Here is a 57,435-nt window from a genome sequence, read left to right as displayed (position 1 = left end):
TAATTATCAATGTTGGCAAAATACATTTTTTAAAATGCTTTGCCACATGTCATTTACTCACAAATAAACAAATATTTTATTATCCTCTCATTGGGAGGTTTGCTGTTGTCTAAAATCTGGGAAATAAATTTTTCAAGCGGAGGTGAGTGTTTATTTAATAAGTGATTAATTATCTTTTCTATTTCACGTTAATTAATGGAAATACATTATGGAAAATATAATGGCTTTTAAACAGTCAGGGCTGAATTTACCCATGAGTCAGGCTTTTCTTTCTATTTTGAAAAGGATTGTTTCTTTACCATCCAAAATTGAAGTAAATCACCATGCAGTAATACTTAATTTCCGAGACTCTCAATATACCGCAGAGAGTGGGGGATTTCATCCGGTAGAGATCCGTCTAATACGGTGTAATGATGGCTGGCAATTTGATTATCTCACTGACTTCAGTTTTATGGGCGCAGTATGGCCTGAGCTGGAAAAAGAAATGGATATCAGATGGAGGCAGGAATATGTCTGGCATTATCTGATGGGGGATTTAGATCCTGAAGAAGGAGGAGCGTTATTTGAACTGTGGCAACGTAACTTTATTCAATATTGGAAAATGAAAATTTATTCAGTCTCTGTCCAATGGGAATGTTGAGATAGGACGATATTTAAAACGATAAATTTAAGTAATACGCGTAAAACCTTATTCATGACGTCATGAGCAACAGATATGTGACTCAACAATGGAAAAATTTCAAGCAACACTTTTAACCCCTGCAAAACAGGGTGAACTGGACAGCCTCTGTGGGCTTTACAGTGTCATCAATACGCTTTATTGGTTCTATGGTCAAAAAGTTCGACGAAAGCCGCTGTTCAGAGCGCTCGTTCATCATCTCAGTCAACACAGTAGCATTGCCGATTACCTTACTAACGGCATGGAATCTCCCCAAATAGATTGTCTGCTGCACTTCCTTCAAACCAGCCGCTACAAACGTTATCCCATCACCGTTTACCGTCCGTTTCTTACCCAGCCTAATGTATCAACGAAAGCCATTTTAGCGCAGTGCCAGGAATGGCTTGAACATAACCAAGGTGTCATATTGCTGGGCGATCAGTATCACTGGTCTGTTGTCACGTATATTGATGATGATTGGTTGTGTTTTTTTGACAGTGGTTCACGTAAGCATATTCACCGGCATCGTTGGTCACTACGTCATCAACAGGGGAAATATCAGTTATTCAAAGACGCCATCTACTTTATTGAGCAGGGGGAACAGCCATGACCTCAACTGAACATTTATTGATAGAGCAGGCAAGAAAGCTACTTCGAGCAGCAGTACGTAAGGGGAAGCAGCTAACGTCACCTAATGATGTACGTGACTTTCTACTTTTCACGTTGGCCTTACGGGAAAATGAGGTGTTTGGTGTTGTTTTACTGGACAATCAAAATCGCGTACAGGTCTGGCGTGAGCTGTTTTATGGCTCAGTGAATGAAACACACATCTATCCACGTGAAGTCGTAAAACTGGCACTCCAGCATAACGCAGCAGCAATCATTCTTGTTCATAACCATCCCAGCGGTAGTACAGAGGTCAGTACTTCAGATCGCCACATTACCAAAAAGTTAAAACAAGCTTTAGAGCTTATTGATGTCAGGGTATTGGATCATTTTATTGTTGCAGGAGACTGCACTGTATCGATGGCAGAGCGCGACCAGCTGTAATGCTGGCTTTTGTTAATATGCATTAATGGACAAGTATAATGACCAAGAATCATGGTGATAAGAGCGAGTTGACGTCATTTAGCTCAGAGAAAGCGACATCAAAGACGGCGCTGACAATTTATCTGGGAGGTTTGGCACCTAGTGGCCGACGCAGTATGTACTCTCTGCTAAACAACTGTGCAGAAATACTGAAAGCTGATAGTCGTGCTGATGACTTCGATTGGATGCAACTACGCTACGTGCATGTAGCAAAAGTTCGAGCTACGTTACTGGACAAAGGATATGCAACATCCACTGTAAACATGACGCTGGCAGCCCTGAAAGGCATTGCGCAGACGGCATTTAACTTACAGTTACTTGATGCCGACAGTCTGACGCGTATTAGAACCGTTAAGCGTGTCAAAGGTGATAGTTACCGTAAAGGTCGGGCATTGAGCAAGGACGAGATAAAACGACTTATTCAAGCAACAAAACAGCATCCGCAAAAAATACGCCAGCAGCGTGATAAAGCCATTGTTCTAACGCTGTGTGGAGCTGGATTACGGGTTGGAGAGCTAGTTGTGCTACGCATCGATGATTACTGTGTTGCCAATCAAACACTCACCATACGCCGGGGAAAAGGGCGAAAATATCGGGAAATTACCGTTGCCCCTGTAGTTGCCCGTGCTTTGTGTAGTTGGATAAAAGTGAATACTGGCAGCGATGCTCTCTTTACCCATATACATCGCTATGGGCAAGCGGGGCAAAAAGCGCTGACGGAAGCGGGGATCACCAGTATCTTGCAACAACTAAGGGATATGGCTGAATTACAGCCATTCACGCCTCATGACTTACGTAGAACCTTCATTACCCGCTTGTTGGAGCAGGGCGCTGATATCAACATTGTGCGTCAATTGGCTGGGCATAGTGATATCAGCACGACAGTACTGTATGACAGGCGTAGTGATAATATTCAACGTCTTACTTCTTCTTGCTTGCGTTTTTAACATCTTCTCGTGAAATACCATCCAGTTTTTCCATAGTTTGAATAACCCAATGGTAATCTTGAAGGCATTCTATTTGTTTATTTTTCCATGCAGTATCTTTTAATGTTAGGTCCTTTTTTTCAACATCTTGAGGCGTGGGAAATTCTGCTGATAAGGATTTTTTTATTTTCATTATTGATAATTTAGAGTTGAATTTTAAGTCGTGATATTTTTCGTAAATTTCTTTTAAGACTTTTGATTCCTTAGACTTAGGTATATAAAAATTGTCTATATAGAACATGTTTATTAGATCGTTAATTGTTTTTCTAAATATATTGGTTTGACCGCGAGTTAAATGAGAATAATTATCCTGATTAATCCAACTAGCTATTTCTAGCAATCGTTCCCGACTATCACAATGTAAGTTAATTTCCATTCGTGGGCCGAATTTATTAACTAATTTATCCCTGCTTTTTTCTTTTATCCTAGCCAATTTTGATGGTTGCTCGTGCTTGTTATTTTTCATAGAGAAAATCTTCTTTGTTAGGTTGATTATCAAAGGGGCTTATAGTTGCATCTTATGACGGTCATAAAATAAAATCCATGACCGTCATCTCAGGTTTTTTCTTTTTATGACGGTCATGCGCGGAAATGGTGTTTGTGGACAAAAAAATAGATATGACGGAGATTGCAGGAATAACTTACTTATGACGGTCACATGTTAAAAATTGGCATTTATGACCGTCATAAAAACCAGAAAATCACTAAAAATCAATAGTAGTAAATCGTCGAGGCGTGCGAATTGAGCGCGTAACTCATAAAGGCGAAATGCTATGAAAAACGTACAATTGATTTCCAAAATCGATGTCTTAAAACTGTATCCGGTATCACGTGCGACGCTTGATCGTCAGGTAAAAGCAGGAATCTTTCCAAAACCGCTCCGCATCGGTGCTCGGCGGGTCGCATGGCGTTTAGAAGACGTTGAAACCCATATCGAAAAGCTTGTGAAAGTATCGTCAACTGAATAAAGCTGCAAGCAAAACGTATCTAGTAGCAAGTTATAACCCCTATAAAGATACCTATAACTTAATTCATTAATAGCAATAGTAACTATCTCTCTATTTCTTTATAGAGGGCGTGGATTGCTATTGCCTGCGGGTAGGCGTTATGCCTGCCCGTAAGGAGTAAATATGAGTAAAAAGAAAGTAAGCAAACAGCGGGTAGATACTTTACGCCATTCTGTTTCTATGGGATCGACATCACTTGGGCAGCCGATGTACGCTCGGGTGGATAAGTTGGCTCTCGTGTCGGAATTGGGTGCTGATGGCAATAAGGCGCTGTTTGCTCGCTTGTTTGCATCAAGGAGTCGCTCCAGTTCGCCTTATAGTGTTAGGTGCCATAAAGCTGTGAAAGGTGAATGCGGAGACTTGTACCAGAGTGTAGCTGAGATTCGCATCAGGGATAAGCCAAAAGGGCACCCAGCAGTGTTGATGATCTACTTCAAGCCCACCTCAAAGCAGCATGGCGGTAAGCAGGGTATTACTCAGCGCGGTGTTGTGCGTATGGAACTCAGCCCGCAACATTATACAGCGGATGAGCTGACACAACTTTTACTCTGGCTGGGTAAGAAAGGACGGTTAGGTAAGTATTTATACCGTGTACTGAAAAGAGCATGGATAACACGAGTCGATTATGCGTTAGATATCGTCGATATGCAGCTGAACGACTTCTATATCAGCCTTGAGAGGACGAGTACGGGGGAAGTCTATGATTCTGACAATGGTATGGAAGGAATGCGTATAGGAAGCCCTAAATCAACATTGTATGTTGCAGGCTATGAAAAAGTGGATGTAAGCGATTTGAGTGATGAGGAGCGTTATCAGGTAACCCTTGTTGAGTTGGAATACAAGCAATATCGTGAATTCCTTCGCCTTGAGCTGCGTTTGTCGCCTGAGAAAGGTGAGTTGCCCCTGAGAAAGGTGAATAGAATGGTGAATTTGCCATCTCGGCTGGCTTTCTACAGTAAGCAACTGCGTGAAGACAAGCGGCTAGATCCGGCGCTGGCAAGCCTGTTAGATAAAGGAATGAGTATTCCTCAAGCATGGCGTAAACATGTGCCATCGTCTGTTGTTAACGGGGAATCTGTCAGCACAGCTAAAAAACAGGCTAAAAAGCGCTTTAACCGCCTTTTGGTAAAGTATGAGGTTGAATTGTTTGATGCAGAAGCGCTATGGGACAAGTTACCTGAGGTGATTGAACGGCTAGGAATTTTGGGGAAACCGCAATACTGGAAGTATGAGAATCGCATAAAAGTGGTTGAGTAAATCATAAATAGAGCATACGGGCAGGGACGCCTGTATTATTGGAAAAAATCACGCGCTAAAAAAAATATAATGATATCCATATGTGTATGACTATATATATGAGGTGCCCTCTTGAGATAGCTGTATATATTATATGGCTATAGTATGGGGAATGTGAATATAGTTAAATTAATAGATAGTCGTTATAGCGGTATCAATAATATTATTAGCCAGCCTAAATCTTCATTTCTAGAATTATAATCATTCTGAAATAACCAATTAAAAACCGTTGTTAGAGTAACGTCATTATTTAATGGCGTGCTTTGTGCGCTTACGTAATTCATTGCGTCATGAAAATGCATTGTAAATAAGCATTGTTAATTCGCGTAATGGAGATAATAAAATGAAGGCGTACTGCACTAAAAATAATATTCTAGTAACGGAGATTACATTAAGGAAATTTAAAGAAATCGTATTCAGTATTCTCATTGATAAATGTGATGATGGCCGGAGTAAACCGACTTATTACACGTCTATCGCTATATTTTTGCAGCACCTAATCTGTAGTGCAACGGCTAGCAGAAATACTAAAAAACGCGCTCGTTTTGAAGGGAACAAGAAATGGACCTATTCAGTACCCTTTCCTTATCAGTTAGGTAACAAACATGCTGCTGGGGTTTTTAAACAAAGCAGAGAGCTGCCCTTTGATCGAGCACTGGAAAAGCTAAAACAGGCTGGTTTGATAAAGATTATCCCTAAGGATGTCAAAAACCATAAGTGCCGTGAATTTGCATTATCAAAGCGTTTTCTGAAGCAACTGTTTCCGGGGAAGCGTAAAGACTACTTACAAAGGGAAGATCGCTATACCTATCTGACGAATATCTACGGTAAGCGCCAGAATCCTCAGACGCTGGAAGATTTAATGATTCAGGCTGCATCAGGAAAGATGAAAGTGAAGCACAAGACTTCAGTTCGCGATATCCCTGATAAGGTGTTTCGTGAGCGAGTAAAGCAGGTCTACAGCCAGCTTGAACCCCTTTGTATCAATCTGGATGCGCTGCGGGATTATTGCAACCAACATCCTACGTCAGTAAATATGGGGTATTACCATAACTTTATATCTCATCTTTGCGATGTTGGGGTAGAAATTATCAGCCATAAGCCGCTGGTGGTGGCTTATCGGCAGTCTTATAAAACAGCAAAGCTGGGCGGTCGTTCATTTGAGAACGGAGCTGGGTATCAGTACTTACCCAGAGCAATGAAGGAAGCCTGTTTGGGCAAGGGGTACAACTATGATATCAAGGGATGCCAGCTGGAGATTTTGCGTCATGAGCTGATACTAAAAGGGATATCGCCGAAAAACCTGAAACGCCTTGAAACTACATATATCAGTAAAAAACTTGGGATTAGTGAAGATAAGGTAAAAAACTTCCGTTTTTCGGCTATTTTCAGCGTTGGGACAGTTAGTCTTTCACTGAAAAGCTCAACCAGAAAGTACTTAAATAAAAATCTGGGGCTGGCAGAGGCTGAAAGGGTATTAAAACGCTGGAAAAAGCTGATGAAGCCATTGAAAGAGGATTTAAATCAGCTTGTGGATCATTATCTGACCACCGGAACGCGTAACCGCTATGGTCTGTGCGTGAAGAATGCTGTAGGGCAGAGTTTTAACTGCACGTACAAAAAATCAGGTAAAGGAAAAAAGCGGCAGCCCCAGCAAATGCACCGCAAGCTGCTTTCCCATATGTTACAGGGGCTGGAAAGTCAGGCTGTGTATGATTTTGTTGCCAAGCATCATGGGATCTGTGCGTTGGAGCATGATGGCTTTATCTGTCTGTGGAAGCTGGATGTCAATAAAGATTGGACGCATAAGTATTTGAGGATTGTTTTGAAGAACTTAGAGTACACTGTGCTATAACAGAGACCTAACTGTGGGAGCCTTAACGTCATGCCAAGTAGTGAAACGTATAGTTCCGCAAAGCAAGGAACGACAAAGAAGAACAAAACAAACGATTTGTGTATAGCCTATCTTCAAACCAAGTGGCGGGATATCTTAACCACAAGATTCGCATATTTTTTTGATAAGTCGCCCCAAAGCGGTCAGCGCATGGAGCTGATAATAGACTGTATGATAAAAGGTCTAGAGTCCCTCTTCTTGAAGTTTTCGGACTTAAAGGATACTCAGTTCAATAAGCAAGTCATGCTTCCTAATGTCGATGTATATTCCCAGCGGATGGCGGAGATGCTGTTTTACTACCGGCTTTTAGGAATGGGCTTTGGCGATATTACAAGCAAGGATGCTGGGCCAGACTTTGTCGCCGAGAAAAATGGTGAGACGTTTTGTTTTGAAGTGGTCACTCCCACCCCGCAAGATTCTATCAGAGAGCTTATTGGACGGAGCAAGTTAGAGCTTGAAGAGCGGGATTTTGTATTTCGTGAACGTTTGCTATCGGTTACATCAGCTATCAAAACCAAATTGAAGCAATTCGAAACTCACAAATCGGCCGGGCACGTCCCAGAAGGAGCCCATTACATAATTGTTGTCAATGATTCACTGCTGCTACCTTATGACCAGCCTTGGTATGGAGCACTGGCAGAACTTTGCTTTGGTGACAGTACTCTACCGATTGTTGTGGATGCGACGCTTGGCGCTGGGGACATCGATTTCACTGATATTCTCGGTGAAGCATCTTCGAAGGATGATAGCGACGAGTTTCAAAACCTCGTAATGAGGCGCAATTTTAGAGTTTCTATCAATGGAGAGAAGCCGGTTACTCCAGAGGACTCTTTGTTACATATAAAAATCAGGAAGAAAATTCCAAGTAGAAAAAGCACCGACACCATCGTGGTCGATATAGCTGAGTCTGTAGGTGTTGCGGGGATTTACCAGATAACATTGCGGGAGGATCTGATGTTCTACCATTCTTTTAAGTCTGGTCGGTCCATAATGCCCGCTTCCGCACTGATTAGCTCAGTGAAAAATAAACAGCTGGTCAGAAATTCAATATTTTTCACATCAAAATATGCTAAGGATGAGGATCTAGTTCAACCACTTATGTCACCAGCACGTATATTTGGCTACGAGTCACTCGATTTTAATAACCAAGCTGTTTATAACACTTTTTTTAAGCCTTATTTGGACGGTGGTGAGTTTTATAGGTTGCCTGAATCTCAAGGTTAGTCAGCAATTGAAGCTCATGGCAGCGTTTTTTGTTGCAGGAATAAGGGGCAGGTTTTAGGTGACCTGCTTCCGGTTGATTAACGCACCCACCCATCCAACTTATCCGCCCAATCCTGCATCATCACTCGCCGTTCATCAAGGTAGGTAGCATGGTTATAAGTCCTGCGAACGTTGTTTTTATCAGCATGTGCCAGCTGGGCTTCGATAGCGTCAGCGCGGTAACCCATTTCATTTAAACGAGTGCTGCCAGTAGTTCTGGTGGCATGAGGACTATAGGTGCCGCTCCAGCCCAGAGTTTTAAGCGCCTGTCTTAATGAATGTGTTGTCATTGGAGCGTGACGATTGTCGCGACCGGGGAACAGGTGCTTGCGATTTCCTGTTATTCCTTTGAGTGCGGTGAGCATTTCTACGGCCTGATGGGGTAGGGGAATGGTGTGGTCGCGGCGAGCTTTCATTCTTTCTGCTGGAATAATCCATAGTGCTTTTTCCAGAGCAAATTCAGCCCACTCGGCTTCCGCCACTTCTGCAGGGCGAGCCAGCGTCCACCACATTAGCCACATGCAATAATTTACCTGATAAGTGCATCGAGTGTTGTCAAAGCTGCTTAATAACTTACCGATTTGCTCTGGTGTCAGGGCTGGCTTGTGCTGAGTTTTATTAGCGGGTAACGCCTTACGTACAGGCCAAACGGGATCGCTATCTGCGCGTAGTGTAGCTACGGCAAGCTCAAAGATGGCAGAAATGGTGCGTCTGGCTTCAGCAGCAACGGTAGGTGCTCCACGCTTAGCTGTGTTTTGCAGAATACTCAAAATGTGGTGTGGCGTTATTTCTTTGACAGGAAGCTTTCCGATAGCGGGGAAGACAACGCGCTCCAGCATATCAAGGCGGCGTGTTTTAGTAATTTCAGCCCAATCCTTCATCTGTAACCACTCTCTTGCGATGACCTCAAAAGTATTGGCTGCTTCATTGGTTTTACGGATCTTATCGAGCTGGCGTGCCTGAGCGGGATTGATGCCTTCACTGACGAGTTTGCGAGCCTGCTTACATTTCTCACGCGCTTCAACCAGTTTAACGAGCGGATATTCACCCAGAGCAAACATGCTGGATTTTCCATTGATTTTGAAACGATAACGCCAGGCTTTCTTGCCGTTGGGCTTAACTTCCAGATAGAGGCCGTTAGTGTCATTAAGGCGATAAAGCTTTTCTTTGGGCTTTGCAGTACGGCACTGGGTGTCTGTGAGCATAACGTTGTCTCTGTATAATTATTATACCGTTATTGTACTCACCCTGAGAGAAGATAAAAGTATTTTATACTCACTCCTGTACTCATTTTTGACTGAGCTGTATTGAGATTAGTTGAGGTCTTGTGAAAAGAAAAATCCATGCAATTGCATGGATTTTATGGGGTTTTGTGATTATCGTGAGATCTAATGAAACCTCATGAGTCAACAGAAATTATTTAGACGTTAAACAGGAAGTTCATTACGTCGCCATCTTTTACGATGTACTCTTTGCCTTCTGAACGCATTTTTCCGGCTTCTTTCGCGCCTTGTTCACCTTTATAGGTGATAAAGTCGTCAAACGCGATAGTTTGGGCACGGATAAAGCCTTTCTCAAAGTCGGTATGAATTTTACCGGCGGCTTGTGGTGCGGTGGCACCAACAGGGATGGTCCAGGCGCGAACTTCTTTAACACCGGCGGTGAAATAGGTTTGCAGATTCAGCAATTCATAACCTGCGCGAATAACACGGTTCAGACCCGGTTCTTCAATACCTAACTCGGCCATAAACTCGGCGCGGTCTTCATCTTCTAACTCGGCAATATCTGATTCAACGGCAGCGCATACTGCAACGACGACAGAACCTTCAGCCGCAGCGATAGCCCGTACTTGATCCAGATATGGGTTATTTTCGAAGCCATCTTCATTGACGTTGGCAATGTACATGGTCGGTTTCAGCGTCAAGAAGCTCAAATAACGGATAGCCGCTTTATCTTCTGCTGTTAGGTCAAGCGCGCGCAGCATGCCAGCATTCTCTAAATGTGGCAGGCATTTTTCCAACGCTTCCAGTTCGGCTTTAGCGTCTTTATCGCCACCTTTGGCTTTCTTCTGTACACGATGCATCGCACGTTCACAGGTTTCTAAATCAGAAAGGGCCAGTTCAGTATTGATGGTGTCAATGTCATCTACTGGATCAACTTTGCCAGCAACATGGATGATATTATCGTTTTCAAAACAACGAACTACGTGGCCAATTGCTTCGGTTTCACGGATATTAGTCAGGAATTGGTTACCCAAACCTTCGCCTTTGGATGCCCCTTTAACCAGGCCAGCGATATCAACAAATTCCATAGTGGTCGGCAAGATACGCTGAGGTTTAACAATCTCGGCTAATTGGTCCAGACGCGGGTCCGGCATTGGCACCACACCCGTATTGGGTTCAATGGTGCAGAACGGGAAGTTAGCTGCTTCGATGCCCGCTTGTGTCAACGCGTTGAACAGGGTGGATTTACCGACGTTAGGTAGGCCCACAATACCGCATTTGAATCCCATGTTTTATATCACCTTAAATAACTTAAAAATCAACTCGTTAGGTTTAACGAACCGATGTAATCAAAATTTATGCCGCCATTATACACATAATGACGATTTATCTCGATCATGCTCTTGCGTTGCCGGAATCACTTTTGCTGCCATAGCCGATAGGTAATTGATTTTTCTAACTCTGTGTCCGAGATCACGCTTCTGCTATCTGAAGTTTTCTGGCTAATGTCCGATAACAAGTCATTAGAGTCTGCATAGGAATTTGGATAATCCCCATGGAAATGAGCATCTATAAATGGCTGATAGTAATTCTGTTTGGGGGAGTGGTAGGTATTGTGGGCATGCGCTTTCTAACGGCAGACATTGAACCTGCAGGGCCCACTTTTGCGCAGCTTGTCGACCAATATGGTGTGCAAATAGAAAATAAGTCTGGCAAGAGTGTCAGATATGTCGGCTATAAGAAAAATACGCTTTATGAGGATTTTGATAGTGTTCAACTGACCTTTACTGCCATAAACGACAAATTCGAACGTGGCCACGAATTGGCAGAAAATAAGAAAAAGGCGGCGGATTGGGCGTCGCTATTTTGCACTGACGAACTACAAGATATTGCTGGTGAATATGATGCCAAGAGCAATAATTTTCTTGGGCGAGTGAAGGTGATTATTGCTGGGGTGGTACTGACGAGCGAAGGGCAGCAGGGGATCAACGCGCTGTGCAATCGAAATGAGTGAGGGTTAAAAGCGGGTTCCCCGAGGCATATTAGCCAGCCGGGGAACCTGATGAATGGCTATGCACTTGCCTTAAAGGAATGCAGGCGATTCATTGCTTTGGTGATGTCTTCTTTCAGCAATACTTCAGTACAGCGGATAGATTCATCAATGGCATCGTCAATTAACGTTTGTTCGCTTGCGGGTGGTTTACCCAGAACAAATCCGGTCACTTTGCTTTTATCGCCAGGATGGCCAATACCAATGCGTAGGCGATAGAAGTTCGGGTTATTCCCAAGTCTGCTCTGAATATCTTTCAGACCGTTATGGCCGCCATTGCCGCCGCCCAGCTTCAATTTTGCCACACCCGGTGGGATATCAAGCTCATCGTGAGCGACTAAAATTTCTTCTGGTAAAATGCGATAAAATCCAGCCATCGCCGCAACCGCTTTACCACTTAAATTCATAAAGGTAGCGGGCACCAGCAAGCGAACATCCTGGCCTGCCAGATTTAACCGTGCGGTATAACCGAAGAATTTGCTCTCTTCTTTCAGTGATTGATTATGGCGTTCAGCCAATAAATCCACATACCAGGCTCCCGCATTATGGCGGGTTTGGGCATATTCAGCGCCCGGATTTGCCAGCCCAACGATTAATTTAATACTGCTCACGTCGTCATTCGCTATTACTAAAGGAATTAAAGTGTGACAGTTTACCTGTCATGGCGCGTAATAACAAAACCAAGGTTTGTATAGTTGGTGCTTGACGCTGCCGGCAGTCCAGCGTGGCAATTACTTTAGGTACAGATGACAAGTAAACTAATTTACAATGTGAATAATTACGTATCTGTATAATTCAAGTTTAGTGCCAAATGACTGGATAATGTAAAGATTTGTTGGAATATATTTGCCAGTTGTGATCGCCAGCGCAATACCTTTGTCGCCAGCCTGACTATACTTGGTTATTAAGTGGACATGAATAATCACATTAAGCAAGCAGTCGGGATGCGTAGCTGGGTGATTATTTATTGGCAACCCAAGTGGAGGTGGCATATGAAACGTAAAAGCGCAGCAATGCTCGGTAATGTGCTGATGGGGCTGGGTTTGGTGACAATGGTCGGTGGGGTAGGTTACTCCATACTAACTGAAGTCACTCAACTTGGTTTACCGCAATTCTTTGCCCACGGTGCAGTGATGAGTATTTTTGTCGGGGCACTGTTATGGCTAGTTGGTGCACGTATTGGCGGGCGTGAAGAAGTGGCTGACCGTTATTGGTGGGTTAAACACTTTGATAAACGTTGCAATCGTAACCAGCGTCACTCTTAACAATTAGCGTGCTTAGCTATTATTGATAGTGTTACGGTGGTAAAGGCAGCAAATATACAACCTATCGTCACGGCTTTTTAATGAGCTGATGTTAGGGAGGGGTAAATGACGGCTCAAAGATCTATTGGCCAAGAATCAACTGATCAAGAACCTATCGATCAAGAGTAGAAAACCCGTTGTTGCATCCGCTTCAACGGGTTTTTCTTTATCTGCTTTAATTCTCTCATCGCACAATATCAAAAAGTAATGAATAACCTAATGTGATGCCCTGAAAGGGGCTGATCACGTTAGAGCTGCGGCCAGCCAGCACCGCAGATTCATTACTCAATACTGATTAATGTTCAAACATCGCAGAGATTGACTCTTCATTGCTGATACGGCGGATAGCTTCAGCCAACATACCGGACAATGTCAGAGTTCGTACGTTTTTCAATGCTTTGATTTCAGCTGACAGCGGAATGGTGTCACAAACAATCACTTCGTCGATAACGGAATGTTTGATGTTTTCAACCGCATTGCCAGAGAAGATCGGGTGAGTTGCGTAAGCAAATACACGCTTGGCACCACGTTCTTTCAAGGCTTCAGCCGCTTTACACAAAGTGCCACCGGTATCGATCATATCGTCAACCAATACGCAGTCACGGCCAGCAACGTCACCGATGATGTGCATCACCTGAGAAACGTTAGCGCGTGGACGACGCTTGTCGATAATCGCCATATCAGTATCGTTCAGCAGTTTTGCAATAGCTCTGGCACGAACAACGCCGCCGATGTCTGGAGAGACAACAATTGGGTTTTCCAGATTTTGCTGCAACATATCTTCCAGCAAAATTGGGCTACCAAATACGTTATCAACCGGAACATCAAAGAAGCCTTGGATCTGTTCAGCATGAAGGTCCACTGTCAATACGCGGTCAACCCCAACACTTGAGAGGAAATCGGCAACAACTTTGGCAGTGATAGGTACACGAGCGGAGCGCACACGGCGATCCTGACGGGCGTAACCGAAGTAAGGAATAACAGCAGTAATTCGTCCTGCGGAGGCGCGACGCAGGGCATCAACCATGACAACCAGTTCCATCAGGTTATCGTTCGTGGGTGCGCAGGTGGACTGGATGATGAAAATATCACCACCGCGTACATTTTCGTTGATTTGCACGCTCACTTCGCCGTCGCTAAAACGACCTACAGCGGCGTCACCAAGACTGGTGTACAAACGGTTGGCAATACGTTGTGCTAGTTCCGGGGTGGCGTTACCAGCAAAAAGCTTCATATCAGGCACGAGAAGAACCTCAGGCATGCGTCCAGAGAAGATATTGTCAGATCAGTAATCAGGGGCGATTAACACATACTGACTGCAATATACATACGGGTATTTAAAGCCAAAACACATCAAACCTAAAACAGCATTATGAACCGGCTTTCAATCAAGTGAGACAAGTATTTCAGAACTCAAGGTCTGTGGGGCCATTACTTCGACCTTACATAACGCTGTAAATCGTTATCTGTGCTCACTGCTTACAATGTTCCCAGAGCGTACGCGATGCAATGGCGAAACGTTCACGCCACGGGCGACAAAACCGTGCAACCACTCTGGGGCAATACTTAACACCTCTCGGGCCGAAGACTCAGTGTCGAATTCTGCGAACACACAAGCGCCGGTTCCGGTTAGGCGTGACGGGGCATATTCTAACAGCCATGAAAGAGCCTGTTCAACCTCGCGAAAACGTTTTCTTGCGATCGGTTCGCAATCATTTGCGTAAGGATCGCTTAAAAGCGCCGCCAGCGGGCGAACTGGCGTATTTCTTTTTAATTCAGGATCGGAAAAAATAATGGGTGTTGGGATGCTTACACCGGGGTGTGCGACCAAATACCACTTCTCTGGCGGCTCTGCGGGTTGTAATTTTTCACCAATTCCTTCGGCAAAGGCGGCATGTCCGTACACAAATACTGGCACATCGGCCCCCAATGTTAGGCCTATGGCGGCTAATTCTTCATCAGATAAGCCACATTGCCACAAGATATTGAGTGCGACCAGCACGGTGGCGGCATTGGAAGAGCCACCGCCCAGTCCGCCGCCCATTGGTAAACGCTTCTCAATACTGATATCCGCGCCGCGTGGCATATTTATCACACCGGACTGTTTATGATGATGTTGTAGCAAGCGAGCTGCCCGAACGATCAGATTCTGCTCATTTTCCACACCAGCAATGGGAGTTAACAAGCGAATCTGGTTATCATCTCGCGGCACGATAGTGAGTTCATCACCATAATTGAGAAACTGGAACAAGGTCTGTAACTGATGGTAGCCATCAGCACGTTGCCCAGTGATATAAAGAAATAAATTCAACTTTGCGGGCGACGGCCAGACATGTTGATTGGTGATAGTCATGCTATTTGGCCGTCCAGTTATCCATTTTTAGCTTGATGCGCTGCCCGCCTTGGCTTAATTCCATACGGCTAGGCAATGCGGGTGTTACCTGAGTATTGTATTCCTGATAATCAACCACCCATGTCACGCCATCTTGCCGGTAAGTCAGTTGCTTCAGACGGTATTTATCGTCAAGGATGAAGTCAGTGGTATCTCCCGGCAAGCCTAGAATCCATTGGCGTAAGCTCTCCAACGGAATCGACATTCCGGTCAATTTTTGAATCATCTCTTGTGGGTCATCGCTGACATAGCGCTTGCCTTGATTATCCGTCAACTGAGTCACACCGGGTTGCACGACTAACTCAAGCTCGGTGCTACCCAACGGGTTGGTGAGCAATAGGCGGTAGCGTTCAGGGGTAGTCTGTTGCCAAAAGAAACGGGCATAAACTTTTTGTTTATCAGATATATAAGCAAAAGCACCACGGGTTTGGAATTGGCTCAGTTGCTGTAATTGTTGCTCATGTTGACGCCATTGTGGCGATGTCGGGCTAGTTGCAGGGCCGCGTGGCGGCGTAGTGCTACAAGCAGCCAACAGCAGAGTAGCTAATGGAAGTAGGCGATAAAAACTGATTTTGCGCTGAGGCATATGGGTATAAATCCTATCGGTCGCAGGGTTTTCACTGGCGGCACGTTTCTAATGAAGCAACTTAATAATAAAGCAAATCGTTTTGATGTGTTGTATTTGATGCATGTTAAATCGGCAGTATTGCTGCTCACGCTAACCACCTGAGGGCTGAGCGTCAATATCTTGTTCTATTTTGTACATCATATAATCAATTTCTGAGCATAATTTGGGATAATACTGAGGATGATGCACTGTGACTTTTATTGAGCCCTCGCATCAAGTAGAATGCGGTTCAGACGAGAATCCATACTAACACCAGTATTACTCGAAGCCGTTCTCATGACTCTGCTTGCATTAGGCATTAACCACAAAACCGCACCTGTATCGCTACGTGAACGCGTGACATTTTCACCGGAATCTATCGATCAGGCACTTGCTAGCTTGCTCCAACAGCCGTTGGTGCAGGGCGGTGTCGTGTTGTCTACGTGTAACCGAACTGAGTTATATCTCAGCGTAGAACAGCAAGAAAATCTGCACGAACAGCTTGTCGGCTGGTTATGTAATTATCATCAGCTTAGCCCGGACGAAGTGAAAAAAAGCCTGTATTGGCATCACGGAAATGATGCCGTCAGCCATTTGATGCGCGTTGCCAGTGGCCTGGACTCTTTAGTCTTAGGTGAGCCGCAGATATTGGGGCAGGTGAAAAAAGCCTTTGCTGAGTCTCAACGTGGGCAATCACTTTCTGGCGAGTTGGAGCGTTTATTCCAAAAGTCATTCTCAGTGGCTAAACGGGTCCGTACCGAAACTGAAATCGGCGCCAGTGCGGTTTCGGTCGCTTTTGCCGCTTGTACGCTGGCACGCCAAATCTTTGAATCACTCTCTGAACTGAATGTGTTGCTGGTCGGTGCCGGTGAAACCATTGAGCTGGTAGCGCGTCATCTTCGCGAGCACCAAGTTAAGCATATGATTATTGCTAACCGAACACGCGAGCGAGCCCAAGCATTGGCGACAGAAGTCGGGGCCGAGGTCATTACTTTACCGGAGATTGATGCCCGGCTGGCGGATGCCGATATCATTATCAGTTCAACGGCCAGCCCGCTGCCTATTATTGGTAAAGGCATGGTCGAACGCGCTCTGAAAAGTCGTCGTAATCAGCCAATGTTATTTGTTGATATTGCCGTGCCACGGGATATTGAGCCCGAGGTCGGTAAACTGTCGAATGCCTATTTATACAGTGTTGATGATTTACAGGCGATTATTCAGCACAATATGGCGCAGCGTCAGGCGGCAGCAGTTCAGGCTGAGTCAATAGTACAACAAGAAAGCATGAATTTTATGACCTGGCTGCGTGCGCAGGGGGCGGTCGAAACCATTCGTGATTACCGCTCTCAGGCCGAGCAGGTGCGCAGTGAAATGACGGCGAAAGCTTTAGCCGCCATTGAGCAGGGGGCTGATGTCGAACAGGTGGTGAACGAACTGGCCTACAAGCTAACCAACCGCCTGATTCATGCGCCCACCAAATCCCTCCAGCAGGCCGCCAGCGATGGCGATATGGAGCGGTTGCAATTATTACGCGACAGCCTTGGGCTGGATCAGCACTAGTTTCCTCTAATTACAGGGTTTAAAACCACGGATGAAGTCTTCTATTGTTGCCAAACTGGAAGCGTTACAAGAGCGCCACGAAGAAGTGCTGGCGCACCTTGGCGATGCCAGCGTTATTGCCGATCAAGACCGTTTCCGCGCGTTATCTCGTGAATATGCGCAATTGACGGATGTCACTCGCTGTTTTAAAGAATGGCGCAGTGTGCAAGATGACCTCGAAGCGGCAGAAATGATGCTCGAAGATCCTGAAATGCGTGAAATGGCACAGGAAGAACTGAAAGAAGCCAAAGCTCGTAGTGAAGAGCTGGAACAGCAATTACAACTGTTATTGCTGCCAAAAGACCCTGACGATGAGCGCGATTGCTTCTTGGAAATTCGTGCTGGAACCGGTGGCGACGAAGCAGCTATTTTTGCCGGTGACATGTTCCGCATGTACAGCCGTTATGCTGAAGCGCGCCGTTGGAAAGTTGAAATCATGAGCGCCAGTGAAGGTGAGCATGGCGGTTATAAAGAAGTTATTGCCAAAGTTTCTGGTGACGGTGTCTTTGGTCAGTTGAAATTTGAGTCCGGCGGTCACCGTGTGCAGCGTGTGCCAGAAACCGAATCGCAAGGCCGTATTCATACCTCGGCCTGTACCGTTGCGGTGATGCCAGCTATTCCTGAAGCCGAAATGCCAGAGATCAATGCCGGTGACTTGCGTATTGATACCTTCCGCTCATCAGGTGCCGGTGGTCAGCACGTTAACACCACGGATTCGGCCATTCGTATTACCCATATCCCAACAGGGATTGTGGTGGAGTGTCAGGACGAGCGTTCGCAGCATAAGAATAAAGCTAAAGCGATGTCAGTGTTGGGGGCGCGTATCCGTGCCGCCGAAATGCAGAAACGTCAGTTGGCGGAAGCCTCTGAGCGTCGCAACCTGTTAGGTTCTGGCGACCGTTCAGACCGCAATCGTACCTATAACTTCCCACAGGGGCGTGTCACTGACCATCGTATCAACCTGACACTGTATCGTCTGGATGAAGTGATGGAAGGCAAATTGGATATGTTGATTCAGCCAATTGTGCAGGAATATCAAGCTGATCAACTCTCTGCGTTGTCTGAGCAAGACTAATGGATTATCAGCAGTGGCTGTCGTTAGCGGCAGCCCGTTTTAACCAGAGTGACAGCCCGAAGCGCGATGCCGAGATCCTGTTGAGTTTCGTGACAGGGCGTGCGCGTACCTATTTGCTGGCTTTCGGTGAAACCGTGCTGACCGCGGAGCAATTAGCTGTATTAGAGTCATTGGCTGCTCGTCGTGAACAAGGGGAGCCGATAGCATATTTGGTCGGGGAGCGCGAATTCTGGTCGCTACCATTGAGTGTTTCCTCCGCCACATTAATCCCGCGCCCAGATACCGAATGCTTGGTGGAACAGGCATTGGCTCATCTACCCGCCACTCCTTGCCGCATTTTGGACTTAGGTACCGGCACCGGTGCCATCGCATTAGCTATCGCCAGCGAACGCCCAGATTGCTCAGTGGTTGGCGGCGATATTAAAGCCGATGCTGTGGCACTAGCCCGCCATAATGCAGAAAAACTTGCCATCAATAATGTGTATTTTCTGCAAAGTAGCTGGTTTGAGTCAGTGAGCGGGCTATTTACGCTGATTGTCAGTAACCCCCCTTATATTGATGCTAATGACCCCCACCTTAACCAAGGTGATGTTCGCTATGAACCGCACAGTGCACTGGTGGCCCCTGCTGAAGGGCTGGCTGATTTGGCTGAGATTATTCGCCAGTCGCCGGCATATTTAGCGGCGGGAGGCTGGTTGATGCTGGAGCATGGTTGGCAGCAAGCCGAGGCGGTACAGAAATTACTTAAGAATGCGGGATTTAGTGCTGTAATGACGCATAAAGATTATGGTAATAATGATCGTGTCACACTTGGGCAGTGGCGGTTTAATCAAGAAAATTCCCGTTAAAATCGAATTTCTGTACTGAATACATAAATAGCGATGAATAATTAACATATGCCCAACGTCACGAGTAAGGCGGCTGAGATGGCTGCAATACCAATCAAAATGGGTAAAATAAGGAAGCGAAGTCATGTGGATTGATTACATCGCCATGAAGTATTTGCATTTACTCACGGTGGTCATCAGTATTACGCTGTTTGTACTACGTTTCTTCTGGAAATGTCGTGGTTCAGCTATGATGGACAAACGCTGGGTAAAGATAACGCCACATATTAATGATACGCTGCTATTTGTCAGCGGCATTGTATTGATCTTTATTACCGGATTTTATCCTTTCAGTCCGCAAGGAACATGGCTGACTGAAAAGCTGTTTGGCGTTATTATCTATATCCTGCTTGGCTATGTCGCATTAGGTAAGCGAACCCGCAGCCAGAAAAGTCGCTGGCTGGCCTTTATACTCGCATTGGGTTGCCTGTATTTAATTGTCAAACTGGCAACAACTAAGTTACCACTGCTGATGGGATATCTATGAGTCGCATTGCTGATTTCGAATTTAACAACGCGTCCCTGTGTGAGGGGGTGCTACTGGTTACCCAGGAGATTCGACAGAATTTTCCACTGGCTGATGTGCGCAATCAACTGCAACAGCTGGTCGATGATGCCAAGGCTGCGATGCCCGAGGGGCTCAATCAGGATCAGCAATTAGAAGTGCTTATCGATCTGTTCTACCACCAATGGAAATTTGGTGGTGCAGGTGGCGTTTATCGCCTGTCTGATGCTATCTGGCTGGATAAAGTGCTGGATAAACGGCAGGGGACTCCGGTGTCGCTGGGGGTTATTTTCTTGCATATTGCACATCAGCTGGACTTGCCGCTGATGCCAGTCATTTTCCCAACCCAATTAATTCTTCGTGCCGACTGGCTCGATGAAGAGATGTGGCTGATTAACCCACTGAATGGTGAAACACTGAACGAGCATGTGCTGGAAGTGTGGATCAAGGGTAATCTGGGGCTGAGTGCCGAATTGGAAGATGAAGATTTGGAAGAAGCGGAAAATACCCTGATTGTACGCAAAATGCTCGACACACTAAAAGCGGCATTAATGGAAGAGAAGCAGATGGAGCTGGCCTTGCGGGCCAGTGAAGCGGTATTGGCTTTTGATCCCGATGACCCGTATGAAATCCGCGACCGTGGTCTGATTTATGCCCAACTGGATTGCAATCACATTGCTATCTCGGATTTAAGCTATTTTGTTGAACAGTGCCCAGAAGACCCTATCGCTGAAATGATAAAAATGCAGATCCACTCCATTGAACAACAGCGAGTGACGTTGCACTGATTCTCTTTTCTATAGCGGATGTGGCGCAGCATCGGCGACAGGATTATTGCGCTATTTGTTGCGGCTAAGCTGCTGTCATTAATCTCGATTTACCCTTTATAAAGGTATTAGTATGAAACAGAAAGTGGTTAGCATTGGCGATATCAAGGTAGCGAATGACCTGCCTTTCGTGCTGTTTGGTGGCATGAATGTGCTTGAGTCCCGTGATCTGGCGATGCGCATCTGCGAGCATTACGTAACTGTGACCCAAAAACTGGGTATTCCTTACGTTTTTAAAGCCTCGTTTGACAAAGCCAACCGTTCTTCAATTCACTCTTACCGTGGTCCAGGCCTGGAAGAAGGGATGCGAATTTTCCAGGAACTGAAACAGCAATTTGGCGTAAAAGTCATCACTGACGTGCATGAAGCCAGTCAGGCTAAGCCAGTATCCGAGGTGGTCGATGTTATCCAGTTACCGGCATTTTTGGCGCGCCAGACCGATTTAGTCGAAGCGATGGCCCGCACCGGTGCGGTTATCAACGTTAAGAAACCTCAGTTTGTCAGCCCGGGCCAAATGGGCAATATCGTCGAGAAGTTCAAAGAAGCCGGTAATGACCAGGTTATTCTTTGCGATCGCGGTAGCAATTTCGGTTATGACAACCTTGTGGTTGACATGTTAGGCATCAATGTCATGGTGCAAGCAACGGGCGGCCACCCGGTGATTTTTGACGTGACCCATGCTTTACAATGCCGTGATCCGTTTGGTGCTGCATCTGGCGGTCGTCGTGCACAAGTTGCGGAACTGGCTCGTGCGGGCATGGCTGTTGGCTTGGCAGGGTTGTTCATTGAAGCACACCCAGAGCCAAACAGCGCTAAATGCGATGGCCCATCAGCACTGCCATTAAACAAACTGGAACCTTTCCTGGTGCAGATGAAAGCGATTGATGATTTGGTCAAAAGCTTCCCAGAGCTAGATACCAGCAAGTAACTTAATATTCTCGGTATTTAGCGTGAATAAATAAAAGGCAGCGTAGATAACTACACTGCCTTTTTTGATCGCCATAATAATGCTGTCAACTGGACTAAGCTTTGGCGCGTAAAACGTCCAGGGCCTCTGGCAATGAGCCATAGAAACTCAACTTGCCCTCAATTGGCTGCACTCTAGCTCTTGCCAGCGTCTTCAGCGGCTGGAAAGGTATATCTGTGATGATGAGTTGCTGATGTTCATTCAGCGCCTCAGTGAAGCGCAGGAAGGCATTTAGACCCCCCGCATCCAGCACCGGCACGGCATCCCATTGCAGAATAATCGTTTCGTAATGTTCACTACGGCTCAATAACTCGCTAAATATGCGCTCAGCCGCGGCGAAAAACAGCGGCCCGTTAACCCGCAATATCAAGGTGTGCTCATTCATTTCTGTCGGTATTTCACTTAAGCGCGTCATGCGGGCGATACGGCGCATGAATAGCAATGAGGCCAATACAATCCCCACAGTGATAGCAATCACCATGTCGAATAAGACTGTCAGGCTCATACACAACAGCATCACGATGATGTCGTCTTTGGGGCCACGCCGCAGTAAATCGACAACTTTGTGCGCCTCACTCATGTTCCAGGCCACTATCAACAGTAAAGAGGCCATGGCAGCTAACGGCAGATAAGACAGCATCGGCGCCAGAACCAGTAAAGCCAGCAGCACCAGTAGGGCATGGACAATGGCCGATACAGGCGACGTTGCCCCGGCGCGGACGTTGGCCGCTGAGCGCGCTATGGCGGCGGTGGCGGTGATGCCACCAAAGAATGGCGCGACCATATTGCCCAATCCTTGCCCAACCAATTCACTATTTGAATGGTGTTTTTGCCCGGTCATGCCATCAAGCACCACCGCGCATAACAATGACTCAATCGCCCCTAACATGGCCATCGAAAAGGCCGCCGGCAGTAGTGCAGAGAGAGTGGCCCAGTTCAGGACAAACTCTTGCCCGTTGGCAGCTGGAAGGTGCCAGGGAAGGACAAACTGCGGCAGAATAGGGGGGATGCCGTGGCCTTGAGTACCATCAGCCAGCAAATAGCCAAAACGTGAGCCGATAGTGGCAACTTGATGATCAAACAGCGATAACAGGCCCATAACGGCGGTGCCAGCAACCAATGCAGGTAAGTGACCCGGTAACTTTAGTTTTAATCGTGGCCACAAAATTAGCACCATCAATGTGACAGTGGCAATTAACGTATCACTGAAGTTGATGGTCGGCAGTGATTGTGCGAGTGCTGCAACTTTGCCAACATAGTTTTCCGGCACTTCCTCCATGTGAAGGCCAAAGAAATCCTTCACTTGCATGGTGGCAATGGTGATACCGATCCCCGAGGTAAAGCCCAGAGTCACTGACAATGGAATATATTCTATTAAGCGCCCTAGTCGCCCTAATCCCATGCACAGTAAAAATATCCCCGATATTAATGTGGCCAATAATAAACCCGCCAAACCAAATTGCTGTGAAACGGGATAAAGAATAACCACAAAAGCGGCAGTCGGGCCAGATACGCTATATCGCGAACCACCACTAACAGCAATAACGATCCCGGCGATAGCCGAGGTATATAAGCCGTATTGTGGGGGAACACCACTGGCAATCGCCAGTGCCATAGCCAATGGGATGGCAATAATACCGACGGTGACACCGGCAATTATATCTTTGAGAAGTCTTTGAAGTGTATAGGTTTCTCGCCAGCAAGCGTCAATAAGCGCGCTGAACGGCCTAATGCCGTTAATTCCGTGCGTTTTCATCTAAGGTGCAAACCAAATAAAGAAAAGACAAAATAAATGGCGGGCCAATATGGGTCCGTCTCGAGTAGCTAATAACAACGATACGCCAATTCGCAGGATGAGATCTAGATGTATATCAATCTCTGGCGGAAAAATAGATAACCGTCCGTTTTATAAAGTGGTTTAAATGAACAGATTCACAGCTGGCAAGAGAATTTACGCTATCAGCAAATGAAAAGTAGCTATTATCCCCTATAGCACTGTTTATCCACCTCAAGTACCAGAAACTGAATAATAAGCATTAAGTGCCGATAAATCTGGCGCAATTGGATGAGAATTAAGTAATTAGGAGATATCTTGTTACCTGAGGAGAGAGGCAGGCCGCATAATGAAATTATTCAGGAATAAAGGCTATCTCACAGCTAAGATCTAGATTAGAAACTAGAGCCATTGCCAAATTGAATGTTTAGGAATTGCAATGAATAACTTAAAATTAAAAAGCGAACTAATGTTAGTCGCCAGTTGGCAACATCAATATCGGTCAGAATCAACATATAAAATTCAAAGGACTGATGCTACGCCATGAGTGAATTAGAATCTCTATCAACGTTATATCGAGATGCTTGTGTAACCTATGCGACACTCTCTATTAGTTATTTTGCCTTAAGTAAAAATAGCGCTTTTTCTTACGATGGTGACATTTGGAAACGCATCGTGTTTGGCTTTGCTTCGGGGTTGGTTTCACTCTATCTCAATCAAGACCAGTGGATTATTTCCGGGTCATTCTTCTACAGCTTCGAGCTTATCCCGATTATTTTGGTTACCTTTTATGGTGGCTGGCTCAGTGGTTTGACTGCGCTGGTGATGAACTTTGCTTTTACCGGCTGGATTACGCTAGATAACATTTTAATAACGATAGCTTTTATTCCTCTTTTATTCTCTAAGGTATGGGAGAAAAAGAGTAATCGCATATTCTACATGACGATTATTTTAATCGCGATTTACAGAATGATCGCCGCTTTATTACTCGTACCGCAATCACTTACCTGGACTCAGGTCATGGTATATCAGCTGATTTCTGTGCTCTGCTTGGCTATTTGTTATCATGCGTTGAATTTTAAAGAGCGCCATATTTACGCCTATTTCTCGATGAAGAATCGAGCAAATACTGACAAATTAACGCAATTAAATAACAGAGCCAGTGTCGATTATCGGCTGACGGCAATTCATAACAGCCGTCAGGCATGTGGCCTGATGATTTTAGATCTTGACCATTTCAAATCTGTTAATGACACCTATGGACATAACGGCGGTGATATTTTGCTGACGGCGGTTGGCAAGTTATTGATGTCAGCTATCAGGGATGAGGATTTTGTCGGCCGCTATGGCGGAGAGGAGTTTATTATTATTACTCATCGTCATGAGCCACAGGCTATTAAAGCCGTTGCTGAGCGCATTCGACAGCGAGTTGAGGACTTAACGGTAGAATTGTCTGATGGACGGACAATAAAGGCGACCATTTCTATTGGCGCTTCACTTTATCTACCGGGAATGTCGATGCTAACAGCACTGAAAATGACCGACGAAGCACTGTATCAAGCTAAGAATCAAGGCCGCAATCAAGTGGTTTATAGCCGCTTAATGCCGTTTTCTCCACTGGGGGATCGCACGGTGAAAGAGAAGCGCCGCCGCTAGTCATAACGGAGCAGCAACCAGATGGGGCAGCAAAGAAAAAGGCCCTGACTTTCGTCAGAGCCTTTCGCTCGAATATGGCGGTGAGAGAGGGGTTCGAACCCTCGATACACTTACGCGTATACACACTTTCCAGGCGTGCTCCTTCAGCCACTCAGACACCTCACCGTACGTTACCGCGCTATGCACTGCAACGGGGCGGTACTATAGTGACCGGCAGCCTGATGGTCAAGCAGTATTTATTCGTTGTTTGTCATCTGGTTATTCTGCACTCATATAGAAGAATTCGCAGGCGAATTATGCCTACTTAACGCCAATATCTGGCTGCGGACGGGGAATCCACCATCACATAATCTGCTCCCAGCGTGTCAGCTAACTGGTAGTCTTTATAAGAATTGACCCCCATTAATAGCACTTTGGTGTCTTTGTTTAGTTTAAAACATGCCATGGCTGGCTGATTCCAAATCAACTGTGATCGTGATGAGCCTCTACCAAGGGTATACTTTTCGACCACTCTGACATCACGCTTTAATTCAAAGGCATGATACTTATCAGGCTCATTGACCAACATATCCTCGGGGATTTTAGTGATTTTGCAGTCATTGGCCATAATGACATTAGTGAGAATTCGGCGGGTAAAATTTCGTGTCTCAAATTTATTAATATATTCCGGCAGGGCTGCCAAATATTTTTTCTCGGTAGAGTAAAATGTCACTCTATCGAGAGAATGCGTCTCTTTTATCAGCTTATCGAGTATTCCAGCCATGATAATGGGGGCGGTATCAGGTGATTTAATATCCAGAAAAAACTTTGCATCTGGATAGGACAGAATTGTTTCTCGCAATGAAGGTATCTTTATTCCTTTACCTCTATAAATATATTGGCCTTGAATATTAAAGGCATATGCAGCATCTAATTGCTGCAAGTCCTCCCAAGAGTAGTTGGAGACCGGGCCATTGCCATCAGTCAGTTCTTTAAGGTCACTGGGACGATATAATACCGGAATACCTTCTTTACTAAATTGGATGCTTAGCCATACAACATCGGCTTTATTATGTAGCGCCATACTGATGGCGTGATGGGTATTTTCTGGATGATCTGCTGTTCCGGCCCGGTGGGCGACAATCAATGGGGACGCAAATACAGAACTAAAACCGAAGATTAATAATAGCGAACCAATATATAGCCTCATGCGTTATACCTTTGTAGTTTATATTTTAGGGAGATATAAACTACCTTGTAGCATGTAATTTGAGCTGCTAGCGCAATCAATTAATAACAGAGATTATTCATAATCGATGAGGCGACTTGCTGCTTATGCAGCGTGACATTTACATGGAATAACCATGGAAGAGATAAGATAGCCCAGTGTGTAGGGGAAGAAAAAATGAAAAAAAAACGGCAATCTGATTAACCGCCTTGGGGGAAAACACCAAGTTTGTCATCGATTGCCGCTTATTAACTGCTTTAATATGGCGGTGAGGGAGGGGTTCGAACCCTCGATACGCTTACGCGTATACACACTTTCCAGGCGTGCTCCTTCAGCCACTCAGACACCTCACCGTGTTACTGCTATCAACCACGTTATCCGTCGTCGACCGGCGTAATGTAGGCAAAAGTGTGCCCAGCGTCAACCCTCTTATGTGCGCTTTGCTGCTGTTTAGCTAAAGTTGCAGCAGTTTGCTGATTTCATCGGCATTTCTTGCTAGTAGCACTTGCATCTCAACGATAATCGCGGAAATCTAACAGGCACTTTCGCAAGGAGCTGGCAAATAATGAATATTATTTTTTATCACCCGTTTGTTGAAGCAAAACCGTGGTTATCAGGGCTGCAATCCCGCTTACCTACCGCGAAAATTAGGCAATGGCGACGTGGTGATACACAACCGGCGGATTACGCACTGGTTTGGCAGCCACCACAAGAAATGCTGGCAAAACGTGTTGAGTTAAAAGGGGTTTTTGCGCTGGGTGCCGGTGTGGATGCTATCTTGGATCAAGAGCGGCGTTATCCGGGAACATTACCTGCCGGAGTGCCATTAATTCGGCTGGAAGATACCGGAATGTCTTTGCAAATGCAGGAATATGTCGTTGCCAGTGTATTGCGCTATTTCCGCCGAATGGACGAGTATCAACTGCAACAACAACAGAAACAGTGGCAGCCCTTGGAACCTCACCAGCACGACCGATTTACCGTGGGTATTCTTGGCGCGGGGGTATTAGGTAAAAGTGTTGCCCACAAGCTGGCTGAGTTCGGCTTTACAGTACGTTGTTGGAGCCGGACACCAAAAAATATTGATGGTGTAGTCAGTTTTGCCGGTAAAGAAAAGTTGCCCGCGTTCATTCAAGGGACACAATTGTTGATTAACCTGCTACCGAATACCCCAGAAACTGCCGGGATCCTTAATCAGTCACTCTTTTCACAACTGAATGCCAATGCCTATATCATCAATATTGCCCGTGGGGCACATCTGTTAGAGCGGGACTTATTGGTAGCCATGAGTGCGGGTAAAATAGCGGCGGCGACATTAGATGTGTTTGCTGAAGAACCTTTGCCGTCAATGCACCCCTTCTGGAGCCATCCGCGGATTACCATTACGCCACACATTGCCGCGGTAACCTTACCCGAAGCCGCAATGGATCAAGTGGTAGCCAACATTCATGCTATTGAAGCGGGCAGGGAACCGGTCGGTTTGGTTGATGTGGCACGAGGATACTGATTCGTGGCGCTCCTGAGTTCACTGGGGTGATTGGCAGGTGAGGTTTTTAGCACTGTTGATGAGAAGAATTCCTGCTATCATTAGCGGACTATGCTTTGCCTGCAAAAAATCTATCTCGCCTTAAAAGACTTTGTGGAGTAGTCATGTATCCTGTTGATTTACATATGCATACCATCGCCAGCACCCATGCTTATAGTACCCTGCACGATTATATCGCCGAAGCTAAGCTGAAAAATATCAAACTGTTTGCCATTACTGACCACGGCCCGGACATGGCCGATGCTCCCCATTATTGGCATTTCATGAATATGCGGGTATGGCCACGGCTGGTTGACGGTGTTGGGATCTTGCGCGGCATCGAAGCGAATATTAAAAATCTGGACGGCGACATTGATTGCACTGGGCCTATGCTTGATGCTGTCGATCTGCTGATTGCCGGTTTCCATGAGCCGGTGTTCCCGCCCCAAGATAAGGCTGCCAATACCCAAGCTATGATTGCTACTATGGCGCAGGGCAATGTGCATATCATCAGTCACCCCGGAAATCCTAAGTATCCCATTGATATTAAAGCTGTTGCTGAAGCCGCAGCTCACTACGATGTGGCTTTGGAATTGAATAACTCATCTTTTGCACATTCACGTAAGGGCAGTGAAGCTAATTGCCGTGCCATCGCTGCCGCGGTGCGAGATGCTGGTGGCTGGTTGGCGCTGGGTTCTGACTCCCATATTGCTTATTCATTGGGGATTTTTGAGCACTGCGAACGTATTATTGCCGAAGTGGATTTCCCACCAGAGCGGATTCTGAATGTCAGCCCACGTCGTTTACTGGATTACCTTGAGCAGCGTGGTCGTCCTGCTATCCCTGAGTTGGCTGAGTTATAGGTTAAATAGTGACGTTGTCACAAATGTGATTTTAAAATAGATAAGAAACAGGAAGATGTAAATGAATGATTTTTCTCTGGTGTGCCGCATCCTTGGGTCACTGTTTTATCGCCAGCCACAAGACCCGCTGCTGGAACCTCTGTTTGCATTGATAAGCCAGGGGAAGTTAGAACAGCATTGGCCGCTGGAGCAAAGTGAATTACTGGCTCGCTTACAGCAAGAGTATCAACCTGAAGTGTTGAGTGCCGATTATAACTCGCTGTTCGTGGGTGACGAGCGCAGCGTTTCGCCTTATGGCTCTGATTACGAGGATGCTCGCCCTGAATCTGAGGTCAGAGCCTTCCTGCAACAGCGCGGTATGCCGCTGGGTGACGGGCCAACTGACCATTTTGGTGGGCTATTACTGGCGGCATCCTGGCTGGAAGATCAAGCGGCTGAAGATGAAGTTGCGGCACAAACTGCGCTGTTTAGCGACTATTTACTGCCATGGTGCGGCCGTTTTCTGGGTAAAGTTGAAGCTCATGCCACCAGCGGATTCTATCGCACGTTGGCACAGTTAAGCCGCGAAGCATTGCAGGCGATGTGGGATGAGTTGTCTGAGGCAGATAACCCGGAGGAATGATTTCGAGCTCCTCCAGAGTTAATCTGCTCATAATAAGCTGGGGGTAGGATTAGTCAGTCAGTGGGATGACTAATTGCCCCGGCTTAACTTCTAAACCTTTCGCCAGCTTTTTCGCCATTGCTTCCGCTTTACTCTTCTCACCGTCTAACACATAGGCCGGTTGTTGATCAAAATACGACTTCAACGACTGATTTAAATAAGGTGTCAGCGCTTTCATCACTGAATCCATCTTTTCCGGTTTGACCTGATAATCAGTCAGTTCCATATCTTTGAGGAAAATAGCGCCTTTTTCACGATCAAATGTTGGCTGTGCTTTTAAGGTCAGTGTCATATCAGCAGTTTGCGGGCCAAGGATCGAGGTGATATCCACTTTAGCATTGCCGGTTAATGTCACTTTACCGGGTTCGGCGCGGCCAATCTGGCTCTGCAATTGGGTCAGGGTAATATGAGCATCCACCAGACCCGGAATACCAATCTGTTTTTCGTAATTATTATGCTTTTGCAGATAGTCATTAACTTCCTGCTCGCTCAGGGTGTACTGCGTCAGTTGGTTGCAGCCAACCAGTGTTGCCGTCACTATCAGCGCCGCTGCGCCCCACATTAATTTATTCATTAAAGCCTCGTAGCAATATGTACTCATCACATCAAACAAAAAGAATTTGCCCAATAGTAACCGGTTAATCAGCTGTTTTGTATTATTAACCCTGTTTGTTCAATGACGGTTTGGGATGGAGGGCGATAGTGCGGCAGTATTGGGTCATTGCCAATCAGATAACCCTGAATCAGAGAACATAGAAATGAGAGGAAAAGCGCCGGAGACAAAACGGCTCCGGCGAGTAACCGACTAACTTCCGCTCAGCATCGCCGACTCAATGCGGCGCTGATTGAATTGCCAGTAAAGCCCGACCAAGGTGATTAAGCCAATCACGCCGAGCAGGAACCAAGGTAACTCCGGCATTTCAAGGGTTCGGCCGGTATCATACATCCACCCGCCGCCGGTATAGCCAATTGCACCACCCAAAGCCAGCCCAAGACGGCTAAAGCCCATATAGCTGCCGCGAGCACGGGAGTCTGCCAGTGAAGCCCCCAGAGTTTCGCGTGCTGGCTCGGCAATAATAGAGCCCATATAGAAGAAGCAAATAAACATAAACAGGGTTTGTAGCTGGTTAATCAGGCCAATAGGGAACAGGCTTAATGTCATGATCAACAACCCGAACATCAAACGCTGTTCAAGGCGAAAACGTTTTTCGCTCCAACGAGCAATCGGATAGAGCAGGGTTAGCGAAAGTGCGGCTTCTATGGCATACATCCATTTCACTGCCGCAGGTGAACCGGCAATTTCATTTACTATGATAGGTAACATCAACATCACCTGCACCGATAGCATGTAATAACCGGTCAGCGTTAGCACATAGGTGACAAAGCGGCGATCACGCAACACCCGCATCATGCCCTCTTTCATTGGCGCTCGCACGGTTGAGATGCGATAGGCGGGCAGCAACCAGAGATTCCATCCTGCCGCCAAGATGAAGATAACTGCCCCGGTCCAACAGACAAAATGGAAGTCATATTGCAACAGCCAACTGCCGATCAGTGCGCCAATCACCGCACCGGCGCTGTCTTGCATCATTAGTATGGAGTAAAAACGGCCACGTTCATGAGGGCGAGTGAGTTTAATCACCAACGCGGTACGCGGTGGGTCAAATAAGGTGCCACCTAAGCCAGACAGTGCGCAAGCCAACCACAATATCCAGGGTTCATCTGCCATTGCCATGAGTGCAAAGCCCGCCGCGCGCATCAGCATGCCAGTGACTATCATCGGTTTAGCACCGAAGCGGTCTGCAATCGCGCCGCCGAAAATCCCCAACCCTTGCTGGACCAGTTGCCTTAATCCCAAGGCTAGACCCACCAGCACCGCAGCCCACCCCAATTGATCGACGAATCGGATAGATATGAGTGGGAAGACAACGAAGAAACCCAACACCACTAATAAGTTATCGAGCAATAAAAAGTACTTACCCAAGCTGCGAGCTTGCGATACCAAGGCCATGCTTCACCGTCAGAAATTAAAAAGGGAGGGAATGGAAATAACGCTTATAGTTTGTACCCTAATTGTCGAGAACTCTAGAGGGTAGATTGATAATATTTTTTTATCGTCAATACGTTACCTCACCAGCAATTTCATAATAAAATGCAATTTAAGCCCTTTTGTTGCGTAATTTTGTTGTATTGATGTATGGAAAGCGCGCAAGTGTGGTTTTACGCGGCAACGACGTAGCAGGTATATTGAAGAAAAAGCGTGTCGCGAAATCAAGTCCGGCGCATATCTCAAGGGGAGCAGATGTTCGGCTATCATTCAGCAACACCTAAAATACGCCTGATAACTGACCGTATGTCACTGCGGCTGGTTAATGAACGTGATGCTTACCGCATGGCGGAGTATTACGCTGAGAATCAGGCTTTTCTAAAACCGTGGGAACCGGTGCGCGACCAAAGTCACTGCATGCCTTCGGGGTGGCAAGCGCGGCTGGGCATGATCATGGAGCTGCAAAAACAGGGCAGCGCCTACTACTTTATTTTGTTAGACAAAGAAGAAAAAGAAGTGCGTGGCGTAGCGAATTTCAGCAATGTATTGCGCGGCTCATTCCACGCCTGCTTCCTGGGCTATTCATTAGGTGAACGCTGGCAAGGCCAGGGCTTAATGTTTGAAGCCCTGCAACCGCTGATTCGCTATATGCAACGCCAAGAGCGGATGCACCGTATTATGGCTAACTATATGCCGCATAATCATCGCAGTGGCAGTTTACTTGAGCGCCTTGGATTTGAGCGCGAAGGTTACGCGAAAGATTATTTACTCATTGATGGTCAATGGCGCGATCACGTGCTGACGGCTTTGACTAACAAAGAATGGACGTCAACTCGCTGAGGTCAGGATGAAACACAGTTTAAATGCACAGGAAGCCAGAGTTATTGGCTGTTTGCTGGAAAAACAAGTGACGACGCCGGAGCAATATCCGATGTCGCTTAACGGCGTAACTATTGCCTGTAATCAGAAAACTAACCGCGAGCCGGTGATGGAGCTGTCTGAGTCAGAAGTGCAACAGACGCTGGATTTCCTACTGAAAAAGCATCTTATCCGTACCCAAAGTGGTAACCGGGTAATGAAATACGAACATCGTTTTTGTAATTCTGAGTTTGGTAATCTTAAATTTTCACCCGCTGAACTGGCGGTGATCACCACGTTATTACTGCGTGGCGCCCAGACGCCGGGTGAATTACGTACCCGAACCAATCGTATGTATGAGTTTGCTGATGTGGCTGAAACTGAAGAGGTTCTGACTCAGTTGTCCTTACGCGAAGATGGGCCATTTGTGGTGCGTCTGGCTCGTGAGCCGGGGAAACGTGAAAGCCGCTTTATGCATCTATTCAGTGGTGATATTGCGCCTACGTTGTCAGTGGAAGAAGGTGTCGAAGGGGGCAGCAGCGCCCTTGAAGCTCGCGTGGCTCAACTTGAGCAGCAGGTGATTGCACTAACACGACGTCTGGATGAAGTGCTGTTGCAACTGGATGATTAATAAGGATGCTATGAAAAAGCCCTCTATTGGCAAAAAACTGCGGGTTGGCATTGTCGGCCTTGGTGGGATTGCGCAAAAAGCCTATTTGCCCCTCTTGACGCAAGAGCTGGATTGGCAGTTAGTGGGGGCATTCTCCCCGAATCAGGCTAAAGCACAACCGGTGTGTGACAGCTATCGAATGCGCTATTTTTCGCGGTTGGATAGCTTAGCGGCGGATTGTGATGCCATTTTTGTCCACAGCAGCACCGCCAGCCATTTTCAGGTGGTGAGTGAGTTATTGCAGGCTGGTATTCATGTTTATGTCGATAAACCGCTCGCCGAGACAATCGAACAGTCCGAGCAACTGATTGCCCTGGCGGCGAAGCAGCGTTTGGCCCTGATGGTGGGGTTTAATCGTCGTTTTGCGCCATTGTATCAGCAGCTTAAGCAAAAGATGAATCAGCCGGCCTCCCTGCGGATGGAGAAACATCGTCAGAATGGTATTGGGCCACATGATGTTCGTTTTACGCTGCTTGATGACTATCTGCATGTGGTTGACACTGCACTGTGGCTAGGTGGCGAGTCGGCAACCTTGATGACCGGCTCGGTGCAAGCAAATGAGCAGGGGCAAATGCTCTATGCGGAGCATCTTTTTCAGGCGGGTAACTGCTTAATTACCACCAGTATGCATCGACATGCTGGCACCCAGCGGGAAAGTGTACAAGCTGTCAGTCCCGGAGCCTGTTATCAAATTACCGATATGCGCCAGTGGCAACAGGAGTTTGAAGGGCAGGTGATCAGTCTACCCACACCGGGCTGGCAAACCACACTGGAACAGCGCGGGTTTAGTGGCGCAGTTCATCACTTTATTACCGCAGTGAGTAACCAAACCGCGCCACAAGTCTCTGGTGAGCAGGCTATTTATGCACAGCGGATGATTGAGCGTATTTTGCAGCAATAGCAATATGGGCGTAAATAATAACGGGCCATTAATTTGTTACATCTATCAGTGGCTATTCAGTGTTGATTACGTAGACTAGCGCCAGTTTTGTCATCCAAGTCTATTAGAAAAATCTATGAACCTATTGAAATCACTGGCTGCTGTCAGTTCTATGACCATGTTTTCCCGCGTATTAGGCTTTGCTCGTGATGCGATTGTGGCACGGGTTTTTGGTGCGGGTATGGCAACGGATGCTTTTTTTGTGGCATTTAAATTGCCCAATTTGTTGCGCCGTATCTTTGCTGAAGGGGCGTTTTCACAGGCTTTTGTGCCTATCTTGGCCGAATATAAAAGCCAGCAGGGTGAGGAAGCCACACGAACATTTGTGGCATACGTCTCTGGTCTGTTGACCTTGATTTTGGCAGTGGTCACGGTGTTAGGGATGCTGGCAGCCCCGTGGGTTATTTTTATTACTGCCCCCGGTTTTACCGATACACCGGATAAGTTTGCGCTAACTTCTGCACTTTTGCGGGTGACCTTCCCGTATATTTTGCTGATTTCATTGGCATCATTGGTCGGTGCGATCCTTAATACCTGGAACCGTTTTTCCATCCCGGCTTTTGCGCCCACCTTTCTGAATATCAGCATGATAGGTTTTGCGCTATTTGCTGCCCCTTATTTTAACCCTCCGGTGATGGCACTGGCTTGGGCTGTGGTGGTCGGTGGTGTCCTGCAATTGGGCTACCAGTTACCTCATCTGAAAAAGATAGGGATGTTGGTATTGCCAAGGTTGTCATTGCGCGATGCCGGAGTTTGGCGTGTGATGCGCCAAATGGGGCCCGCGATACTCGGGGTATCCGTTAGCCAAATTTCGCTGATCATAAATACTATTTTTGCATCATTCCTAGTCTCAGGTTCAGTGTCATGGATGTATTACGCTGACCGCCTAATGGAGTTCCCATCTGGTGTGTTGGGGGTGGCTTTGGGGACAATTCTGTTGCCCTCGCTGGCCAAAAGCTTCTCTAGCGGTAACCATGATGAATACTCCAAACTGATGGATTGGGGGCTGCGCCTGTGCTTCTTGCTGGCATTACCCAGTGCGGTCGCCTTAGGCATTCTAGCCAAGCCGCTGGTTGTTTCGTTATTCCAGTATGGGAAATTCAGCGCTTTTGATGCGGTTATGACGCAACGTGCGCTGGTGGCTTATTCCGTCGGTTTAATGGGGCTGATTGTGGTAAAAGTGCTGGCTCCGGGCTTCTACTCGCGCCAGAACATTAAAACGCCGGTCAAGATTGCCATTATCACCCTGATATTAACTCAGGTGATGAACCTGATTTTCATTGGGCCGCTTAAACATGCCGGTTTATCACTGTCGATTGGCTTAGGAGCTTGCCTGAATGCCAGCTTGTTATATTGGCAATTGCGTAAGCAAGATATCTTCCAGCCACAACCAGGCTGGGCGGTGTTCCTAACCAAATTGGTTATTGGTGTTATCGTGATGTCTGCGGTGTTACTGGCATTGCTGTGGGTGATGCCAGCGTGGGATATTGGCGGTATGGCATATCGTTTACTCCGGCTGGCTGCTATCGTGGTGGCGGGGGTTATTGCTTATTTTGGGGCGCTGGCCTTACTTGGGTTTAAACTGCGTGATTTTGCGCGCAGAACCAACTGATTTTACAGTAATAAAAAAGGCCCCTCGGGGCCTTTTTTTTAGTAATGACTAGCGATAAAAACTACATGCGTTCAACGGTCTGAATGCCTAAGGTATCCAACCCTTGTTTCAAGGTTTTGGCTGTCAGCATGGCCAGTTTCAGGCGGCTCTGGCGGCTTTCTTCAGTTTCTGCATTCAGGATTTGGCAGTGTTCATAGAAGCTTGAGAACAGACCGGCCAAGTCATACAGATAAGAACACATCACGTGTGGTGTGCCTTCACGGGCCACGGTGGTGATAACTTCTTCAAACTGCAACAGGCGGGTTGCCAGTGCAGCTTCACGGTCTTCTGTAATGACCAATGGCAGTGTCAGGCTGTTTTCATCGACTCCAGCACGCTTAAATATGGAAACCACGCGAGTATAAGCATATTGCATATAAGGTGCGGTGTTACCATCCAGTGCCAGCATGTTATCCCAGTCGAAGATATAGTCGGTGGTGCGGCTTTTTGACAGATCGGCATACTTCACCGCACCGATACCGACAGCTTCAACCACCTGCTTCAGCTCGTCCGCAGGCATGTCAGGGTTTTTCTCAGCAATCAGCTTGCCAGCACGCTCGATGGCTTCATCCAGCAAATCGGACAGTTTGACGGTACCACCGGAGCGGGTTTTAAATGGCTTGCCATCTTTACCTAACATCATGCCGAACATATGGTGCTCTAGTGGCACGGATTCAGGGACATAACCGGCTTTACGTACGATGGTCCAAGCTTGCATCAGATGCTGATGCTGACGGGTGTCGATGTAGTACAGCACACGGTCGGCACCCAGTGTCTCATAGCGATATTTGGCACAAGCAATGTCAGTGGTAGTGTAGAGGTAGCCGCCATCTTTCTTCTGGATAATGACGCCCATTGGCTCGCCATCTTTATTTTTATACTCATCCAGATACACGACGGTTGCGCCATCACTTTCCACCGCCAGACCTTTAGCTTTCAAGTCAGCAACAATGCCGGGCAACATGGCGTTATATAAGCTTTCACCCATCACATCATCTTTGGTCAAGGTGACATTCAGACGATCATAAGCAATCTGATTTTGTGCCATGGTGATATCCACCAATTTGCGCCACATCTGACGGCAATACTCGTCGCCACCTTGCAGTTTCACCACATAGGCACGGGCGCGCTGGGCAAACTCTTCATCTTCATCATAGGTTTTCTTGGCCTGCTGATAGAAAAGCTCCAGATCGGATAAGCCCATATCGCTGGCGTTTTCATTCTGCATTTTTTCCAGATAGGCAATTAGCATACCGAACTGAGTACCCCAGTCACCGACGTGGTTAGCGCGAATAACATGGTGGCCCAAGAACTCTAAAGTTCGTACCGCCGCATCACCGATAATAGTTGAGCGCAGGTGGCCCACATGCATCTGTTTCGCTACGTTAGGTGCCGAGTAGTCGACCACGATAGTTTGTGGCTCAACTGGCGCAACCCCCAATTTGGGCGCAGTCAGCGCATGCTCTACCTTACTGGCAACCCATTGGCGATCAAGGAAAATATTGATAAAACCGGGACCGGCAATTTCAACTTTGCTGGCAATGCCGTCAAGATCGAGCAGTTCAATGACTTTTTCTGCCAGTTGTCGGGGTTGCATACCCAGTTTTTTGGCAACGGCCATAACGCCGTTAGCTTGATAATCGCCAAATTGCGCTTTGGCAGATTGGCGAACTTGAGCTTCGCTGCCTGCTGGAGCACCTGCTGCAATCAGCGCCTGGCTGACTTTATCTGAGAGAAGAGCCTGAATATTCACCGGGTTACCTTAATTACGCACAAAAGACACACAAGAGCATCTGTGTGCCAGTTAATTCAAACGGAGCCAAAACATGACACCACAAAAGAATGACCAGCGGCGTGATGGTCTGACACAACGTTAGTCACAAGATGGCAGGATTTATACCATATTTGACCCCCGACGTCAGCATCAGGCCTACGGTTGCGGCTAATCTATTTGAGGCGCCTATTTTGACTGAAATGCCGCAGACAATTTTATTAGCCATGAATAATGTAAAGTCATAAAACAGTCAGATTAAATATGGCTGATTAGCGCTAATAACTGTAGATTATGGCCGCTTCGATGCCGGAAATAACAGTTTAAAAGGAAAATAAGATGCACGGCCTGAAAAATATCGTCGAATTACAGGACTTATTAACTGACTTACCGTGCTTTGAACAAAAGCTGGCTATTTTCGCGGCTAAATTAACGCTGGATTTAACGCAATTCAGTGCTGACCATATTTCGTTGCGCTGCCATCAGACGGAGACTGCGCAACGCTGGCGCAGTGGATTAGAGCAATGTGGCAATTTGATGTCCGAGTCGCAAATTAATGGGCGACCCATTTGCCTGTTCAAGTTGGCGCAACCACTGGCTGTCGGGCCATGGCAAATAGACTGTATCGAATTGCCGTATCCGGGGAAGACGCATTATCCTCATGAAGGGTGGGAGCACATTGAGCTGGTGTTGTCCGGTGATCCGCAAACCTTGCACCAACGTGCTCTGGCCTTATTACCTGCCACATTGCCAGAAGGGATTCATACCAAATTTAGCTCACCACAAGGTGAACATGAGCGCTTGGCTAACCCGACACTGGCGGTCAGTGATGGCGAGATAACCATTAAGTTTCACCCTTACACTCTGTGGCAAATAGTGGATAGCGAACGCAATGACTAACGTCTATGGGTTATTTATTTCAATACCGACTATCACTTATGGTTATCACTGTGACTGACATCTACTCATGGATTCAAAATGAGTGCCATAGTAAATGCTTCAGCATGTTTACTTACATTCTGTTTTAGCGTGAACGTTATATTCAGCACTTTATTTATTCAACGGTGTAATTGTTGAATACCTATTTATATGTTCAGAAATAATATGGATATATGCCTGTCGCAGTGGCATCCATCAAACGGGGGAGAGAATGACTACATTGGAAATTTGTTGCTATAGCGTAGATTGCGCGCAAGTAGCAGAAAAGGCAGGAGCCGACCGGATTGAATTATGCTGCGGCCAGTCTGAAGGTGGCTTGACGCCGAGTATCGGCGCTTTAATGCAAGCCAGAGAGACGGTCACTATCCCTGTCCACCCGATCGTCCGTCCTCGTGGCGGTGATTTCTGTTATAGCAATAATGATTTTGCCATCATTAAGAATGATATCGCCCGAATTCGCGATATGGGCTTTGCGGGTGTTGTAGTGGGGTTGCTGGATATTGATGGTCACATTGATATGCCGCGGATGCGGGAAATCATGAAGATCAGTGGCCCATTGGCGGTCACATTCCATCGCGCATTTGATATGTGCCAGAACCCTATGGTGGCGCTACAGCAATTAGCCGACCTTAACGTGGCGCGGATTTTAACCTCTGGCCAGCAGCAGAATGCGGAGCTGGGGCTGGCATTATTGAAAGATTTAGTGGCTGCAACCAAAGATCAGGGGCCAGTGATTATGGCTGGAGCGGGGGTCCGCCTGACCAATATGCAGAAATTTATCGATGCCGGTATCCGCGAGCTACACAGTTCAGCCGGGCGTCTTGTTCCCTCAGCCATGAAATACCGTAAAGCCGGTGTCACCATGTGCGCCGACAGTGATGTTGATGAGTTCGCTCATTATTGCGTCGATGGTGAAGTGGTTGAAGCCATGAAGAGTTTGTTAGTGATGGGCGCGCCTTTACCGCAGTCAGCATAGACCCTGCGGCCTTGGCGCTACAGCGTTGTTAGCGGCATTCGTTCACCCGAGTCACTGACTGATGTCAGCTCATCGGGACTTACTCATTTTGCTGCCTAGCTGTAACACCAATGACTTTGGGTCTTGATTTGTGGCTTCGGCGCTACAGCGTGGTTAGCGGCATTCGCTCACCCGAGTCACTGACTGCTGTCAGCTTATAAAAAACCCGGCACTTAGGCCGGGTTTTTTTATGGTTTCCGTGCGATTAATACCGCTCTGAGGGGGGCCGGATAGCCTTCAACGGTTTTGCTTGGGTCATTCGGATCAAGGAATTCTGCCAATGACTCGCTGGTCATCCAATCAGTGCGGCGCTGTTCATCAGTGGTGGTCACCGCCATATCGGCGATTCTCACATCGACAAAACCGCATTTCTCAAGCCAGGCTTTCAACGCCGGTGCTGATGGAATAAAGTACACATTACGCATCTGTGCGTAACGGTCGCCGGGCACCAAGACCTGCTGGCTATCCCCCTCAACCACGAGAGTCTCAAGCACCAGCTCCCCTTCGCTGACCAACTGATTTTTCAGTTGATAGAGGTGATCTAGCGGCGAACGGCGGTGATACAGCACACCCATTGAGAACACGGTATCAAAGGCGGCTAATTCAGGCAGTTGTTCAATACCCAGCGGCAGCACGTGAGCGCGCTGGTCACCGCCTAACAGTTTGCGAATGGCTTCAAACTGACATAAAAACAGCTGCATTGGGTCGATGCCAACCGCCAGATGAGCACCTTCGCCAATCATGCGCCATAAGTGATAACCACTACCGCAACCGACATCCAAAATTGTACGTCCTGCCAATGGGCTAATGTGTGGCAAGACTCGCTGCCATTTCCAGTCGGAGCGCCATTCGGTATCAATATCCAACCCATACAATGAAAATGGGCCTTTGCGCCACGGCATCAGGGCGCGCAACATATTTTCCATCCCTTCACGCTGGCCAGCAGAAATCGGCGGGGACATTTCTGCCCGCACGCCTTCGCGCAAATCCAATGACGTGGGGGTGAGTGCCGGTAAATGTTCGACTGCGTTAAACCAGGTTCTAAACTTACCGTGTAATGATTCGCGCTGCCAGGCACTGAGTTGAGCGGGCAGGGTATCTAGCCACGGGCTTAATGGGCCTTTGGCTATCAGCCGGTAAAAATCGCCAAATTCAATCATTGAGCCTCTCCCGATTTCAGGGCAATCAGCGAACCAAAATTAAAGCATTGGAACCACACTTCAGCATGTTCAAAACCGGCCTGATGCAGGCGCTGCTTATGAGTCTCAACGGAATCGGTCAGCATCACATTTTCTAGCATGCTGCGCTTCTGGCTAATCTCAAGTTCGCTATAACCGTTAGCCCGCTTAAAATCGAGGTGCATGTTGAACAGTAGTTCACCAATATCGTTATCTTCAAAGTTAAACTTCTCAGACAGCACTAAGGCGCCACCTGGGCGCAGCCCTTGGTATACCTGATTAAGCAAGCGCTGACGGTCAGCCGGTTCAAGGAATTGCAGTGTGAAGTTAAGCACCACCATTGAGGCGTTTTCCAGCTTGATGTCGAGAATATCCGACTCCACCACATCCACCGGTGTTTCTGCCCGAAAAGCATCTATATGACGGCGGCAGCGTTCAACCATGGCCGGTGAATTATCCACGGCAATAATTTTACAGCCCGCAGCTTTAATATTACGGCGCATTGACAGTGTGGCCGCGCCCAGCGAGCAGCCCAGATCATAAATTTGACTATTGGGTTGCACAAAACGCTCCGCCAACATACCTATCATCGAAATGATATTGGAATAACCGGGCACCGATCGCTGAATCATATCAGGGAATACTTCAGCGACTTTTTCGTCGAAGGTCCAGTCACCTAATTTGGCAATAGGGGCAGCAAACAGGCTATCACGCTGTGGCTCTGTTGCCCCAGACTGATGGTGCTGCGCATCGTTTTGAGATTGAGTGTCGCGATTTGGCATGACTGTCATTGGCATTAACAAGAAATTAAAGGCGCATATTATAACAGAAAACTCCGCAGATAAGCGCGATAAAGCGAAGGTTGGGGATCAGATAGGTAAAGGCAGACATGAAGGCGGTGATAAGCCGCCCAGAGTAGCAAGGTTCCGGCTGTTTGGCTGCGGAACCGACAAAATAGTCATTATTAGGTCAGACTGAAAATCTGATCCCAAGGTAAATAGTAAATATTAGCGATAATCATCAATACTAAAGAAACATACGTGGCGCTCATCCCAGAACGACGCCAACGAATTTCGCGATGACGTAAACCATAATAGTGCAGTAGACGACCGACTATCAGCATTAATCCACAAATATGGACCATCCATGTCTCACCGCCGTTCATTTCCATCATGATGAGTAAAATGACAGCAATAGGGATATATTCTACGGCGTTACCATGCACGCGGATGGCGGTTTGTAATTCATAAAAACCACCGTCGCCATAAGCGACTCGGTACTGATTTCTCAATTTAACAACATCAAATGAAAGCTTGATCAGTAACAGTGCGCCCAACACGACATAAAGCGAGCTAACCATTTTTAACTCCATTGCCCAACCATCGACTGGCTGAATAATGATAACCGCCTACCGGGAAACTGTCGCTAGAAAAAGTGGACAGAAGCACAATTCTTAATAGTCAGTTTCATGTTTGGAAAGATAAGCTTGCGGATACATTGTGGCGTTAGGCGACGAAAGCCCTGGGTTAGGGCGAAAAAGACGCCAATATCCTTAAAACAGTTGGTCTTGTTCTGGCCAGTCAGGTGCAGGAGGCAAGGTCGTTATTATTGCGGCTAATTGTTGCCAAATCTTTTGTGCCTGCTGTGGCGAGTCACTGTTATCTGGTGTGTGAATGAAAACATAAGGCTGATATTGCTGTTCCCACTGTGGCAGTTTTTGTAACCAAGGTGAAAATAGAGCTAAATTATCATCCAGTTGATCGCCACCAATAAAGCGCACCAAAGGCTGGCCACCCGTGACGATGGCATGCACTGGCAGGCGCGGTTTCTTACTTTGCGCATCACGCACTGCGGCGGTGAGCGGTTTAGCCGCATGAATCGGGCGGCTGTCCAACATCACGCGATTGACGGCTCGTTGGTGTAAACCCTGATTGAGAGCCAGTTCTGCTGCCCCCTTAGCGAAAAACTCCGGGTGGCGAACTTCTACGCCGTAATGAAAATCTGCGGGTAATTTATCGATAAATTGCCATAAGCGGTGTAGTTCATTCGGCCCGAAAGCGGCGGGGAGTTGTATCCATAATTGGCCAATACGCTGGTGCAGCGGGGCTAAGCATTGATAGAAAGCGTCCAGTTCTTGATCGCAGTTGCGTAGGGCCGCTTGGTGGCTAATAGTGGCGGGGAACTTAAAACAGAAGCGGAAGCTATCGGGCGTCATATCACGCCAGCGCTGCACAATTTCTAGCCGGGGTAATGCATAGAAAGTGGTGTTCCCTTCGACGCAATTAAAATAACGGCTGTAATCGGCCAAATCCTTGATACCCAAGCGGTTCCAGGTTGGGTGTTGCCATTGCGGCAGTCCTATATACATGTTTACCCTTCTTATTTGCTGCTACAGCGTTGTTGGCTGCATTCACGCGCCCGAATCACTGACCGGTGTCAGCTCATCGGGACTTATTCACTTGCCGCCTAGCTGTAACAGCAAATATTTTGGGTAAATTTATTATATTTGCTGCTACAGACCGAGTTAGCGATATTCTCTCGACAGAATTTATCGTTACTCGGTAAGGGCTGCAACAATTTCGCTGCTGCTGCGCACCCGGGATATCCGCGGGAAGATATTGTTAACCGCAAACTGCTGCATTTCGGCACTTGCGGTGCTGCAACCATCTTCGGCAATGACTAACTCATAGCCCAGCTCCCAGGCGGCCCGAGCGGTGGATTCGACACCAATATTGGTGGAAACTCCGGCCAATACGATGGTCTTAATCCCCCTACGGCGCAGCTGTAAATCTAAATCTGTGCCGTAGAAGGCTCCCCACTGATGTTTTATGACTTTAATATCGCCATCGGTCACCGCCAACTCTTCAGGGAAAGTCCACCATGACTCCGGCAAACCACCGGCAGGAGGTGGGCTTGGCTGATCAACCGGCTGTTTTAGCGCATCAGCGAATGAATCGGACCACCCCACACGCACGAAAACGACTGGGGCACCCGACTGGCGAAAGGTATTAGCCAGGCGAGCATTGGTGGCAATAACCTGCTCGGCACTGTAGGGGCCTTTGGCAAAAGGTAAAATCCCCTGCTGCAAATCGATCAGTACCAGAGCGGTGGTTTTTGCATCAAGTTTCATGTGGTTGTGCCTCTATATCATGGGGGGAGAGCCAAAACGACTGGCTCAATCTGCTGACCAGTTTATGCCAACATATGTTATCGGGCAGTCCTTGCGAGGGAACAAATTTGTTAAATGATGTGTTAAAACATCACCGAAAGGGATTTTGTCGTCTCTGAGCTGTGCGTTCGCTCTTATCTATGCCACGAAATTCCTTTATAATGGCCCCCTTTTTTCAACACTCTTTAATCTATCAATACTTATGCCAATATATGACTTCTTTTGGGATAAAATAGGGCGTGTAGCGCTTGCAACCATCGATTAGAGAAACTGCAAAAAATTTTCCGACGCGCCTCTGACTCAATGTCCTGCGTGTCATCAGCCCGCGTTATCGAAACTTATCTCTGCGGCCGGTTTTCAATTGAAAGGCACCGGCTGGTACGCGACAGATTTCAAGCCGGGCAGTAACAGCAAACCAGATAATAAGAGTAAACCAGACAGTAGTAGCTGAGGCTCAATAAGGGCTCATCAGAAAACAGCCGCACGGACAGTAGATAACGCGTGCGGCATCGGCTGAGTAAAAGGATATTGTATGCGTACTGAGTATTGCGGGCAGTTGAATCTGTCCCATGTGGGCCAAGAAGTGACTCTTTGTGGTTGGGTTAACCGCCGTCGTGACTTGGGTGGCCTGATTTTTATTGATATGCGCGATCGCGAAGGCATCGTTCAGGTGTTCTTCGACCCGGACCATAAAGCCGCTTATGAGCAAGCTTCTGAGCTGCGTAATGAGTTCTGTATTCAGATTACTGGTACTGTGCGCGCGCGTCCTGACAACCAAATCAATAAAGATATGCCTACCGGTGAAGTAGAAATCTTTGCCCACGCGCTGAATATTATCAACCGTTCCGAGCCTTTGCCGCTGGACTCCAACCAGACCAACAGTGAAGAGCAGCGTCTGAAGTATCGCTATCTGGATCTGCGCCGCCCGGAAATGGCCGACCGCCTGAAGACCCGCGCTAAAATTACCAGCTTCGTACGTCGCTTTATGGACAGCCATGGTTTCCTTGATATCGAAACCCCAATGCTGACGAAGGCAACTCCTGAAGGTGCTCGTGACTATCTGGTGCCAAGCCGGGTACATAAAGGCAAATTCTATGCCTTGCCACAATCGCCACAGCTGTTCAAACAGCTGCTGATGATGTCTGGTTTTGACCGCTATTATCAGATTGTAAAATGTTTCCGTGATGAAGATTTACGTGCTGACCGTCAGCCTGAATTTACTCAGATCGATGTGGAAACCTCTTTCATGACCGCCGATCAAGTGCGTGAAGTGATGGAGAAACTGGTGCGTGAATTGTGGCAAGAGACCAAAGGTGTTTCACTGGGCGATTTCCCGGTAATGACTTTTGCCGAAGCGATGCGTCGCTATGGTTCCGATAAGCCCGATCTGCGCAACCCATTAGAGTTGGTGGATGTCGCTGACTTGGTCAAAGATGTTGAGTTTAAAGTCTTCTCTGGCCCTGCCAATGATGCTAAAGGCCGTGTTGCGGCACTGCGTGTTCCGGGCGGCGCTCAAGTGACTCGCAAGCAAATTGATGAATACACTCAGTTTGTTAGCATCTATGGTGCAAAAGGCTTGGCATGGCTGAAAGTGAATGACCGTGCTGCGGGTATTGAAGGTGTACAAAGCCCGGTGGCGAAATTCCTCAGTGCAGAAGTGCTGGAAGCGATTCTGGTTCGTACTCAGGCAGAAAGCGGCGATATCCTGTTCTTTGGCGCAGATAGCGACAAAGTTGTCACTGACGCCATGGGCGCACTGCGCTTGAAAGTGGGTCGCGACCTGCAACTGACTCAGTTGGGGACATGGGCACCGCTGTGGGTGGTTGACTTCCCAATGTTTGAAGATGACAGCGAAGGTGGCCTGACCGCCATGCACCATCCGTTCACTGCCCCTAAAGATATGAGCCCGGAACAATTGGCTGCGGCACCGACCACAGCTATCGCCAATGCTTACGATATGGTCATCAATGGCTATGAAGTCGGTGGTGGTTCGGTGCGTATCCACCGCACTGAAATGCAACAGCAGGTGTTTGGTATTCTGGGTATCAATGAACATGAACAACGTGAGAAGTTTGGCTTCTTGTTGGACGCATTGAAATACGGTACCCCACCACATGCCGGTCTGGCTTTTGGCCTTGACCGTCTGGTGATGCTACTGACCGGCACCGATAACATTCGTGATGTCATTGCCTTCCCGAAAACCACTGCTGCAGCTTGTCTGATGACTGATGCGCCAAGTTTTGCTAATCCTGCTTCATTGCAAGAGCTGTCTATCAGCGTTGTGGCGAAGAAAGGGGCGACGGATAGCGTGGAAGACGAGAAGTAATGAATTATAAACGCCCCGAATCAATACTGGCAGTTATCTACGCCAGATCGAGTGGTCGGGTGCTGATGTTGCAACGGCGTGATGACCCTGATTTCTGGCAGTCGGTGACCGGCAGTCTGGAAGAGGGAGAAACTCCGTTGCAAACTGCGCAGCGCGAAGTAAAGGAAGAGGTCGGCATTGATATACTGGGTGAAAACCTTGAGTTGATCGACTGCCAACGTTGCGTGGAATTTGAAATTTTTATGCATTTTCGCCATCGCTATGCACCGGGTGTGACGCGGAATAAAGAACATTGGTTCTGTCTGGCGTTACCTGAAGAGCGGGATGTGGTTATTACTGAACATCTTGCTTATCAGTGGGTCGATGCTGTGGAGGCCGCAGCATCGACCAAGTCCTGGAGTAATCAGCAAGCGATTGAAGAGTTTGTTATTTAATTCCCGTCTATCCCCAAGGTAATTGAAATTACAGGTAGGCGACCACCGAACCAGCCCGATGAACGTATATAAGCAAGTGATTTGGGTGAGTGAGGACAGCTAACACCGCGGTGGCTTCAAGTACCAAGGGGATAATTAGGCTATTTTGGAGATACTTATTTATGGCAGGTCATAGTAAATGGGCCAACACAAAGCACCGCAAAGCGGCACAGGATGCTAAACGCGGTAAGATTTTCACTAAAATTATTCGTGAGTTGGTAACTGCCGCACGTCTGGGTGGTGGTGATCCGGGTGCCAACCCACGTTTACGTGCTGCTATCGATAAAGCGTTGTCGAATAACATGACACGCGACACCCTGAACCGCGCGATTGCCCGTGGTGTGGGTGGTGACGAAGATAACAACATGGAAACCATCATTTACGAAGGTTATGGCCCGGGCGGTACTGCGGTCATGGTCGAATGCTTGAGTGATAACCGTAACCGTACTGTATCTGAAGTCCGCCATGCATTCACCAAAACAGGTGGTAATCTGGGGACTGATGGCTCGGTTTCTTATCTATTCACCAAAAAAGGTGTTATTTCCTATGCACCGGGTTTAGCAGAAGATGCGGTGATGGATGCGGCGCTAGAAGCGGGTGCGGATGATATCGTGGTCTATGATGACGGTGCTATTGACGTGTTCACTGCCTGGGAATCGCTGGGTGCGGTGAAAGATGCACTGGATGCTGCGGGTCTGGTTGCTGAGGGTGCTGAAGTCTCCTTAATTCCATCAACTAAAGCGGATCTGGATGCTGAAACGGCACCAAAACTGCTGCGCTTGATTGATATGTTAGAAGATTCTGATGATGTGCAAGAGGTTTACCATAACGGTGAAATCTCTGATGAAGTTGCAGCAACCCTGTAAATCATCGCTGACTCATCCTACTCATTAAATCTATCTGTAATCCTCTCTGGCCGCATTGGTGGCCAGGGCTTTTGATGTGAAAAGGTAAATAAGCTGGTATGGCGATCGTATTAGGCATCGATCCCGGTTCTCGTGTCACCGGTTATGGCGTGATTCGCCAGCAGGGTCGTCAGCTCACCTATCTGGGCAGCGGCTGTATCCGCACGGTTGTTGACGATATGCCTACTCGCCTGAAGTTAATCTATGCAGGCGTGACTGAAATTATCACTCAGTTTCAACCTGACTTTTTTGCCATCGAACAAGTGTTTATGGCGAAAAACCCAGACTCAGCTTTAAAGTTGGGGCAGGCGCGTGGTGCGGCTATTGTCGCGGCGGTAAATCTGAATTTGCCCGTTTCCGAATATGCAGCTCGTCAGGTTAAACAGACGGTAGTTGGAACCGGGGCGGCGGAAAAAAGCCAAGTCCAGCACATGGTACGCTCGTTGTTAAAACTCCCGGCGAACCCGCAAGCCGATGCTGCTGATGCATTGGCAATTGCTATTACCCATTGCCATCTGAGTCAAAATACCCTGCGACTGGGTAATGAGCAGATGACGTTGGCTCGCGGTAGAATCCGCTAGCCGCTATTTTATGCGAGCGGGTTAACTGTTATTGTAGGCTGGATATCCATCCAGCCTTTTTTATGCTATAAACAGCCATTATGTTCATACCCTAATGTGGGTAATCGAGGAGAGAGTCAACGTGATAGGGCGCCTCAGAGGTATCATTCTGGAAAAACAGCCGCCATTGGTGCTGCTGGAAACAAACGGTGTTGGCTATGAAGTCCAATTACCGATGACTTGCTTTTATGAGCTGCCAGATTTGGGGCAAGAAGCCATTATTTTCACCCAGTTTGTGGTGCGCGAAGATGCTCAACTGCTGTACGGATTTAATGACAAGCAGGAGCGGGCACTGTTTCGTGAATTGATCAAAGTTAATGGCGTTGGGCCAAAACTCGCGCTGGCCATTCTCTCTGGCATGTCGGCGCAGCAGTTTGTCGCAGCAGTTGAGCGAGAAGATATCACTACATTGGTGAAGTTACCGGGTGTGGGCAAGAAGACCGCTGAGCGGCTAGTGGTCGAAATGAAAGACCGCTTTAAAGGCCTCAATGGTGATTTGTTCAACAATACCGGCGATATTCAGTTACCCGCCAGTGCTTCGCAAACTTCCGATGCCGATATTGAAGCAGAAGCTGTTTCTGCGCTGGTGGCTTTAGGTTATAAACCACAAGAAGCCAGCCGTTTAGTCAGTAAAATAGCTAAACCGGGTGCAGATTGTGAAACCCTCATTCGTGATGCCCTGCGCGCCGCGTTATAGAAATAATAGGGGTTAAGGATGATTGAAGCAGACCGCCTGATATCTGCGGGTGTTATCAGTGATGAAGAGAGTATTGACCGGGCTATTCGCCCGAAACTGTTGGCAGAGTATGTCGGGCAGCCTCATGTCCGCGAGCAGATGGAAATCTTCATTCAGGCGGCTAAACAGCGTGGCGATGCACTGGACCATGTGTTGATCTTTGGCCCTCCGGGGTTAGGTAAAACCACACTGGCGAATATCGTCGCCAATGAGATGGGGGTAAATCTACGGACAACTTCTGGCCCGGTGTTGGAGAAAGCTGGTGATTTAGCTGCCATGCTGACCAATCTGGAACCCCACGATGTGCTGTTTATTGATGAAATCCACCGTTTATCACCAGTGGTTGAGGAAATTCTCTATCCGGCGATGGAAGATTATCAGTTGGATATCATGATTGGTGAAGGGCCGGCTGCGCGCTCAATCAAACTTGATTTGCCGCCTTTTACTTTGATTGGTGCGACGACGCGTGCAGGGTCACTGACCTCGCCATTACGTGATCGATTCGGTATTGTCCAGCGGCTGGAGTTTTATCAAGTTGCTGATTTAGAACATATCGTTTCACGCAGCGCCAAGTGTCTGGGGCTGGAATTAACCGCCGAAGGGGCGCATCAATTAGCGCGTCGCTCAAGGGGAACACCACGTATCACCAACCGTTTGCTGCGCCGCGTGCGGGACTTTGCCGAAGTCAGGGCAGATGGCGCAATTAATGGTGATGTTGCAATGAAAGCTCTGGATATGCTGAATGTCGACGCCGAAGGTTTCGATTTCATGGATCGCAAACTCTTGCTAGCAGTTATTGATAAGTTTATGGGCGGCCCGGTGGGGCTAGATAATCTGGCAGCCGCCATTGGCGAAGAGCGTGAAACCATTGAAGATGTTCTGGAACCATACTTAATCCAGCAAGGCTTTATTCAGCGGACACCACGTGGGCGTATTGCCACCAACCATGCCTATAAACATTTCGGTATCACTCGCGAAGAGTAAGTTTTCTTTAATGCAGGGCTGAGTCAGTATCAGCCCTGTTTATGACTATCTTCAGGCGGCGGTTTTCTCTACCACCGGGGTGTTAATCATTCGGTTAAGCCATGGGATCAGCAGTGCCATAACCAACGCAATGACCAGTGTAACCATGCCTATTTTACCAAACACATCAGTGTAAATAGGCAATGTTTCCAACGGATCAGTTACCCCCTCCGGTGTCGCAGTAAAGGTGGCGACATAGCCACCAATCAGGAATGATGCCGCTTGTGTCAGGAACCACATCCCCAGAATAAATCCCATCAGATATTGCGGCACCAGTGCAGCCACCATAGCTAAACCTAGCGCACTGATCATCAATTCCCCTAGGCTCTGGAATAAGTAAACCAGAACAATAAACCAAGGGGATGTCAGACCTTGTGCATCAGCAAACCACATCCCGGCTGCGGCTGCGGTCAGAAAACCCAGTGAACATAAAAACATCCCTAGAGTGAATTTTGCTGGCATGGATAAGTCCCGATTTTTACTGCCTAAACGGGTATAAATCGAAGCTAGAATTGGGCTGGCAACCACCACCCAGAATGGGTTTAATGCCTGGAAGCTGACCGGGTTGATATTGAACCCAAGAATTTGATGATGGACATTATTAATAGCGAAGAAGTTTAATGAGGTGGGCATCTGTGCATATAGAACATAAAACACGATGGCTTCAATCATCAGAATAAAAGCCACAAACATTTTATTACGGCCCAGTTGGTCCTGCTTCAATGCTTCTTTGAAGAAGATAAACACCACAATTAGCGATAACACGATCAGCACCAGATTGGCAATGATCACATGGTTCATCAACCAGGCGCAGACACATATCATTACCGCCGTCCCAGCCAGTACCAGGAAGAGGTTTCGCCAATTTAAGGGTTTTGCATCGGGCTCTGAACCAATATGGCGCACCATATGGCGACAGCAGAAGTAGACCAACAGAGCAAAAATCAAACCAATGCCACATAAGTAATAGGTAATGGTGTAACCGAAACGTTCAGCGATAACGGGCGCCAATGATAGTGACAGTAAGGAGCCAATATTGATCGACATATAGAACAGCGTAAAGGCCCCGTCCAGACGTGGATCTTTAGGCGGATAACATTTCGACAGTAAGCTTGCTGGGTTGGCTTTAAATAAACCGTTACCTACGGCGATGGTACCTAGTGCGAAGAAGATTAAGTTGGGTTGATACAGTGATAGGCCGGTGGCGAAATAGCCGATAGCCAGCACCACTGCGCCTAAAACCATCGTGCGTTTGGTGCCTAATAGATGGTCGCCAACGTATCCACCAATTGAAATCAAGCCGTAAACCAATGCCGCAAAAGCGCCAAAAGTCACAAATGCCTGCTCCTGCGAGAAACCTAACTCCTTGACGAAGAAAACAGCAAGAATCCCCTGCACACCGTAATAGCCGAACCTTTCCCACAACTCGACAAAAAAGATCATAAAGAACGGTTTAGGTTGCTGAAGTAAACCAGTGGGGGTGGATCTATCCATGATAGGTCGCCTCTGCGCAATAATCATTGTGCAAAAATTGGGAGCGTACAAAGCCTATGCAGAAATAACTGCATAACCATTATAATGCTCATTAGTTTGAGAGGATGGCAGGGTATTACACTGCCTATCAATTGTATTTGTGGTTGATCACACTAATTAAAATATAAAATACAGAATTGATGCTTATCGGCAGAGAATAAAATAATGACCAACTAAGTATAATTAAGAATAGCAGGGGGAAAGGGTTTGAGGGGAATTGGGGCTTATCAATATAAACCCCAAGAGAAAGTGATTACCCGCGTGCTTTTTGTGACAGGCTAAGAACAAACATTGCCGCAGCACAAAGCACCACTGAAGGCCCCGCTGGCGTGTCATATAACGCAGAGAATGTTAAGCCGCCAGTCACGGCAATAATGCCAATACCGATGGCAATTCCGGCCATTTGTTCTGGTGTTCGAGCAAAGCGACGTGCAGCAGCGGCGGGGATAATCAGCAGTGAAGTGATAATCAGGGCGCCGACAAACTTCATCGACAACCCTATAGTGAGTGCGGTCACCAACATCAATAGCATGCGTACCCGCTCCAGATTCACCCCGTCGACATGGGCTAACTCTGGGCTAATGGTCATTGATAACAGTGCGCGCCATTGCCAGCACAAAACCCCCAATACCACCACCACACCAGCGGCAATCAGCCAGATATCACTCAGTGTTACGGAAAGTAGATCGCCAAACAGATAGGCCATTAAATCAACCCGCACATTGTGCATCAGGCTGACCACCACTAAACCTAGTGATAATGCGCTATGGGCCATGATTCCTAATAGGGTATCGACCGCCAGTTGCGGGCGACGTTCTAGCCATACCAAAATCAGCGCCAATACCATGGTCATCACAATCACGGCATAGAATGGATTTACATTTAGCAGTAAACCGAATGCCACCCCAAGCAAAGATGCGTGAGCTAAAGTATCGCCAAAATAGGACATTCGACGCCAGACCACAAAAGAACCCAGTGGCCCCGCCGCGGTTGCCAGTAATACACCCGCTAACCAGCCGGGCAGCAATAATTCAATCATGCGTCACGACTCCCACTGTTCTTCAAAATAATCTTTCCGTGTAAATCGTGACGATGGTTATGGTGATGACGATAAACTGCGAGTTGTTCGGCTCCACGATTGCCAAACATGGCAATAAACTCAGGGTGAGTCGATACCACCTCTGGTGCACCGGAGCAGCAAATATGCTGATTGAGGCACAATACTTCATCAGTTTTAGCCATCACTAAATGCAAGTCATGGGAAACCATCAGGACGGCACAACCCAGTTCTCTACGCAGTTGCTCAATCAAATCATACAGCGCTAATTGCCCATTAACATCAACACCTTGCGTAGGCTCATCCAACACTAATAACTGCGGCCGATTCAATAATGCCCGCGCTAACAACACGCGCTGGTTTTCACCACCAGACAGTTTCTGCATCGGTTGATCTAATAAATGAGCGGCATGCACCCGTTTTAGGGCCGGCAGGATATCTGCTTTTTTAACGCCGGGTTTTAAGCGCATAAAGCGGCTGACAGTGAGCGGTAACGTCGCATCCAGATGGAGTTTTTGCGGGACATAGCCGATCCGTAAACCCGGCTCTCGAACCAGTGTGCCGCTAGTGGGGGCAATCAACCCCAACACCACGCGAACCAGTGTTGATTTGCCCGCGCCATTAGGCCCAAGCAGGGTGAGTATTCTTCCCGGACGCAGAGAAAGGGAAATATCATTTAGTACCCGTCGACTACCAAAAGTGACGGATATCTTATTTAGAGTTACCAATGTGGACATTATGATTACGTTTGCAGAACCGATTGAATGTTATAATATTACGCTTTACCCATCAAAACGTCGAGAATTCGTATTATGTTACATAAAAATAAATGGCTGAAGCGGGCAATGCTGGCCAGCGTAATTTTAGTCGCTAACCCATTTAATATTGCCTCGGCTGCGGTCGTTACATCAGTGCGTCCGCTGGGATTTATCGCCTCAGCCATTGCGGATGGTGTGCTGCCAACAGAAGTTTTATTGCCTGATGGCGCGTCGCCACACGATTATGCTCTACGCCCATCAGATGTCCAGCGGTTACGTAGTGCTGAGCTGGTTATTTGGGTCGGACCTGAAATGGAAGCATTTCTGGCAAAGCCTCTGACGCAAGTTGCTGATAACAAGCAGATAGCTCTGGCTGAGTTACCTTCTGTTACGCCTTTATTAATGAAAGGCGACGAGCATGATGAAGATGAAGGGGAACAAGCAGGGCATGACCATGATCATGCTAAAGATAATCACAGCGATGAGCACCACCACGGCGAATATAATATGCATATTTGGTTATCGCCAACCATAGCAAAACAATCTGCAATCGCCATTCACGACAGATTATTGGAACTTATGCCACAAAATAAGGACAAATTAGATGCAAACCTGCGCCGATTCGAGGATCAACTAGCGCAAAATGAAAAAAATATTGCTACTATGCTCAAGCCTGCGCAAGGTAAGGGATACTTCGTTTTTCATGATGCCTATGGCTACTTTGAGAAACACTTTGGCTTGAGCCCATTAGGGCATTTTACAGTCAATCCTGAAATACAGCCTGGTGCGCAGCGTTTACATCAAATTCGAACACAGTTGGTTGAGCACAAAGCGGTATGCGTTTTTGCTGAGCCACAATTCAGGCCGGCCGTCATTAGTGCTGTCGCCAAAGGAACAGATGTGCGTTCTGGCACATTGGATCCCTTGGGGAGTGGCATAGTATTAGGCAAGGACAGCTATGTGAACTTTTTGTTTCAGTTGTCTAACCAATACGTGAGCTGCCTGAAGTAAGATTAAAAGGATACTCATAAGTGCAGCAGATAGTCCGAACTATCACTTTGGCGTATAACAATCTCCCTCGCCCCCACCGCATCATGCTGGGGTCGTTGACCGTAATGACACTGGCCGTCGCTGTTTGGCGGCCTTTTGTTTATCATCCGGAGCATGATCCCATCGCCCAAAGCGTGGTGTTAGATAACAGTCAACCCCGCATTTTATTACCTGAAGCCAGCGAACCTATCGATCAGCCAGCCCCTGATGATGAAATCCCGCAAGATGAATTAGATACCAAAGATGCCACTGAAGCGGGTGTCCATGAGTATGTTGTCTCTACGGGGGATACCCTGAGCAGCATTCTTACCCAATATGGTATCGATATTTCCGATGTGTCGTTATTGGCGAATCAGAATCGTGATTTACGTAATCTGAAAATTGGGCAACAAATCTCTTGGACCGTTAATGATGCCGGTGATTTGCAAAGTTTGACGTGGGAAGTTTCACGTCGTGAAACCCGCACTTATAACCGCGTTGGTAATAACTTCAAAGAGACCAAAGAGCTGCAGAAGGGTGAGTGGAGTAATTCGGTTCTGACGGGTCGGCTTGATGGCAGTTTTGTTACCAGTGCGAAAAAGGCCGGTTTGACTAATTCTGAAATCCGCGCAGTGACTAAAGCATTACAGTGGCAATTGGATTTTGCCAAACTGCGTAAAGGCGACCAATTCGCGGTGTTGATGTCGCGCGAAATCCTTGATGGTCGTAGTGAACAAAGCCAACTGGTTGGGGTGCGTATGCGCTCCGGTGGTAAAGATTACTATGCTATCCGCGCCGATGACGGTAAGTTTTATGACCGTCAGGGTTCTGGTCTGGCGCGTGGTTTCTTGCGTTTCCCTACGATAAAACAATTCCGCGTATCGTCTAACTTCAATCCTCGCCGTCTTAACCCTGTCACCGGGCGTATCGCGCCGCATAAAGGAGTTGACTTCTCTATGCCGGTTGGGACACCGGTGCTGGCGGTGGGTGATGGCGAAGTCGTTATCGCCAAGCACAGTGGTGCGGCGGGTAACTATGTGGCTATCCGCCATGGTCGCCAATACACCACGCGCTATATGCATTTGAAGAAACTGCTGGTTAAGCCGGGGCAAAAAGTGAAACGCGGCGACCGTATCGCGCTGTCAGGTAACACTGGCCGTTCTACTGGCCCACATCTGCACTATGAATTCTGGATGAACCAGCAAGCGGTTAACCCATTGACGGCTAAGTTGCCACGTTCAGAAGGGTTAAGTGGCAAAGATCGCAGCGAGTATCTGGCCATTGCCAAACAGGTGATTCCACAGCTGCAACTGGATTAACCGTTATCCGGTCGTTATTTCTACCGGATTGATTATCTCTACGCCGCCAGCGGTACACCCTGGCGGCTCAGTTTCAGTCTGTTAGATAGGTTATTTATCTGATATCGATTTTGTTTCCGGACATTAACTGCGCAGAGTCGCTTTTATAACAGACTATTTTTTAAAAGATTGTCTGCAAAAGATATCGACTGCAATTATTATTAGTCCACTGCCAATCTAAGAGTTCCCCCATGCAAAAAGAGAAAAACGACGCTGCTGGCTTTATCCCAGTATTCAAAAAATCTTTCCTACATCCACGTTTTTGGGGGGTATGGCTAGGAACCGGAGCTATGGCGGCGATGGCTTATGTTCCACCGAAATTCCGAGATCCACTGTTGGCTGGAATTGGTCGTTTCGCCGGGAAATTTGCTAAAAGCGCCCGACGCCGTGCCCGCATTAATCTTCTCTATTGCATGCCTGAACTGCCAGAAGCCGAGCGCGAGCATATTATTGACCAGATGTTTGCTACGGCGGCACAGCCTTTAATGATGATGGCGGAACTCTGTTTTCGTGATCCGAAGAAGGTGCTATCTCGTGTTCACTGGCATGGGCTAGATGTTCTAGACCACCTGCAACAACAAGAACGTAATGTTATTTTGTTGGTGCCCCATGCCTGGTCGATTGATATTCCAGCCATGCTTTTAGCCGAGCAGGGTAAGCCGGTTGCCGGGATGTTCCATCATCAACGTAATCCCTTGGTCGATTATCTATGGAACAGTGCTCGCTTGCGTTTTGGTGGGCGTATTCATGCGCGTGAGAGTGGGATTAAGCCTTTTATTAGCTCAGTGCGTCAGGGCTTCTGGGGATACTATTTACCGGATGAAGACTATGGCCCTGAGCAAAGTGAGTTTGTCGATTTCTTCGCCACGTATAAAGCGACATTACCAGCCGTAGGGCGGTTAATGAAAGTATGCCGCGCAGCTATTGTGCCAATGTTCCCGGTTTACAATTATCGCGAGCATCGCCTTGATATCTATATTCGCCCACCAATGGACGATTTAGCGGATGCCGATGATGCTTATATTGCTCGCCGAATGAATGAAGAAGTTGAGCTGTTGGTAAAACCTAATCCGGAACAATATACCTGGATTCTTAAGCTGCTGAAAACCCGTAAAGAGGGTGAAATAGAGCCTTATGTCCGTAAGGATATTTATTAAGCGTTATTACCATTGAGTATAAAAAAGCCCGCTTCTGATGAGCGGGCTTTTGCTTTTAGTTAATTAAAACAAATTAATCAACTCGGACGATACGGCTGGTATTGGTTGTCCCAATCGTGCCCATCACATCGCCTTGTGTCACAATAACCAGATCGCCAGATACCAAGAAACCTTTGTCTTTCAGACGATTGACTGCTTCATTAGCCGCCAACACGCCATCGGTGTGAGTATCACAGTAAACCGGGGTGACACCACGATAGATAGCCGTCAGGTTCAAAGTATGGTCGTGACGTGACATGGCAAAGATTGGTAAGCCAGAACTGATACGAGACATCATCAGAGCAGTGCGGCCCGATTCGGTCATCGCGATAATTGCGGTGATGCCTTTCAGGTGGTTGGCTGCATACATGGTAGACATAGCGATAGCTTCTTCGACATTGTCGAATTGCACATCAAGACGGTGCTTAGACACATTAATACTTGGGATTTTTTCAGCACCCAAGCAAACACGGGCCATTGCCGCAACTGTTTCAGCCGGATACTGCCCAGCGGCTGTTTCTGCCGACAACATTACGGCGTCAGTACCATCCAATACGGCGTTAGCCACGTCCATTACTTCTGCACGTGTTGGCATTGGATTGGTAATCATTGACTCCATCATCTGAGTTGCAGTGATGACCGCACGGTTAAGCTGACGAGCACGACGAATCAGTTTTTTCTGGATACCGACCAGCTCAGGGTCGCCAATTTCAACACCCAAGTCACCCCGCGCCACCATCACTACATCAGAGGCCAGAATGATATCATCCATCGCTTCATCAGTTGCCACGGCTTCAGCACGTTCAACTTTTGCCACGATTTGAGCATTGCAGCCAGCATCACGGGCCAAACGGCGCGCATAATGCAA

General features: G+C 47.3%; 57 protein-coding genes and 2 tRNA genes (1 of these 59 running past the window's edge). 36 read left to right on the top strand and 23 right to left on the bottom strand.

Going from position 1 to position 57,435, the window contains the following annotated elements:
• The first annotated feature begins 208 nt into the window (after window positions 1-208).
• From N0H69_RS15425 to N0H69_RS15410, 4 genes are all read left to right on the top strand, one after another.
• Window positions 209-640, top strand: coding sequence for a DUF2787 family protein (locus tag N0H69_RS15425; protein ID WP_172665449.1), 432 nt, complete (start codon window positions 209-211; stop codon window positions 638-640).
• A gap of 88 nt (window positions 641-728) precedes the next feature.
• Entirely contained in the window at window positions 729-1,268 is a 540-nt protein-coding gene (locus N0H69_RS15420) for a hypothetical protein (protein ID WP_050151710.1), read from the top strand.
• Window positions 1,265-1,708: a RadC family protein gene (gene radC / locus N0H69_RS15415; RefSeq protein ID WP_050151711.1), complete on the top strand. Its 444-nt coding sequence runs from the start codon at window positions 1,265-1,267 to the stop codon at window positions 1,706-1,708. Before N0H69_RS15420 ends, radC begins: the two co-directional genes overlap by 4 nt.
• A gap of 38 nt (window positions 1,709-1,746) precedes the next feature.
• On the top strand, window positions 1,747-2,694 hold the full coding sequence (locus N0H69_RS15410) for a tyrosine-type recombinase/integrase (protein WP_080994253.1): 948 nt from the start codon (window positions 1,747-1,749) through the stop codon (window positions 2,692-2,694).
• Here the strand turns inward: N0H69_RS15410 and N0H69_RS15405 are convergent.
• A complete protein-coding gene (locus N0H69_RS15405) occupies window positions 2,669-3,199 on the bottom strand; it encodes a hypothetical protein (protein WP_050151712.1) in 531 nt (176 codons plus the stop codon). The two genes, N0H69_RS15410 and N0H69_RS15405, sit on opposite strands and share 26 nt — an antisense overlap.
• Window positions 3,200-3,506: 307 nt before the next feature.
• Between N0H69_RS15405 and N0H69_RS15400 the strand changes: the two genes are divergently transcribed.
• The 4 genes from N0H69_RS15400 to N0H69_RS15385 all read left to right on the top strand — a co-directional run bounded on the left by N0H69_RS15400 (window position 3,507) and on the right by N0H69_RS15385 (window position 8,154).
• Window positions 3,507-3,701, top strand: a complete 195-nt coding sequence (locus N0H69_RS15400) for a helix-turn-helix transcriptional regulator (RefSeq protein ID WP_050151713.1) — start codon at window positions 3,507-3,509, stop codon at window positions 3,699-3,701.
• A 162-nt stretch (window positions 3,702-3,863) separates the two neighbouring features.
• A complete protein-coding gene (locus N0H69_RS15395; protein WP_050151715.1) occupies window positions 3,864-4,997 on the top strand; it encodes a hypothetical protein in 1,134 nt (377 codons plus the stop codon).
• A gap of 382 nt (window positions 4,998-5,379) precedes the next feature.
• Window positions 5,380-6,891, top strand: coding sequence for a hypothetical protein (locus N0H69_RS15390; protein ID WP_050151716.1), 1,512 nt, complete (start codon window positions 5,380-5,382; stop codon window positions 6,889-6,891).
• Window positions 6,892-6,921: 30 nt separating this feature from the next.
• Entirely contained in the window at window positions 6,922-8,154 is a 1,233-nt protein-coding gene (locus N0H69_RS15385) for a hypothetical protein (protein WP_050151717.1), read from the top strand.
• A gap of 77 nt (window positions 8,155-8,231) precedes the next feature.
• Here N0H69_RS15385 and N0H69_RS15380 read toward each other — a convergent pair whose 3' ends face one another.
• Window positions 8,232-9,398 (bottom strand): tyrosine-type recombinase/integrase, encoded by a 1,167-nt coding sequence (locus N0H69_RS15380; protein ID WP_050151718.1) that lies wholly within the window; start codon window positions 9,396-9,398, stop codon window positions 8,232-8,234.
• Window positions 9,399-9,613: 215 nt separating this feature from the next.
• Window positions 9,614-10,705: a redox-regulated ATPase YchF gene (gene ychF / locus N0H69_RS15375; RefSeq protein ID WP_050122122.1), complete on the bottom strand. Its 1,092-nt coding sequence runs from the start codon at window positions 10,703-10,705 to the stop codon at window positions 9,614-9,616.
• Window positions 10,706-10,971: 266 nt separating this feature from the next.
• On the opposite strand from ychF, the gene N0H69_RS15370 reads away from it, so the two are divergent.
• Complete coding sequence (locus N0H69_RS15370) at window positions 10,972-11,430, top strand: hypothetical protein (RefSeq protein WP_050122124.1); 459 nt, start codon at window positions 10,972-10,974, stop codon at window positions 11,428-11,430.
• Window positions 11,431-11,486: 56 nt separating this feature from the next.
• Here N0H69_RS15370 and pth read toward each other — a convergent pair whose 3' ends face one another.
• Entirely contained in the window at window positions 11,487-12,077 is a 591-nt protein-coding gene (gene pth, locus N0H69_RS15365; protein WP_050107283.1) for an aminoacyl-tRNA hydrolase, read from the bottom strand.
• A 381-nt stretch (window positions 12,078-12,458) separates the two neighbouring features.
• Here pth and ychH point away from each other — a divergent pair, with 381 nt between their 5' ends.
• Complete coding sequence (gene ychH, locus N0H69_RS15360; RefSeq protein ID WP_050107282.1) at window positions 12,459-12,731, top strand: stress-induced protein YchH; 273 nt, start codon at window positions 12,459-12,461, stop codon at window positions 12,729-12,731.
• A 334-nt stretch (window positions 12,732-13,065) separates the two neighbouring features.
• Here ychH and prs read toward each other — a convergent pair whose 3' ends face one another.
• The 3 genes from prs to lolB all read right to left on the bottom strand — a co-directional run bounded on the left by prs (window position 13,066) and on the right by lolB (window position 15,748).
• Window positions 13,066-14,013, bottom strand: coding sequence for a ribose-phosphate diphosphokinase (gene prs, locus N0H69_RS15355; RefSeq protein WP_004390739.1), 948 nt, complete (start codon window positions 14,011-14,013; stop codon window positions 13,066-13,068).
• A gap of 219 nt (window positions 14,014-14,232) precedes the next feature.
• The gene (ispE, locus tag N0H69_RS15350) at window positions 14,233-15,123 is read right to left on the bottom strand and encodes a 4-(cytidine 5'-diphospho)-2-C-methyl-D-erythritol kinase (protein WP_050151719.1); all 891 of its coding nucleotides are present in this window, start codon (window positions 15,121-15,123) and stop codon (window positions 14,233-14,235) included.
• 1 nt (window position 15,124) lies between these two features.
• On the bottom strand, window positions 15,125-15,748 hold the full coding sequence (gene lolB, locus N0H69_RS15345; RefSeq protein WP_050107280.1) for a lipoprotein insertase outer membrane protein LolB: 624 nt from the start codon (window positions 15,746-15,748) through the stop codon (window positions 15,125-15,127).
• 318 nt (window positions 15,749-16,066) lie between these two features.
• On the opposite strand from lolB, the gene hemA reads away from it, so the two are divergent.
• From hemA to kdsA, 6 genes are all read left to right on the top strand, one after another.
• Complete coding sequence (gene hemA / locus N0H69_RS15340) at window positions 16,067-17,329, top strand: glutamyl-tRNA reductase (RefSeq protein ID WP_050107279.1); 1,263 nt, start codon at window positions 16,067-16,069, stop codon at window positions 17,327-17,329.
• 31 nt (window positions 17,330-17,360) lie between these two features.
• A complete protein-coding gene (gene prfA, locus N0H69_RS15335) occupies window positions 17,361-18,443 on the top strand; it encodes a peptide chain release factor 1 (RefSeq protein ID WP_050107278.1) in 1,083 nt (360 codons plus the stop codon).
• On the top strand, window positions 18,443-19,291 hold the full coding sequence (prmC, locus tag N0H69_RS15330) for a peptide chain release factor N(5)-glutamine methyltransferase (RefSeq protein WP_050107277.1): 849 nt from the start codon (window positions 18,443-18,445) through the stop codon (window positions 19,289-19,291). The genes prfA and prmC overlap by 1 nt, the downstream gene beginning before the upstream one ends.
• Window positions 19,292-19,415: 124 nt before the next feature.
• Window positions 19,416-19,817 (top strand): SirB2 family protein, encoded by a 402-nt coding sequence (locus N0H69_RS15325; protein WP_004708579.1) that lies wholly within the window; start codon window positions 19,416-19,418, stop codon window positions 19,815-19,817.
• Window positions 19,814-20,623, top strand: coding sequence for an invasion regulator SirB1 (sirB1, locus tag N0H69_RS15320; RefSeq protein ID WP_050107276.1), 810 nt, complete (start codon window positions 19,814-19,816; stop codon window positions 20,621-20,623). The genes N0H69_RS15325 and sirB1 overlap by 4 nt, the downstream gene beginning before the upstream one ends.
• Window positions 20,624-20,735: 112 nt before the next feature.
• Entirely contained in the window at window positions 20,736-21,590 is an 855-nt protein-coding gene (kdsA, locus tag N0H69_RS15315) for a 3-deoxy-8-phosphooctulonate synthase (protein ID WP_050107275.1), read from the top strand.
• 94 nt (window positions 21,591-21,684) lie between these two features.
• Here kdsA and dauA read toward each other — a convergent pair whose 3' ends face one another.
• Window positions 21,685-23,385 (bottom strand): C4-dicarboxylic acid transporter DauA, encoded by a 1,701-nt coding sequence (dauA, locus tag N0H69_RS15310; RefSeq protein WP_050151720.1) that lies wholly within the window; start codon window positions 23,383-23,385, stop codon window positions 21,685-21,687.
• 561 nt (window positions 23,386-23,946) lie between these two features.
• Here dauA and N0H69_RS15305 point away from each other — a divergent pair.
• Window positions 23,947-25,059, top strand: a complete 1,113-nt coding sequence (locus tag N0H69_RS15305) for a GGDEF domain-containing protein (RefSeq protein ID WP_050151721.1) — start codon at window positions 23,947-23,949, stop codon at window positions 25,057-25,059.
• 75 nt (window positions 25,060-25,134) lie between these two features.
• On the opposite strand, the gene N0H69_RS15300 is transcribed toward N0H69_RS15305, so the two are convergent.
• The 3 genes from N0H69_RS15300 to N0H69_RS15290 all read right to left on the bottom strand — a co-directional run bounded on the left by N0H69_RS15300 (window position 25,135) and on the right by N0H69_RS15290 (window position 26,619).
• Window positions 25,135-25,224, bottom strand: a tRNA-Ser gene (locus N0H69_RS15300).
• Window positions 25,225-25,363: 139 nt separating this feature from the next.
• The gene (locus N0H69_RS15295; RefSeq protein WP_050151722.1) at window positions 25,364-26,248 is read right to left on the bottom strand and encodes a glycerophosphodiester phosphodiesterase family protein; all 885 of its coding nucleotides are present in this window, start codon (window positions 26,246-26,248) and stop codon (window positions 25,364-25,366) included.
• Between the two features lie 281 nt (window positions 26,249-26,529).
• Window positions 26,530-26,619 (bottom strand) — tRNA-Ser (locus tag N0H69_RS15290).
• 212 nt (window positions 26,620-26,831) lie between these two features.
• On the opposite strand from N0H69_RS15290, the gene ghrA reads away from it, so the two are divergent.
• From ghrA to N0H69_RS15275, 3 genes are all read left to right on the top strand, one after another.
• Window positions 26,832-27,773, top strand: a complete 942-nt coding sequence (ghrA, locus tag N0H69_RS15285; RefSeq protein ID WP_050151723.1) for a glyoxylate/hydroxypyruvate reductase GhrA — start codon at window positions 26,832-26,834, stop codon at window positions 27,771-27,773.
• A gap of 143 nt (window positions 27,774-27,916) precedes the next feature.
• A complete protein-coding gene (locus N0H69_RS15280) occupies window positions 27,917-28,654 on the top strand; it encodes a phosphatase (protein ID WP_050107270.1) in 738 nt (245 codons plus the stop codon).
• Window positions 28,655-28,715: 61 nt separating this feature from the next.
• A complete protein-coding gene (locus tag N0H69_RS15275) occupies window positions 28,716-29,276 on the top strand; it encodes a TorD/DmsD family molecular chaperone (RefSeq protein ID WP_050151724.1) in 561 nt (186 codons plus the stop codon).
• A 49-nt stretch (window positions 29,277-29,325) separates the two neighbouring features.
• On the opposite strand, the gene N0H69_RS15270 is transcribed toward N0H69_RS15275, so the two are convergent.
• Together N0H69_RS15270 and mdtH are read right to left on the bottom strand one after the other, a co-directional pair.
• Window positions 29,326-29,889, bottom strand: coding sequence for a lipoprotein (locus N0H69_RS15270; protein ID WP_050098186.1), 564 nt, complete (start codon window positions 29,887-29,889; stop codon window positions 29,326-29,328).
• A gap of 231 nt (window positions 29,890-30,120) precedes the next feature.
• The gene (gene mdtH / locus N0H69_RS15265; protein WP_050122137.1) at window positions 30,121-31,326 is read right to left on the bottom strand and encodes a multidrug efflux MFS transporter MdtH; all 1,206 of its coding nucleotides are present in this window, start codon (window positions 31,324-31,326) and stop codon (window positions 30,121-30,123) included.
• A 291-nt stretch (window positions 31,327-31,617) separates the two neighbouring features.
• Here mdtH and rimJ point away from each other — a divergent pair, with 291 nt between their 5' ends.
• From rimJ to murJ, 4 genes are all read left to right on the top strand, one after another.
• A complete protein-coding gene (rimJ, locus tag N0H69_RS15260; protein ID WP_050151725.1) occupies window positions 31,618-32,202 on the top strand; it encodes a ribosomal protein S5-alanine N-acetyltransferase in 585 nt (194 codons plus the stop codon).
• A gap of 7 nt (window positions 32,203-32,209) precedes the next feature.
• Entirely contained in the window at window positions 32,210-32,851 is a 642-nt protein-coding gene (locus N0H69_RS15255; protein ID WP_050146444.1) for a YceH family protein, read from the top strand.
• Window positions 32,844-33,791, top strand: a complete 948-nt coding sequence (locus tag N0H69_RS15250) for a Gfo/Idh/MocA family protein (RefSeq protein ID WP_050122140.1) — start codon at window positions 32,844-32,846, stop codon at window positions 33,789-33,791. The genes N0H69_RS15255 and N0H69_RS15250 overlap by 8 nt, the downstream gene beginning before the upstream one ends.
• Window positions 33,792-33,906: 115 nt before the next feature.
• A complete protein-coding gene (gene murJ, locus N0H69_RS15245) occupies window positions 33,907-35,442 on the top strand; it encodes a murein biosynthesis integral membrane protein MurJ (RefSeq protein ID WP_050122141.1) in 1,536 nt (511 codons plus the stop codon).
• Window positions 35,443-35,503: 61 nt separating this feature from the next.
• Here the strand turns inward: murJ and argS are convergent, their stop codons facing one another.
• Window positions 35,504-37,234 carry an arginine--tRNA ligase gene (gene argS / locus N0H69_RS15240; protein WP_050107263.1) on the bottom strand — a complete coding sequence of 577 codons (1,731 nt, stop codon included), beginning with the start codon at window positions 37,232-37,234 and terminating at the stop codon, window positions 35,504-35,506.
• Window positions 37,235-37,591: 357 nt separating this feature from the next.
• On the opposite strand from argS, the gene N0H69_RS15235 reads away from it, so the two are divergent.
• Window positions 37,592-38,152 carry a VOC family protein gene (locus N0H69_RS15235; protein ID WP_050107262.1) on the top strand — a complete coding sequence of 187 codons (561 nt, stop codon included), beginning with the start codon at window positions 37,592-37,594 and terminating at the stop codon, window positions 38,150-38,152.
• A 250-nt stretch (window positions 38,153-38,402) separates the two neighbouring features.
• Window positions 38,403-39,167, top strand: coding sequence for a copper homeostasis protein CutC (gene cutC, locus N0H69_RS15230; protein ID WP_050133968.1), 765 nt, complete (start codon window positions 38,403-38,405; stop codon window positions 39,165-39,167).
• Window positions 39,168-39,394: 227 nt separating this feature from the next.
• On the opposite strand, the gene cmoB is transcribed toward cutC, so the two are convergent.
• From cmoB to N0H69_RS15205, 5 genes are all read right to left on the bottom strand, one after another.
• A complete protein-coding gene (gene cmoB, locus N0H69_RS15225; protein WP_050151726.1) occupies window positions 39,395-40,366 on the bottom strand; it encodes a tRNA 5-methoxyuridine(34)/uridine 5-oxyacetic acid(34) synthase CmoB in 972 nt (323 codons plus the stop codon).
• Window positions 40,363-41,166 carry a carboxy-S-adenosyl-L-methionine synthase CmoA gene (gene cmoA, locus N0H69_RS15220; RefSeq protein ID WP_050151727.1) on the bottom strand — a complete coding sequence of 268 codons (804 nt, stop codon included), beginning with the start codon at window positions 41,164-41,166 and terminating at the stop codon, window positions 40,363-40,365. Before cmoA ends, cmoB begins: the two co-directional genes overlap by 4 nt.
• Before the next feature lie 182 nt (window positions 41,167-41,348).
• A complete protein-coding gene (locus N0H69_RS15215; RefSeq protein ID WP_050107258.1) occupies window positions 41,349-41,744 on the bottom strand; it encodes an MAPEG family protein in 396 nt (131 codons plus the stop codon).
• A gap of 192 nt (window positions 41,745-41,936) precedes the next feature.
• The gene (locus tag N0H69_RS15210) at window positions 41,937-42,752 is read right to left on the bottom strand and encodes a DUF72 domain-containing protein (protein ID WP_050151728.1); all 816 of its coding nucleotides are present in this window, start codon (window positions 42,750-42,752) and stop codon (window positions 41,937-41,939) included.
• Between the two features lie 186 nt (window positions 42,753-42,938).
• Window positions 42,939-43,514, bottom strand: coding sequence for a hydrolase (locus tag N0H69_RS15205; protein ID WP_050107256.1), 576 nt, complete (start codon window positions 43,512-43,514; stop codon window positions 42,939-42,941).
• A gap of 334 nt (window positions 43,515-43,848) precedes the next feature.
• Here N0H69_RS15205 and N0H69_RS22275 point away from each other — a divergent pair, with 334 nt between their 5' ends.
• The 7 genes from N0H69_RS22275 to ruvB all read left to right on the top strand — a co-directional run bounded on the left by N0H69_RS22275 (window position 43,849) and on the right by ruvB (window position 49,597).
• Window positions 43,849-44,004 (top strand): FmdB family zinc ribbon protein, encoded by a 156-nt coding sequence (locus N0H69_RS22275; protein ID WP_235895943.1) that lies wholly within the window; start codon window positions 43,849-43,851, stop codon window positions 44,002-44,004.
• An 81-nt stretch (window positions 44,005-44,085) separates the two neighbouring features.
• Complete coding sequence (aspS, locus tag N0H69_RS15195) at window positions 44,086-45,879, top strand: aspartate--tRNA ligase (RefSeq protein WP_050151729.1); 1,794 nt, start codon at window positions 44,086-44,088, stop codon at window positions 45,877-45,879.
• Window positions 45,879-46,313 (top strand): dihydroneopterin triphosphate diphosphatase, encoded by a 435-nt coding sequence (gene nudB, locus N0H69_RS15190; protein ID WP_050133981.1) that lies wholly within the window; start codon window positions 45,879-45,881, stop codon window positions 46,311-46,313. Before aspS ends, nudB begins: the two co-directional genes overlap by 1 nt.
• Before the next feature lie 161 nt (window positions 46,314-46,474).
• On the top strand, window positions 46,475-47,218 hold the full coding sequence (locus N0H69_RS15185; RefSeq protein ID WP_050107253.1) for a YebC/PmpR family DNA-binding transcriptional regulator: 744 nt from the start codon (window positions 46,475-46,477) through the stop codon (window positions 47,216-47,218).
• Window positions 47,219-47,316: 98 nt separating this feature from the next.
• A complete protein-coding gene (ruvC, locus tag N0H69_RS15180; RefSeq protein ID WP_004708525.1) occupies window positions 47,317-47,838 on the top strand; it encodes a crossover junction endodeoxyribonuclease RuvC in 522 nt (173 codons plus the stop codon).
• Window positions 47,839-47,959: 121 nt separating this feature from the next.
• Window positions 47,960-48,574 (top strand): Holliday junction branch migration protein RuvA, encoded by a 615-nt coding sequence (gene ruvA, locus N0H69_RS15175; RefSeq protein WP_050107252.1) that lies wholly within the window; start codon window positions 47,960-47,962, stop codon window positions 48,572-48,574.
• 18 nt (window positions 48,575-48,592) lie between these two features.
• Window positions 48,593-49,597 carry a Holliday junction branch migration DNA helicase RuvB gene (gene ruvB, locus N0H69_RS15170; RefSeq protein WP_004708521.1) on the top strand — a complete coding sequence of 335 codons (1,005 nt, stop codon included), beginning with the start codon at window positions 48,593-48,595 and terminating at the stop codon, window positions 49,595-49,597.
• A gap of 51 nt (window positions 49,598-49,648) precedes the next feature.
• Here ruvB and dtpB read toward each other — a convergent pair whose 3' ends face one another.
• The 3 genes from dtpB to znuC form a co-directional block, all read right to left on the bottom strand.
• Window positions 49,649-51,130 (bottom strand): dipeptide/tripeptide permease DtpB, encoded by a 1,482-nt coding sequence (dtpB, locus tag N0H69_RS15165; RefSeq protein ID WP_050107251.1) that lies wholly within the window; start codon window positions 51,128-51,130, stop codon window positions 49,649-49,651.
• A gap of 292 nt (window positions 51,131-51,422) precedes the next feature.
• A complete protein-coding gene (znuB, locus tag N0H69_RS15160; protein ID WP_050107250.1) occupies window positions 51,423-52,208 on the bottom strand; it encodes a zinc ABC transporter permease subunit ZnuB in 786 nt (261 codons plus the stop codon).
• Window positions 52,205-52,963 (bottom strand): zinc ABC transporter ATP-binding protein ZnuC, encoded by a 759-nt coding sequence (gene znuC / locus N0H69_RS15155; protein WP_049556201.1) that lies wholly within the window; start codon window positions 52,961-52,963, stop codon window positions 52,205-52,207. The genes znuB and znuC overlap by 4 nt, the downstream gene beginning before the upstream one ends.
• Window positions 52,964-53,038: 75 nt before the next feature.
• Here znuC and znuA point away from each other — a divergent pair, with 75 nt between their 5' ends.
• The 3 genes from znuA to lpxM all read left to right on the top strand — a co-directional run bounded on the left by znuA (window position 53,039) and on the right by lpxM (window position 56,528).
• Complete coding sequence (znuA, locus tag N0H69_RS15150; protein ID WP_050151730.1) at window positions 53,039-53,995, top strand: zinc ABC transporter substrate-binding protein ZnuA; 957 nt, start codon at window positions 53,039-53,041, stop codon at window positions 53,993-53,995.
• Window positions 53,996-54,015: 20 nt separating this feature from the next.
• Window positions 54,016-55,332: a murein DD-endopeptidase MepM gene (gene mepM, locus N0H69_RS15145; RefSeq protein ID WP_050151731.1), complete on the top strand. Its 1,317-nt coding sequence runs from the start codon at window positions 54,016-54,018 to the stop codon at window positions 55,330-55,332.
• 230 nt (window positions 55,333-55,562) lie between these two features.
• The gene (lpxM, locus tag N0H69_RS15140) at window positions 55,563-56,528 is read left to right on the top strand and encodes a lauroyl-Kdo(2)-lipid IV(A) myristoyltransferase (protein WP_050146459.1); all 966 of its coding nucleotides are present in this window, start codon (window positions 55,563-55,565) and stop codon (window positions 56,526-56,528) included.
• A gap of 73 nt (window positions 56,529-56,601) precedes the next feature.
• Here the strand turns inward: lpxM and pyk are convergent, their stop codons facing one another.
• Window positions 56,602-57,435: the 3' portion of a pyruvate kinase gene (gene pyk, locus N0H69_RS15135; RefSeq protein ID WP_050107246.1), read on the bottom strand. 609 nt of this gene lie beyond the right edge of the window; the window shows 834 of its 1,443 coding nt (coding positions 610-1,443); its start codon lies beyond the right edge, outside the window; it ends in the stop codon at window positions 56,602-56,604.

This window comes from Yersinia alsatica (assembly GCF_025133195.1).
GTDB classification, from domain to species: Bacteria; Pseudomonadota; Gammaproteobacteria; order Enterobacterales; family Enterobacteriaceae; genus Yersinia; species Yersinia alsatica.
Note: the sequence above shows the minus strand (reverse complement) of the source record. Positions and strands in the feature narration are given on the sequence as shown.

Excerpts from the sequence above, each read along its gene's own strand:
- N0H69_RS15425 (WP_172665449.1), top strand. The coding sequence starts at position 209 with ATGGAAAATATAATGGCTTTTAAACAGTCAGGGCTGAATTTACCCATG.
- N0H69_RS15420 (WP_050151710.1), top strand. The coding sequence starts at position 729 with ATGGAAAAATTTCAAGCAACACTTTTAACCCCTGCAAAACAGGGTGAA.
- radC (WP_050151711.1), top strand. The coding sequence starts at position 1,265 with ATGACCTCAACTGAACATTTATTGATAGAGCAGGCAAGAAAGCTACTT.
- N0H69_RS15410 (WP_080994253.1), top strand. The coding sequence starts at position 1,747 with ATGACCAAGAATCATGGTGATAAGAGCGAGTTGACGTCATTTAGCTCA.
- N0H69_RS15405 (WP_050151712.1), bottom strand. The coding sequence starts at position 3,199 with ATGAAAAATAACAAGCACGAGCAACCATCAAAATTGGCTAGGATAAAA.
- N0H69_RS15400 (WP_050151713.1), top strand. The coding sequence starts at position 3,507 with ATGAAAAACGTACAATTGATTTCCAAAATCGATGTCTTAAAACTGTAT.
- N0H69_RS15395 (WP_050151715.1), top strand. The coding sequence starts at position 3,864 with ATGAGTAAAAAGAAAGTAAGCAAACAGCGGGTAGATACTTTACGCCAT.
- N0H69_RS15390 (WP_050151716.1), top strand. The coding sequence starts at position 5,380 with ATGAAGGCGTACTGCACTAAAAATAATATTCTAGTAACGGAGATTACA.
- N0H69_RS15385 (WP_050151717.1), top strand. The coding sequence starts at position 6,922 with ATGCCAAGTAGTGAAACGTATAGTTCCGCAAAGCAAGGAACGACAAAG.
- N0H69_RS15380 (WP_050151718.1), bottom strand. The coding sequence starts at position 9,398 with ATGCTCACAGACACCCAGTGCCGTACTGCAAAGCCCAAAGAAAAGCTT.
- ychF (WP_050122122.1), bottom strand. The coding sequence starts at position 10,705 with ATGGGATTCAAATGCGGTATTGTGGGCCTACCTAACGTCGGTAAATCC.
- N0H69_RS15370 (WP_050122124.1), top strand. The coding sequence starts at position 10,972 with ATGGAAATGAGCATCTATAAATGGCTGATAGTAATTCTGTTTGGGGGA.
- ychH (WP_050107282.1), top strand. The coding sequence starts at position 12,459 with ATGAAACGTAAAAGCGCAGCAATGCTCGGTAATGTGCTGATGGGGCTG.
- ispE (WP_050151719.1), bottom strand. The coding sequence starts at position 15,123 with ATGACTATCACCAATCAACATGTCTGGCCGTCGCCCGCAAAGTTGAAT.
- lolB (WP_050107280.1), bottom strand. The coding sequence starts at position 15,748 with ATGCCTCAGCGCAAAATCAGTTTTTATCGCCTACTTCCATTAGCTACT.
- hemA (WP_050107279.1), top strand. The coding sequence starts at position 16,067 with ATGACTCTGCTTGCATTAGGCATTAACCACAAAACCGCACCTGTATCG.
- prfA (WP_050107278.1), top strand. The coding sequence starts at position 17,361 with ATGAAGTCTTCTATTGTTGCCAAACTGGAAGCGTTACAAGAGCGCCAC.
- prmC (WP_050107277.1), top strand. The coding sequence starts at position 18,443 with ATGGATTATCAGCAGTGGCTGTCGTTAGCGGCAGCCCGTTTTAACCAG.
- N0H69_RS15325 (WP_004708579.1), top strand. The coding sequence starts at position 19,416 with ATGTGGATTGATTACATCGCCATGAAGTATTTGCATTTACTCACGGTG.
- sirB1 (WP_050107276.1), top strand. The coding sequence starts at position 19,814 with ATGAGTCGCATTGCTGATTTCGAATTTAACAACGCGTCCCTGTGTGAG.
- kdsA (WP_050107275.1), top strand. The coding sequence starts at position 20,736 with ATGAAACAGAAAGTGGTTAGCATTGGCGATATCAAGGTAGCGAATGAC.
- dauA (WP_050151720.1), bottom strand. The coding sequence starts at position 23,385 with ATGAAAACGCACGGAATTAACGGCATTAGGCCGTTCAGCGCGCTTATT.
- N0H69_RS15305 (WP_050151721.1), top strand. The coding sequence starts at position 23,947 with ATGAGTGAATTAGAATCTCTATCAACGTTATATCGAGATGCTTGTGTA.
- N0H69_RS15295 (WP_050151722.1), bottom strand. The coding sequence starts at position 26,248 with ATGAGGCTATATATTGGTTCGCTATTATTAATCTTCGGTTTTAGTTCT.
- ghrA (WP_050151723.1), top strand. The coding sequence starts at position 26,832 with ATGAATATTATTTTTTATCACCCGTTTGTTGAAGCAAAACCGTGGTTA.
- N0H69_RS15280 (WP_050107270.1), top strand. The coding sequence starts at position 27,917 with ATGTATCCTGTTGATTTACATATGCATACCATCGCCAGCACCCATGCT.
- N0H69_RS15275 (WP_050151724.1), top strand. The coding sequence starts at position 28,716 with ATGAATGATTTTTCTCTGGTGTGCCGCATCCTTGGGTCACTGTTTTAT.
- N0H69_RS15270 (WP_050098186.1), bottom strand. The coding sequence starts at position 29,889 with ATGAATAAATTAATGTGGGGCGCAGCGGCGCTGATAGTGACGGCAACA.
- mdtH (WP_050122137.1), bottom strand. The coding sequence starts at position 31,326 with ATGGCCTTGGTATCGCAAGCTCGCAGCTTGGGTAAGTACTTTTTATTG.
- rimJ (WP_050151725.1), top strand. The coding sequence starts at position 31,618 with ATGTTCGGCTATCATTCAGCAACACCTAAAATACGCCTGATAACTGAC.
- N0H69_RS15255 (WP_050146444.1), top strand. The coding sequence starts at position 32,210 with ATGAAACACAGTTTAAATGCACAGGAAGCCAGAGTTATTGGCTGTTTG.
- N0H69_RS15250 (WP_050122140.1), top strand. The coding sequence starts at position 32,844 with ATGATTAATAAGGATGCTATGAAAAAGCCCTCTATTGGCAAAAAACTG.
- murJ (WP_050122141.1), top strand. The coding sequence starts at position 33,907 with ATGAACCTATTGAAATCACTGGCTGCTGTCAGTTCTATGACCATGTTT.
- N0H69_RS15235 (WP_050107262.1), top strand. The coding sequence starts at position 37,592 with ATGCACGGCCTGAAAAATATCGTCGAATTACAGGACTTATTAACTGAC.
- cutC (WP_050133968.1), top strand. The coding sequence starts at position 38,403 with ATGACTACATTGGAAATTTGTTGCTATAGCGTAGATTGCGCGCAAGTA.
- cmoB (WP_050151726.1), bottom strand. The coding sequence starts at position 40,366 with ATGATTGAATTTGGCGATTTTTACCGGCTGATAGCCAAAGGCCCATTA.
- cmoA (WP_050151727.1), bottom strand. The coding sequence starts at position 41,166 with ATGCCAAATCGCGACACTCAATCTCAAAACGATGCGCAGCACCATCAG.
- N0H69_RS15215 (WP_050107258.1), bottom strand. The coding sequence starts at position 41,744 with ATGGTTAGCTCGCTTTATGTCGTGTTGGGCGCACTGTTACTGATCAAG.
- N0H69_RS15210 (WP_050151728.1), bottom strand. The coding sequence starts at position 42,752 with ATGTATATAGGACTGCCGCAATGGCAACACCCAACCTGGAACCGCTTG.
- N0H69_RS15205 (WP_050107256.1), bottom strand. The coding sequence starts at position 43,514 with ATGAAACTTGATGCAAAAACCACCGCTCTGGTACTGATCGATTTGCAG.
- aspS (WP_050151729.1), top strand. The coding sequence starts at position 44,086 with ATGCGTACTGAGTATTGCGGGCAGTTGAATCTGTCCCATGTGGGCCAA.
- nudB (WP_050133981.1), top strand. The coding sequence starts at position 45,879 with ATGAATTATAAACGCCCCGAATCAATACTGGCAGTTATCTACGCCAGA.
- N0H69_RS15185 (WP_050107253.1), top strand. The coding sequence starts at position 46,475 with ATGGCAGGTCATAGTAAATGGGCCAACACAAAGCACCGCAAAGCGGCA.
- ruvC (WP_004708525.1), top strand. The coding sequence starts at position 47,317 with ATGGCGATCGTATTAGGCATCGATCCCGGTTCTCGTGTCACCGGTTAT.
- ruvB (WP_004708521.1), top strand. The coding sequence starts at position 48,593 with ATGATTGAAGCAGACCGCCTGATATCTGCGGGTGTTATCAGTGATGAA.
- dtpB (WP_050107251.1), bottom strand. The coding sequence starts at position 51,130 with ATGGATAGATCCACCCCCACTGGTTTACTTCAGCAACCTAAACCGTTC.
- znuB (WP_050107250.1), bottom strand. The coding sequence starts at position 52,208 with ATGATTGAATTATTGCTGCCCGGCTGGTTAGCGGGTGTATTACTGGCA.
- znuC (WP_049556201.1), bottom strand. The coding sequence starts at position 52,963 with ATGTCCACATTGGTAACTCTAAATAAGATATCCGTCACTTTTGGTAGT.
- znuA (WP_050151730.1), top strand. The coding sequence starts at position 53,039 with ATGTTACATAAAAATAAATGGCTGAAGCGGGCAATGCTGGCCAGCGTA.
- lpxM (WP_050146459.1), top strand. The coding sequence starts at position 55,563 with ATGCAAAAAGAGAAAAACGACGCTGCTGGCTTTATCCCAGTATTCAAA.